Source organism: Candidatus Spechtbacterales bacterium, assembly GCA_040879145.1.
Classification (GTDB): Bacteria; Patescibacteriota; Minisyncoccia; order Spechtbacterales; family 2-12-FULL-38-22; genus JAWVZY01.
The window spans coordinates 1-57,671 of record JBBDKX010000036.1 but is presented as its reverse complement, the minus strand read 5'-3'; the positions used below and the strand labels follow the sequence as shown (position 1 = coordinate 57,671).

Genomic DNA, 57,671 nt, shown 5'->3' with positions numbered 1-57,671 from the left:
TTGTAAATAAAAAAGGAGAAATAATTGGTGAGGCAACAAGAGAGGATATACACGGCGGGCGAGGCGTTTGGTGCCCAAGAAGAGTACTTGTGGTAAGCGTAAGCTATTGACAGCATTCCTGCATATATTATAATGTTATTATAATCGAGGATAGCGAGCAAAAAAGAAATAAATTTTAAGAAAAAAGCTTGCTTTTTTCTTAAAATTTATTTCTTTTTTCGAACGGCGCAGATTATATAGTGTAGCTTATATAATATTAATTTTTGAAAATATGTCTCAAAAAGTTATAAAAATAGGAACCTCCGCAGGAGTTACCCTTTCAAAGAAAGCGTTAAAAGAACTGGGCTTAAAGCCGGGTGATAATGTTGAGGTAAATTTCAATAGGAAGAATAAGGTTATAACAATACATTCCGCCACAGAGATATCTAAAGAAGATGAGAAGATAGCCAAGCTTACTATGAACTTCATTGACCGTTATCGAGGAGCTTTAAATGAATTAGCGGATAAATAATTGTGCGCTATTTAACTTCAGAGCAAATACTTTTAATACATTCCATGGTAGTTGATGAAACTGGAGGCTCTCATGGTGTGCGTGATAGTCACGCCGTTTTGAGTTTGGAAAGCGCGCCAAAACAAAAAGTTTTTGGAAAAATTCTTTACAACAGTATTTACGAAAAAGCCGCTGTATATCTGCGGGAGATAATAACACAGCATCCTTTTGTGGACAGTAATAAACGAACCGCAATAACTGTCGCCTCTGTGTTTTTGGAAAATAATGGATATATATTTAAAGCCACTGATGAAGAGGTGGTTGAGTTTGCATTAAAGACAGTTGAGGATAAATTAGAAATTTCTGACATTGTAAAATGGCTGAAAAGCCATTCCAATAAAATTGACAAGAGATAATCCCGCACAAGGCGGGGTTTTTGTTATTATAAGATTATGACTAAAGATGGCGAAAAATTAAATATTGTAAATAAAAAAGGAGAAATAATTGGTGAGGCAACAAGAGAGGATATACACGAAAAGGGTTTATTGCACAGAGAGGTGCACGTATGGTTGTATACTCCGGATTGTAAAATAATATTCCAACACAGGGCTAAAGATAAGGATACATATCCCGATTTGCTTGACGCTTCGGTTGGCGGGCATGTTGAGATAGGTGATAGCTTTGAAACTGCAGCCGTCAAGGAGCTTGAAGAAGAAGCAAGCATAGAGGCGAATATTGACGAACTTCAATATATTTTGACCATGAGAGGCCGTTTTTATGATGAGATAACAGGGATGACTAACAATGTACTGCGCGCGATTTATGTTTTTCAATAGGAAGGAGATATAAATGACCTTAAGGTTGAAAAGGGCAAATCACAGGGTTTTGAGGCGTGGAAGATAGATAAGATCCTTAATATTTCCGAAGAAAATAGAAAAAGATTTATTGATACATTTTTTATAAACAAAGATTTTCAAAAAGTTTTTATAGAAATAGAAAAACTATGCAACAGATAAGTTTGACTATTATATAACAAATTATATAATAAAAAATATGGGCAGGCGGAAATTAGAAGAAAAAAATATAAGGAAAATAATGCGGACAGGGCGCGAGGGCGCTTCGTTTGGTTTAACTTTACCAAAAGAGATAGTAAAAAAGCTCGGCTGGCGCGAGCGGCAAAAAGTTGTAGTTGAAGAAAAAGACGGCAAGATTATTATAAAGGATTGGAAAAAATAGCTTTTGTTCCATTTTTGCCTTATCTTTTGATTTGAAAATTAAAACATTAAAAATTCCATATTTTGCTTTACAAAATATGATTGGGGTTGACTTTTTTTTAAACACAGGTATTATGTATAAGAGTATATCATAAACCCTTAGAGGTGGGGGTTCTATCAATATTTTGGGGTTGAAAAGTAAAAAATAAAACTGAATAGCAGTCTCAAAGAAACTCCGTATCTGCGGAGCAGGTGTTTTTTTGTCTGTTTAAATTAAGCTCGCTTCGCGAGCAGGTATCAGGTTTTAGCTTTTAGGTATTAGACTAATACCTAACCCCTAGTACCTAAAACCTACTTGTAAGGCTAAGCAACCTGCCTGCCGCGCTAGCGTAGCCGGCGCAGGCAGGAATAAAATTTTATGCTTCCTATAAAAGTTTTTTCTCATCATACATATAAAGAAGCAGAACTCCCTAATCTTCTGGATGTTCAGAGGGAGTCTTATCAGTGGTTCTGGGATAAGGGATTGAAGGCGCTTTTTAGCGAAATATCCCCAATAAGAGACTATGGCGGTAAAGATCTTGAGCTTTGGTTTGATGAGTATCGCCTTGAAGAGCCCAAGTATACAGAGGCTACCGCTCGCAAACAGAATGCTTCATATGAGGCGGCTTTGCGCGCGCTTGTAAAACTTAAAAATAAAAAGACCGGAGAGATAAAAGAACAGGAAGTATATCTTGGTGATTTTCCTCTTATGACATCAAGGGGTACCTTTGTTGTAAATGGTGTTGAGAGAGTAATGATTTCTCAGTTGATACGCTCTCCTGGTGCTGTTTTTACATCTGAGGTGTCACGCGGACAGCAGCGTTTTGGGGCAAAAATAATACCAAACCGAGGCGCGTGGCTTGAATTTGAAACACATTATTCAGGCGCTATTTATCTAAAAATAGACAGAAAAAGAAAAATTGCCGCAACGACTATTTTGCGTACTTTTGGTATGAGTGACGCCGATATACAAAAGGCGTTTAAAAAAATCATAGCTAATTCAGAGATAGATTATATTTTAGAAACATTAAAGCAAGACACAACAAAGAGCGCTGAAGAGGCATATATTGAAATATATAAGCGCGTACGTCCGGGAGATTTTGCAACCGCGGATAACGCAAAGAATCTTTTGGATAACATGTTCTTTAACTTTGACAGGTACGATTTGTCAAATGTCGGACGATGGAAAAGTAATCAGCGTTTAGGGGGAATATTTGAAGAGCTTGGATTTAAAACAGAAGATCCTAAAAAAACAGAGTTTGAGCCTGAGGACAGAGTGCTTAAAAAAGAAGATCTTATAGCTGTTATCGCGGAGGTTATTCACATGAACGAAGATCCCGATGCCAAGGCTGACGACATAGACCACCTGGGAAACAGAAGGGTGCGCTCTATAGGGGAGCTACTGCAAAACAGATTGCGTGTAGGACTTACCCGAATGGAAAGGATTGCAAAGGACAGGATGTCTACCCTGGATGTTGATACTGTAACTCCTGTACAGCTTGTTAATGCGAGGCCTGTTGCATCTGTTGTTAAGGAGTTTTTCACCACAGGACAACTTTCGCAGTTCATGGATAATACAAACCCATTGAGCGAACTTGAGCACAAAAGAATTCTCTCTGCTACAGGACCAGGAGGTTTAACGCGTGAACGCGCTGGTTTTGAGGTGCGTGACGTGCAGCCGTCTCACTACGGAAGAATTTGCCCCATACAGACTCCCGAAGGTCCGAATGTTGGAATCGTAACCCGAATGGCGTCTTACGCGAGAATTAATGAGTTAGGTTTTCTTGAGACTCCGTATTTTGTAGTAAAAAATGGAAAGTTGACAAAGGATATAGAATTCTTGAACGCGTTAAAGGAAGAGAGAAATGTCATAGCTTCTTCTGCTACAAATGTTGATTCAAACAACAACCTTAAAGATAAGCTTGTGCAGGCGCGAATTAAAGGAGTACCGACTTTTGTTGATAAAAAAGATGTGCAGTATATGGACGTATCTCCAAGACAGTCCATATCTGTTGCAACAGCTATAATTCCCTTCCTGGAACATGACGACGCAAATCGCGCATTGATGGGCGCGAACATGCAAAGACAGGCTGTTCCCTGTGTACGACCCGAAGCTCCGCTTGTGGGAACAGGACTTGAAGAGAAAATTGCTAAAGATTCCGGTTTGGGAGTATATGCTGAAGATAATGGCGTTGTTGAAGAGTCGGATGGCAATAAAATTGTAGTACGCTACGGAAACAGCTCCACAAAAAGTAAAAAGGGAACCACAGAATATGAGCTTAAGAATTTTATACACTCAAACCAATATACAGTAATACATCAATCTCCGAAGGTAAAGCCCGGAGATAAAATAAAGAAGGGAGATCTTTTGGCTGACACCTCATCTGTAAGTGATGGCGTGCTTTCATTGGGTAAAAACATATTAGTTGCCTTTATGCCATGGAGAGGTGGTAATTTTGAAGATGCCATTCTTATAAGTGAGCGCCTGGTTAAGAATGACACCCTTTCTTCAATACATATAGAAGATTTTACTATTGATGTTCGTGAAACAAAGCTTGGACCCGAAATAACAACACCGGATATTCCGAATGTGGGTGAAGATAAACTTAAAGACCTGGATGAGGAGGGGATTGTAAGAATAGGGGCTGAGGTAAACCCCGGAGACATACTTGTTGGAAAAATATCACCTAAGGGTGAGGCAGACCTTACCAGTGAAGAGAGACTACTTAGAGCGATATTTGGCGAAAAGGCCCGCGATGTAAAAGATACATCCTTGAGGACTCCGCATGGTAAGCGCGGAAGAGTGGTTGGAGTTACTGTATTTTCCCGTGACAATGGGGACAAGCTCCCCACCGGAGTTATTAAGTCTATACAGGTAGAGGTAGCTCAACTAAGGAAGATAGAAGCGGGAGACAAAATTGCAGGACGTCATGGTAATAAAGGAGTTATCTCCAGGGTTTTAATGGAAGAAGATATGCCTTTTATGCCCGACGGTACTCCGGTAGATATAGTGCTTAACCCGCTTGGTGTGCCTTCGCGTATGAATATTGGACAGATACTTGAAACTCACCTTGGATGGGCCGCTCATGAGCTGGGATATAGGGCTGTAACACCAACTTTTTCAGGTGCTACCGAAGAGGATATTAAGGGAGAGCTGAAAAAAGCGGGACTTCCTGAGAATGGAAAAATTCAGTTGCGCGATGGGCGCACAGGAGAGCCTTTTGAGCAGGATGTTACTGTAGGGTATATGTACGTTCTTAAGTTAGTGCACATGATAGAAGATAAGATACATATGCGTTCCATCGGACCTTATTCACTTATTACCCAACAGCCTCTTGGAGGAAAGAGTCAGTTTGGAGGACAAAGATTTGGAGAGATGGAAGTGTGGGCGCTTGAAGGTTACGGCGCAGCACATAATTTACAGGAAATATTAACCATTAAGAGTGACGATGTTATGGGACGGTCCGCCGCGTATGAAAGTATTATAAAGGGAGAGTCTATTAAAAAACCCAACATACCGGAATCCTTTAACGTGCTGGTAAATGAACTCAAGGCCCTGGGTCTTAATGTTGAAATTGAAGAAGAAAATTAAGCTCGCTTCGCTTAAACCGCGGATTAATGCGGATAAAAGCAGATAGATGCGGATGTTATCAGCATAAAATCCGCAAAATCAGCATATATCAGCGGTTAATGTGAACGAAGTGCCTGCCTGCCGCGTTGCATAATGCGGCGCAGGTAGGAACAAAAATATGAGCCTTAAAGTATCAGACCTAAAATCAATACAATTAAAAATCGCCTCTCCCGAGGACATTCTTTCGTGGTCGCATGGCGAGGTTACAAAGCCCGAAACCATTAATTACAGAACCCAAAAGCCTGAAAAGGACGGTCTTTTTTGCGAGAGAATATTTGGTCCCGAAAAGGACTATGAGTGCTATTGTGGAAAATACAGAAGGGTAAGATATAAGGGTGTTATTTGTGATAAGTGTGGTGTTGAGGTAACACGTAGCAGTGTGAGGCGTGAGCGAATGGGCCACATTAAGCTTGCTACCCCCATAGCCCACATCTGGTTTTTGAGAGGAGTGCCCAGCAGGATGGGTATGATACTTGGAGCTCCTATACAACAATTGGAGAAGGTTATATATTACGCGAACTATATAGTTATTAGTTTGGATGGTGAAAAAAAGGAAGATGCTATCAAGCGTGTTCATGCCGAGTACAAGAAAAAGGTACGCGGTTTAGAGGATAAAGAAAAAGCCAAACTTAAAGAGTTGCGCGACAGAGAGTTGTCAAGACTTAAGAATCTTAAACTTCTTGCTATTTTGAATGAATACGATTATCACGACATGAGTCTAAAGTATGGTGAGATATTTGAGGCCAGTACAGGTTCTGAACCGGTAAAGAAGATATTGCAGGATCTTGACCTTGATAAACTCATTAAAGAACTTAAAAAGGAGATACAGGATAAGGGGACAAATTCCGTTGCGAAAAAGAAGGTATACCGCAGATTGATTTTAGCGCAAAGAATGAAAGATGCCGACATAGATCCTGACTGGATGTTTCTGACATACCTTCCTATATTGCCTCCTGAGCTTAGGCCTATGGTGCAATTGGATGGAGGCAGGTACGCGTCAAGCGACCTTAACGACCTCTATAGAAGAGTGATTAACAGAAATAATCGCCTTAAGCGTCTGATTGAACTTAACGCGCCTGAAGTTATTGTTAGAAATGAACGCAGAATGCTCCAAGAAGCGGTGGATGCGTTGCTGGATAATTCCGCGCGACCGGGAAAGACTGTTGTTACCGCAACATCCGGCGGAAGAAGAGCGCTTAAATCACTCGCGGACATGCTAAAAGGAAAGCAGGGAAGATTTCGCCAAAACTTGCTTGGTAAGCGTGTGGACTATTCGGGACGCTCCGTTATTGTTGTCGGCCCTGAGCTTGATTTAAGCCAGTGCGGTCTGCCTAAAAAGATGGCGCTTGAACTCTTTAGACCTTTTGTTATAAATCAAATTTTAGAAAAAGAACTCGCATATAACGTGCGCGCGGCTAATCATATGATAGACGACGCGCCTCCCGAGGTGTGGGCCATATTGGAAGGAGTAATTGAAGGCAAGTATGTGCTTTTGAACAGAGCTCCTACTCTGCACCGCTTAGGTGTACAGGCATTTCAACCTGTACTTATAGAGGGTAACGCGATTCAGTTACACCCGCTTGTTTGTACCGCATTTAATGCGGACTTTGACGGTGACCAGATGGCTGTGCATTTACCGCTTTCTGAAGAAGCCCAGGAGGAGGCAAGAACTCTTATGCTTTCTTCGGTTAACTTGAGTAAGCCCGCTACAGGTGAACCAATTGTTAATCCCACAAAGGATATGGTTTTAGGGTGTTACTGGATGAGTAAGATAAAAGAAGGAGCTAAGGGCGAAGGAGAGGCATTTTACTCAATGGATGATGTTATTCTCGCGTTTGACTCCGGAGTTATGAATATAAAAGCATCAATAAAACTTAAGGTTGATAGGGATAATCCCAAATTTAAGAATATTCCTGAAGACGAAAGATTTATAGAGACTTGTGCGGGAAGAGTGATTTTTAATGACGCGCTTCCTGAAGAATACCCGTTTATTAACGAAGAGCTTAACTCTAAGGCGCTTAAGAATATTACCGCGGAAATATTGCGTGAGTTTGGAGCTGAAGAGACTGTAGGAGTTTTGGATAGGATTAAAAATCTTGGTTTTCATTACTCAACAATTTCAGGCACGACATGGAGCATGGACGACCTTAAAGTTCCGGATGAAAAGCCGGGGATATTAAAAGAAGCACACAAGAGAATAGCTGAGATACAGGGACAGTTTGAAGACGGGCTTTTGAGCACACAAGAGAGGCGTAGCAAGATAATTGAGGTATGGGCCGAATCAAAGCGTAAAGTAGAAAAGATGGTTCCAAAGTATCTTGATCCGCATGGCTCAGTCGCGCTTATTGTTTCCTCCGGTGCGAGGGGCTCGTGGTCTCAGCCGGTGCAGATGATGGGCATGAAGGGTTCTGTTGTGAACCCAGCAGGACAAATTATGGAGATGCCCGTGGAGAGTAGCTACAAAGAAGGATTTACCGCTCTTGAATACTTTATTTCAACACATGGCGCGCGAAAAGGTACCGCGGATACAGCTTTGCGTACAGCATCCGCGGGATATTTGACAAGACGGCTTGTTGATGTAACACAAGACCTTATAGTACGTAATAAAAAGTGCGATGATGTAAAGGGCGCTGTTTTCCTAAGAGAAAACATTAAAGATACAGGGCAGGCATTTTCTGAAAAGATATATAGCCGTGTCGCAGCCGCATCTGTTAAGGGTAAAGATAAAACTGTAATCGTTAAGAAGGGAGATTTTATAGACTATACTAAAGCTAAGCAAATTGATGCCGACGACAGTATTAGAGAGGTTAAGGCATTTAGCCCTATAACCTGCAAGGATGGGAGTATATGCGCGAGGTGTTACGGTTTAGATCTTGGTAGAGGAGAAATAGTTGTCTCAGGCGAGGCGGTTGGAGTAATTGCCGCGCAGGCAATTGGAGAGCCCGGAACTCAGCTTACCATGCGTACGTTCCACACCGGTGGTGTGGCAGGAACCGCAGACATTACTCAGGGACTGCCTCGTATTGAAGAGATATTTGAGGTTAGAACCCCTAAGGGTAAAGCCGCTATATCAGAGGTGGATGGCAAGGTTGAAGCTATTGAAGATACAGAAAAGGCGCGCGTTATAAAAATAAAAACCTCCAACGGGCCTGTTACAGTAGAAAGCAAGAAATCATCAGGTAAAAAATCTAAAGCTAAGGATGTGGTTGAGTATGCGGTACCTTTGAACGTTGCTTTATGGGTTGAAAAGGGTGATCTTGTTACCCCGGGAGCACAGCTGACAGAAGGAAATATAGACTTAAAAGAACTGTATAAGCAGAAGGGCAAGGAGGGTGTTCAAAAGTATGTTGTTGATGAGGTGCAAAAAATATACACCTCACACGGTGCTACAATCCATGACAAGCACATAGAAATTATAGCACGCCAGATGTTCTCTCGCGTTAGGATTAGCGAACCCGGAGATTCAAGGTTTAGCCCCGGAGAGATAGTTGTGCAATCACAGTTCCAGATTGCTAATGAAACGCTTGAAAATGCTAAAAAAGAAAAGGCAAAAGGAACAAGATTGCTTTTAGGTATTACAAAAGTAGCGCTTACCACTGATAGCTTTTTGTCCGCGGCCTCTTTCCAAGAAACAGCCAGAGTGCTTATTCAAGCTGCTATAGAGGGGCGTAAAGATGAACTCAAAGGTTTGAAGGAGAACGTAATTATTGGTAAAATAATACCAGCGGGAACAGGTTATAATAAAAAGAAATAGCTCGCTAAGCTCGCTTCGCTCGCTTAGATATCACAGATAATGGCTGATTACGCTGATGCATGTAAAAATCATCAGTGGTATCAGTTATTATCAGTGTAATCTTGTTTTGTGATGCGAAGCCGAACAAAATGGCAAAGAAGAAGAAACCTCTTAAAAAAGTGTCTTCCAAAAAGAAGAAGAAATTGAAGCATGAGCTGGATCCGGGTGTAAAGAAAGGAATATGGAGTACGACACTTATAGCTATAGCTCTTTTGAGTTTTTTAAGCTTGTTTGATAAAGCCGGACAGTTCGGCGAGGTATTTTCTGAATTTTTGAATAATATATTTGGGTGGGGTATGTATGTTGCGCCATTTGTGCTTGTCGCTGTAGCGCTTGGTTTTGTATTTTCCTGGAGTAGGGAGTCAAACAAATCAACCGTGTTGGCGGCTTTTTTGTTTTTCTCCAGCGTTTTAGGCATATTTGCAATAAGCGGATATTCAAGCGATGTTCACATACTTCGGGGCGGTTATTGGGGATATTTGTTCTCGTATGTACCTCTTCATTTTATGGGAGGAGTAGCCGCTGTTATACTCTTGCTTTCAATTATAGCCATTTCTGTAATTCTTGGATTTCATATTAATGTGAGTAAGTTTCTGGAGGGAATTGCCGAGCAAAGAAGAATCAGAAAAGGTGCCTTAGATATTGGAGGCGCAGTTCCCGGTAAGAAGTTCAAGAAAAAATCTAAAAGTGAAATAGACGAAGAAGATGAGCGGGGTGCAGACCAAAAAGAAGAACCTAAATCTTCCGTGGTTGAAAATAAAAAACAAAACAAAAAAAGGGGGAAACAAAAAGAAGAGTCTTTTACACAGCTTACACAGGGTGAGTTCGCAAATTATGAGTTCCCCTCCTCAGAACTACTTGAGCCCGAAACTGGAAAACCTACAAGCGGTGATATTGTGGCTAACGCGAATATTATTAAGAGAACTCTGCAGAATTTCGGAATAGATGTTGAGATGGGCGAGGTAAATGTGGGTCCGACAGTAACCCAGTATACTTTAAAGCCGGCTGAGGGCGTGAAACTGGCGCGTATTACAGCTCTTGGCAATGATTTAAGCCTGGCGCTTGCGGCACATCCGATAAGAATAGAGGCACCAATACCGGGTCGTTCTTTTGTCGGTATTGAGATTCCAAATAAAGCTACTACATGGGTTCGTTTGCGAAATCTTATAGAAAATCCTAAGTTTGCCGAAGCAGAGGGTGATTTAACCATGGCTCTGGGTCGAGATGTGAAAGGAGCACCTGTTTATGCAGACCTTAGTCGCATGCCCCACCTGCTTATAGCCGGCTCTACCGGCAGTGGTAAGACGATAGCGCTTAACGCTGTTATTTTAAGCATGCTTTACAAAAACCACCCGCGCTTACTTCGTTTTATTATGGTAGATCCAAAGCGTGTGGAGTTTTCTGTTTATGCTGATATACCCCATCTCTTAGCTCCAATAGTGGTAGACAATAGTAAAGCTGTTAACGCGCTAAAGTGGGCTGTTAACGAGATGGAAAGGAGGTTTGACGAGCTTTCTCAGGTGGGTTCCCGAGATATATTTTCTTATAATAACAACAAAAAGGTTATAGAGGCGGGAGACCAATTGCCTTATATAGTAATAGTTATAGATGAGCTTGCAGATCTTATGTCTTCTAAGGGCAAGGAAGTGGAGGCGCTTATCGTAAGGATAGCTCAGATGGCTCGCGCCGTTGGAATACACCTTGTTCTTGCCACTCAGCGTCCTTCAGTGGAGGTCATTACGGGTCTTATTAAGGCCAACATAACAGCTCGCATGGCGTTTCAGGTTGCTTCTCAAGTAGATTCACGCACAGTTCTTGACATGGGCGGTGCTGAAAAATTGCTTGGAAAAGGTGACATGCTTTATCTTTCACCTGATCGTTCAAAACCTTCGAGAGTACAGGGCGCCTTTGTTAGCGAGACAGAAATAAAAAAGGTTACAGACCATTTGCGAAAACAAAGAGAAAATCTCAGAACCGAAGAGAGTGGGGTGGAGGAGGTTAAAGACTTTTCACCGCGGGCAGTTAATTCACCAAACCATTCTATAGATTTTGATGGCGCTGGCTTATCAAAAGCAGACGATGAGCTGTACGATTACGCAAAACAGCTGGTAATTGAGGCGCAAAAAGCGTCTGCTTCATACTTACAGCGAAAGTTAAGAGTGGGATACGCGCGCGCAGCGAGTCTTTTGGATATGCTTGAAGAAAATGGCGTTGTCGGCCCGGCAGAAGGCTCAAAACCCAGAGATGTGTATCTTGAGGAAGAGGATATGGCGGGTCAAAAGATGCTTGAAGAAAACGCGGATAATGAGGAATATGAAGAAGATGATGATGAGTATTTGGCCTAACTAAATTAAAAAAATTATGTCCAGTATAGGAGAAAATCTAAAATTGATGCGGGAGGATGCAGAGTTGTCTATAGAGGAATTATCTAAATCTACTAAGATTCAGGAAAAGTATCTGCTTCGTCTGGAAAATAATGATTTTGAAAAACTTCCAAGCCCCGTATACATACGCGGGTTTATTAAAAAGTGGGCAGGAGCTTGCAATGAAAACGCGGATGAGATTATATTGCAGTTTGAGAGAGAGAATCAAGACCTTCTTGAAAAAGGTGCAGAAACTGATACAAAAATATCACAACCCTCTTTTATTATTACTTCAAAACACATAATACTTACAGTTGTTTTGCTTTCAGGCATAGCTCTTGCCGTTTTTTTTTACTTTAACCAAAAGCTTGTTTCTGAGATTCCACAAGTTGAAGTACTTAACCCCGTTGATTTTAGTAGTGTAACGGAAGAAGATTCTGTGTTTATTCAGGGTGAGGTTCAAAACGCGGAAAAGATATTTATTGACGGGCAGGAGGTGGAACCCCAAAAAGGCGGCAACTTTGAAGTTAGAGTACCTCTAAGTGCCGGTTTGAACACAATAACTATTAAAGCCATAAGCCCTGCAGGTAAAGAAGTAGAGACAGCGAGAAAGATACTTAAGCTGTAATTTGACCCTATAGGTTTTTAACGTTAAAATTGAGACAGAAGTTAATAAAATTTTATGACAAAAAAAGAAACTAAAAAAAGCTCCGCACCAAAGGAAGGGAAAAAAGATGAAAACGCTTTAAGCGCGGTATTGGAGGATATAAGAACTAAATTTGGCGAAGGGTCCATAATGCAGATGGATCCGCATGTAAAAAGTAAAATAGAAAGAATAAGCACAGGTTCCATTTCTCTGGACATCGCGCTTGGAGGAGGGGTTCCAAAAAGCAGAATAACCGAGGTATATGGCCCTGAAAGCTCCGGGAAAACAACACTCACCCTGCATGTAATAGCTGAAGCGCAAAAGAAGGGTGGTTTATGCGCTTTTATAGATGCTGAGCACGCGCTTGATCCTGAGTATGCAAAACGCATAGGAGTTAAAATGAAAGATCTTTTAATATCACAACCCGATAGCGGGGAACAGGCATTGGATATTGTGGAAAGTTTGGTTCGCAGCGGGTCCTTGGACTTGATAGTTATAGACTCTGTGGCTGCCTTAACTCCAAGAGCAGAAATAGAGGGAGAGATGGGAGACCAACAGATCGGGCTACAGGCCCGTTTAATGTCAAAAGCCCTCAGAAAGCTTACAGCCATAGCCCAAAAAAGCGATACCGCAATAATCTTCATTAACCAGATAAGAATGAAGATCGGTGTTATGTTCGGCAATCCGGAAACCACAACAGGGGGAAACGCGCTTAAGTTTTATTCATCAGTTCGCATAGAGGTGCGTCAGTCCGCAAAAATAAAAAGCGGGGAAGAAATAATAGGGAACAGGGTAAAAAGCAAAGTGGTAAAAAATAAAACAGCGCCTCCGTTTAGAACCGCCGAGTTTGATATCTTCTATAATGAAGGGATATCCTATTTGAGTGACTTGGTTAATGCCGGTGTTAAGTATGATGTGGTTAAGAGATCAGGTGCATGGTTTAGTTACGGAGATCAGAAATTGGGACAGGGAATAGAAGGCGCCAAAGAATTTCTAAAAGATAATAGTAAGGTAGCAAAAGAGATAGAGAGGGAGATATTAAAAGCAGTTAGTTAAAAAATATTAATTTCCAACACTAAAAAAACTGCTCCATTGGAGCGGTTTTTTTAGTGTTGGTTTGCTGTTTTACTTAGTATAAAGATCCTCTTTGTAGGTTCTTTTTATAATACAACTAGTCGCTTAGCATTGGTGTATAAGGCAGTATTCCTGCCTGTCGCGCCCTTTTGATAGCTTTTGCAACTTGTCTTTGGTGTTTCGCGCACGTTCCCGTTTTTCTTGGGGACATGATTTTAAAATCGTAATCCATAAAACGACGCAAAAGTTCTGCGTTTTTCCAGTCAACCATCATTTGATTTTTACAAATTTGACATTCTTTCATTTTGGCAAAAATTTTAAATTCTAAATTTTAAATTTCAATTTAATTTTTTAATGCTTTAATTCCTGCCTGCTCCGATTTCGAGTCCTCGTACTCTCATCGAGAGTCGGGACCGGCAGGCAGGTTGAAACATTGGGTCATTTAGTCATTCATTTGAAATTCAGCATTCTAAATTTGAAATTACGAGGGCTTTAGTCCGAGCTTAAAAGGGTATATCTTTTATGTCTATTTCATCGTCTGAGTTTGTAGGCGAGTTGGCATCAATTGTAGGTATATCGTTGTCTTTAGAACCCGAATCACTGTTAGATGAACTTTCCTTTTCTTGTCCTGAGTTTGATGAACCTCCTCCAGTGTCTCTTCGCGGTCCCAACTGCATGTTTTCCGCGATAATTTCGGTCATATATTTTTTAACACCGCTTTGATCCTCCCAGCTTCTTGTTTCAATTCTGCCCTCTATCATTACTAAACCTCCTTTGTTTAAATACTGTTCCGCGATTTCAGCAAGGCGTCTCCAGGCAACAACATTATGAAACTCTGTTTTTTGCTGTTTTTCCCCTGTAGACCGATCATTCCAAATCAAGTTGGTAGCTACTGAAAAATTCGCCACCTTGTCACCGGCTGGCGTGGTCCTTACTTCTGGATCCTTTGTTACGTTTCCTATTATTATAGCTTTATTTAAATTCATTGTTTTTGTTCGGCTCCGCCTCACAATAACCGCTGATATATGCAGATTTTTGCGGATTCTATGCTGATGTTATCCGCATCAATCTGCTTAAATCCGTGTTAATCCGCGGTTTTAAGCGAGCGAAGCGAGTTAATTATAGTTGTTCCATTATTTCATCAAGCCTCTTGTCTATGTCGTCTAATGTTATTTTATCTCCATCCGGTTCTTTGTCTTCATTTTTTTGGTTCTGTTCTTTTTTTGTGTTTGGTTCGTCAGTATTTTTTGATGCTACCTCCTCTTTTTTAGGATTAGCTTCAGTAACAGCCACCTTTTCTTTAGACATTTCTTCCGTATTTTGCTTTGGTTTTGTTCTGCGTGGCTTTGTAGAAATTTTAGGTCTTTTTTGAGCTTTTGTAATTAATATTCGCAGAAACTCTATATCTGATGTATTTAGCTCAGTTGTTATTTCCTCTATACTTTCAGTTGGAGCAAAAAAATAAACACTTGCAGCGTACGCATAGCCAAATTTTTGTATATTGTAAGCTAAATCTTTTTTTGTGAACCTATCTGATCGTTCTATTTGTGCTCCATGTTTTTGTAAAATCTTACCAACAGCTTCCTCTACACCCGAAACATCTCCATCAAAGGACGCGGGGCTTAGAAGCATGTACAATTCATATGATTTTTTTGGTTTTATTATTGTGTCTGACATACTTAGATATGGTATCATAATAAGTGTATTAGTCAACAAGCTTGCTTCGCCTGCCTATGCGTGAACGCACGCAGACAGGCTCGCAGGTATTAGGTTTTAGCTATTAGGTGCTACACTAGTGTAATACCTAATAGCTAAAACCTAATACCTATTTTGTGAGGTAGAGCCGAAATAAAATCTATGAATGAATCAATTTTTCGCCAATATGATATACGCGGAAGAGAAAGCAACGATGAGCTAAATATTAGCTCTCTGGAGCTTATAGGTCGTGCATACGGCACCTATTTGGCGCGCAAAGGCATTGAAACTGTTGTAATAGGCAATGACAGCCGTTCAACATCTGAGAAATTTCGCGAGGCTGCTATAAAAGGCCTTGTATCTACGGGCAGGAAAGTAATAAATATAGGTACTGTTATGACGCCCATGATGTCCTGGGCGCAGTTTTATTTTAAAACAGGAGGTGGCATAATGATAACCGCATCACACAACCCCAAAGGATGGAACGGCGCAAAACTGGCAGATGGTTTTGCGAGTACGCTTGGGGGCAAGGAGTTAAAAGGGCTGTATAAAATGATATTGGATAATGATCTCGAAGAACACGATGGGGGAGGGGTTAGAAAAGAAAATATAAAAAAGGAGTATATAAAAGATCTATCATCGCGTGTAAATGTTGAAAAGAAATTTAAGATAGTTGTAAATACGGGCAACGGCACGGCAGGGCTTTTTGCTCCCGACTTGTTACGTACCATAGGGTGTGAGGTGGTTGAGCGTTATACAAAACCTGATGCTGACTTTCCAAATTATACGCCAAATCCAGCTGACACTAAAATGATGGAAGATACTGCAAAAGTTGTTTTAGAGAATAAGGCAGATTTCGGGTTCGCCTTTGACGGTGACGGCGACCGTTTAGGTATGGTTGATGAAGTAGGGCAAATTGTATGGCCGGATAAGTTTTCTATATTTTTATCCCGCCTTGTTTTAGAAAATAAGTCGGCAGCCAAGATAATTTATGATGTCAAAAGCTCAAAGGCGCTACCCGAAGATATTGAGGCGCACGGAGGTGAGGCCGTAATGGCGCCAACTGGCCATTCAAATATTAAGAGAATTATGAAGAAAGAAAAAGCAGAGCTAGGGGCGGAGCTCAGCGGCCATATATTTTTAAAGCACAACTACTATGGTTTTGATGATGCCTCTATGGCGGCAGTTAGTTTAGTGCAGTATTTTTCAGAGCAGAACAAAAGCGTCTCAGAGTTAGAGGCGGAAACACCGCAATATATTTCAAGTCCGGGCTATACCGCCGAAACGCCGGATGATAAAAAGTTTGGTACTGTAAAAGAAGTAACCGAGGAATTTAAAAAAGAGGGCTATGCTGTTATAGACATTGACGGCGCACGCGTTAATTTTGAAGAATTAGAGGGCTGGGGGCTTGTGCGTGTTTCAAATACCGGCCCCAACCTCACGCTTCGGTTTGAAGCCAAAACAGAAGAGAATTTAAAAAAAATAGAACAAATATTCCGAGAAAAGCTTTCCCGTTATGATTTTGTCTCAAAAGAATGGGTTGCGGGGTAGAAAATTGTATCAAATCGTATCAAAAATGTATCACGGCTGTGATACATTTTTTTGGCAAGGTCCGACCTCGCCATTCTTGCAATGAAATGGACGGGTTGCGTGTTGAGTATCCCGATTGGAGCTTTTTGCTTCGCGCATCTAATACGGAGGCGAAGTTACGGTTAATAGTTGATGCTCGTAGTGAAGAATTGCTTGAAAGTAAAGAAAAGGAGCTTTTGGATACCTTGGAAGAGTTAAAATAAATGGGAAAACCGGTTTTCCCATTTAGTCAAAATATAAATATCAAACTTAAAACCCCGTGTAAAGCGGGGTTTTAAGTTTGATAAAATTTTATATTTTAGGTATGTATGATAACAGGTAGTATCATCGGCCTTCTCTTTGTCTTTTGGAAAAGTAGTTTTCCCAGCTGATCGCGTATGTTTTCTTTTACGTAATCCCAGTTTGTGGTGCCACCCTCGCTTGCCGCGTGCTCTACTATTGCCTTGGTTTTTTTGCGCACATCCATTAACAGAGGTTTTGATTCTCTAAGGTACACAAACCCTCTTGATATTATATCGGGATTTCCCCGCACCTTGCCTTTTTCTGAATCGACAACAGCTATAACAACAAGCATTCCATCCTGGCTGAGTGCTTGTCTGTCCCGCAAGACTACCTGTCCGACGTCTCCAATGCCGAGTCCGTCAACCATAACGTAAGATGTCGGCACACGCTCCTTTGTTACCTGCAAACCATCTTTTTTACTTAATGTAACAACCCGCCCGTTTTCAATAACCATAGAGTTTTCCTGAGGTATACCCACGCTTTCAGCCAGGTCTGCCTCGGTCTGGCGCATATATCTGTGTCCATGTATGGGTATCAAATATGTAGGCTTTACAAGGTTAAACATAAGCTTTAAGTCCTCCGCTGAGGCGTGTCCGGAAGCGTGTATATCCATAAGTTGTGAATGGAAAATTTTAGCTCCCTGACTCATTAGTAAGTCTTTTAACCCTTGTACAGCACGTTCGTTTCCGGGAACTATTGAAGAACTGAATATAACAGAATCTCCTTTCTGCAACTGTATGTGCTGGTGTTCTTTATTCGCAATTCGCATAAGCACGGCTTCTCCCTCTCCTTGGGCTCCCGTACATATAACTATAATCTTCTCTGGAGGGTATTTTTTTATCTCTTTCATGGATACGACCCTGCCTCTCGGTGATTTTATATATCCTAACTCTTTTGCTATCTCGTAGTTTGTCCGCATTGTATAACCGTCTAATACAACATATCGGTCATGTTTTTCGGCTATGTTTATAAGTTCCTGCACGCGGCTTGTAAGAGAGCCGAAAGTTGCTGCAATTACTCTTCCAGGCGCTGCTTTTACTATCTCTTCAAGGTTTCTTTGAACCTCACTTTCGCTTAGTGTGTATCCGGGAGTTTCCGAGTTAGTTGAGTCGCACATTAAAACATCTATGCCCCGGGATGCAAGCTGTACTATTCTTCCTATGTCAGCCGGTTCTTCCCCTACGGGGGAGTGGTCAAACTTGAAATCACCCGTATGCATAATGTTTCCCTCGGGCGTCTTTATTACAAGACCCACACTATCGGGAACATTGTGATTTACATGGAAAAATTCTATTTCAAAAGGGTGTAGTTTTAAAACGTCGTCTTTGGTGAACTCAGTTACTTCAATGGGACCTGATTCAGGATGGTCTGTTTGTCTTTTTAGTATTAAAGCTTTTGTTAGCTTCGTGGCAAACATAGGAGGGTTTCCCAGTTTGGGTATTATGTGCGGGATGGCTCCAAAATGGTCCAGGTGCCCGTGGGTTATTATCACTCCCACAATTTCCTTTTCTTTATTTTCGGTAAAGTATGAGATGTTGGGTATTATGTAATCAATTCCCGGCATATCTTCTTCCGGAAACTGCAAACCCACATCAATTATTAATACCTTGTTTTGGTATTCAATAGCCGCCATGTTGCGACCCACTTCTTCAAGACCGCCTATAGGTATTATTTTTACAACTGATTCTGGTGCTGTACTTGTTTTTTGCGCTTGAGGGTCTCTACTTGTTGATATGTGCGCAGACGAATCTGCCTGCATAGCAGGCGGACGCGGAGACCTTCTTTGTGTGTTTTGTTGTGCATTCATAATGCAAAATTATTGTATTCTTTAGAGTTCGAATACAGTGTTAATTAGTTTGTATGTTAATTTATAATAATACATGTGCGCAGAAGAGGACTCCCCCCGCTTCCCTGCCTGCCCGCTCCGCCGAGAGAGCGAGGCGAGCCGGCAGGCAGGCCTGCTTGCCCGCCTCTGGTGGGACCCCTTCCTGAGGTTCTGCATCCTCTCCTACTCTCAATTTCACTTCGTTAAATTGTGCGCAGAAGAGGACTTGAACCTCCACGGGCTTGCGCCCACTACGTTCTGAACGTAGCGCGTCTACCGATTCCGCCATCTGCGCAGAGTTAGCTTATAGCTTTTAGCTTGTTAGCTTATATTGCGCCTTTGACGCAATGGTTCAAAAGCCAGAAGTTGAAAGCTAAAGAGAGCGAAGTTTTAACTGAGCGAGCGTTTAATTTCTTTTATCAGGGTAACAGGAGTGGGGTCTATACTATCTTGTATAGCTAAATAATATGAGAGCCAAGTGCCAAAAAGTATGGCATTGAAAGCTCTATTATACATATTTTCACCCTCAATGTCAATAAATTTAACTTTGTACTTTCTTTTTTCAAGCAGTCTGGCTGTTATTTCCATTCTTCTTTGATTTTTCGGGTGGTCGTTTTTATCCCGCAACATAAAGACAAAGAAGTTGTCGGGGTTTGAGTTTTCGTATCCCAGTATTTCATTGTGATTAAGTTCCGGAAACGAGTTATAAAAAGCGTGTCTTTTCGCGTTCTCGTTTATCTGTATCTTCATTATGTATGCAAGGGGACTATTTGCCTTGGATGAGTATATTATGGGAGTTTTTTCTTTTATCTCACCCACCAATTCTTTTGCGAGACTCATTACTTCAGCGGATTTCAACTCAGAGGATATTTTTTGCACCACATCTTCTTTTGGTTCAATTATCCCCACATTTGAAAGTATAGCCAAAAGAGCAGAAAATTGATATCCAATTGCGAGGCGAGGGGGGATACCCTCGGGCACAATTGCTAAAGGTTTTTTGTCTTTTTTGGCCATCTGCTTAAGACTTCCATCGCTTGTAATAACCGCAAGCGTTATACCCTTTTCTTTGGCTGCCTGATACACGGAAAGAGTTTCCTCTGTATTACCTGAGTAGGATAGGGTTACAATAAGACTGTTTTTGTTTGCCATAGAGCTTAATCCGTAATCTCGATGTATAAACACAGGTAGTTGAAGTTTTAATGCTCCTGAAAGAAGTGTTAAAACCTCCCCCGCAAGCGCTGACCCTCCCATTCCCGCGATAATTATGTTTTTAAACTCTTTGCTTGTAAATTCTTTTCCCGCATCACCAACTGCACCGTACCCGACGGGGAACTGCCTGGGAAAGTCCAGTATTATTTGCCTCATATTATACGAGTCTATATTTTTTTCATTCATGTTTTTGTCCCGATACCGCCCGAATCTTTGATTCGCTTGCGGTATCGTGGATCCTCGACGCTATAACAAAATCAAAGATTTTGATAGCGTCGGGATTCGCTCCACCTCACAAAATAGGTTGTGGGTACTAGGTACTAGTCTGATACCTAAAAGCTAAAACCTAATACCTGCGAGCCTGTCTGCGTGCGTTCACGCACAGGCAGGCGAAGCGAGCTTAAAATACTCTCTTAGTTGCTATATACCAGTTTTGTATGTCTGCGAATCGCCACGAGCTGTCAACCATAAAGACAGGTTCAATTCCTCGTATGCTTTTTTGTATAGGGTAAAGATATGCGGGGTCATACAGGAATATTGCAGGCACATCCGCCGTTACCTTGAGCTGAAATTCGTTAAGCTTTTCAATGCGTGCCTCTTTGTTTGTCTCTTGCCGCGCCTCTTCAAGCAGCTTATCTATTTCCCTATTATCATAATTTGCAAGATTAAGTCCCGGGTCATTTTTTTGTGAAGAATGCCAGAAACTGAAGGGATCCGGTATGGTTCCGAGAATCTCTCCAAACATGAGTAGCTCATAGTTGCGCGAACGTATTGTGCTTTGTTGAAGTTCTCCCAACTCTTCTGTTTTAAAATTTAAGTTGATTCCAACTTGCCTCCACTGCTCTTGTAGTAGTTGCGCAACCTGCTCAAGTTCGGGACGCTGCGCTGTTACAAGGGTTAAGGATAATTCCTGCACTTCGGCATCTTCTTCCCCTGTACTTTTTTCTAAAATACCATCTTCGTTGTTGTCCTCCCACCCCGCTTCTCTAAGAAGTTCTCGCGCTTTTTCCGGATTGTAGTCTAAAAATTCAGCGCTTTCATTGTAGTATGAAGTTAAGTTGGGAGGTATGGGGGTTCCCACCTCTTGCGCGTAACCTAAAAGAACGCCGTCTATTATTTGTTTTCTGTTGGTGGCGTAACTTAAAGCCTGGCGCACCTTTAGGTCTTGCAAGGCCTCGTTTTTTTCCTTGTTAATGAATATGGAAAAATATCTTGGCATTTTAAATTCATGCATATTGAAGGCTTCTTTGTCTTCCATTTCGGTTATTACCCCTGAAGAAATGAAAGATATTCCGTCTACACTCTTGGCGTTATAAGCTTTTACCGTGTCTGTTTCTGATGAGAAAAATTTAAAAGTAATCTTATTTATAAACGGTTTTTGGTTGTAATATCTTTCGTTGCGCACAAGCGTGTAAGAGGATATAAAACCCGCGTTGTCTTTTGTGAATTTTTCAACTTTGTATAGCCCCGAACCTATGGGTTTTAAATTCAAATCTGTTAAAACAAAATTTTTTTCATCTACATCCTGCCATATGTGTTTTGGAAGGATTCCTAAGGTGACATTTTCTATAAATGCCGGATAAGGAGAGGATAGTTCAAAAATTACTGTTCTGCTATCTTCGCTAAATACCTGGACACCCTGCCAGCTTTGAAACAGCGGACTTGAGTACTGCGGATTTTGTATGAGCCCTATCGTGTATAAAATATCATCGACGGTGAGGGGAGTTCCATCCTCCCACCTTAGGTTGTTTTTTAGAGTAAAGCGATACTGTTTTCCGTCTTCTGATATTGTGTATTCTTCTGCAAGATCGGGAACTATACCCCCATTTTTGTCGTAGCGCACCAAAGATGAGTAAACAAGGTGGACCAAATCTCTATCTACATCGTTAGTAGACGCAAGTACGGGATTTATAAAACGCGGAACACCGATAACTGCCTCTCTGTATTCTCCGCCAAAGGCTGGAACAGAGCTTGTTTTTGTTATGTACACCTGTACACCTATGGCAAAAAGAGAGCTTATAATAATAAGCGCGGCGATGCCCGCAAAATATTTTTCCTGAGGTTTGAATCTGTGGAACACTCCTTTACCAAAAGAAACCAGCGATACATATCCATCATGTATTCGCTGGCTAAATTTTACGGTTTCCTTTTCTTTTTTAGCCCCTTCCTTAGCAAGTAGTCTATTTTCCTTTCTTTTAAACATTTGTTCGGTTTTGCCACACAAAATTACAGAACATAGAACTTGGAACATAGAACATTTTTAGGTGCTCGCGAAGCAAGCGCGATGTTATACGTTATACGACCTATGTTATATGAACGTAGCAAACTATGAGATCACAAGTATTACAAAAGCTATTCCTATAAATAGCATAGAAAGCACGATACTCGCATTAAAAAGCAGTTTTTCTGCCCCTCTTTTTTGGTAGTATCCTCCTCCGCCGCCACCTCCAAAGGTAGCCCCAAGGCTTGCGCCTCTTCTTTGGAGTAGTATTGTTGTCATTAGCGCGATAGATATTATTACCTGCGCAATTAGAAGAATGTTTTTTAAATCCATGTATTTGCCCCGATACCACCCGAATCTTTGATTCGCTTGCGGTATCGTGGATCCTCGACGCTATAACAAAATCAAAGATTTTGATAGCGTCGGAGTTAACTTCGTTCACAAATAGGTTTTAAGCACTAAGTATTAGATATTAGTCTAATACCTAAAACCTAAAACCTGATACCTGCGAGCCTGTCTGCGTGCGTTCACGCACAGGCAGGCGAAGCGAGCTATATAAAAAATAGTAAGCCGTTAATAAATGAAACTATTAATGATGCCCACAACAGAGTTAGAAATCCTGTTATTTCTAATTGAGGAAGCAGTAGGTCTGCACCCCACAAAATAAGCATGTTAAGCACAACATTGAACAAACCGAATGTTACAAGAATGAGCGGAAAAGTCAATACTTTAAGAACCGGCTTTATTACTGTATTGCCAAACCATATTACAAAACCAATTAAAGCGAAGATAGCGTAATACTGCCACTGTGATTCGTTCGGTATATTTAGTTGTACGCCGTCTAAAAGCAAAGATGCCAAGTATATGGCAAACGCGTTAACAACTATTTTTAGCACTGAAGTAAACAACATAATTAAATTTAAAAGTTATAAGTTTAGGATATCAAAAAAATCCAAACAAAACAATGCCCTACGCAAGATTATTGGAATTTTTTTCTGTGTCTTTGGCGGTGGTGGCTTACAGCAAATCTGTGCGCTTCATCCCGGGCATAGCGCAAAAGGTTTTCAACTTCACTGGGCATTGTATTTAGGGGAATGGGTTTTACTTGTTTGGGCAGGTATAACTCCTCCTCGCGCTTAGCAAGAGATACCGCATGTATGTTAACTTTTGCACTGCGAAGTTCAACAAGAACTGAATTTAATTGTCCGCGACCGCCGTCAATAAGCATGAGGTCCGGAAGGGGCCAGTTGTTTTTTAATCGTCGCCTGACAACTTCGCGCATCATTAGGTAGTCGTTGGGTTCATCCGGAGATTTGATATTGAATTTTCTGTATAAGTTTTTTTCCGGCTTTCCGTTTTGAAATCGCACCATTGATGCTGTGGGTTCTTTTCCCTGAATATTTGATATGTCGTAACCCTCAATGGAGTGTATTGGTTTTTTTGATCCAACAAGATTTGCAAGATATTCGGCAGTTCCCATATCTGTTCGCTTGCTACTGACTTCTTCATTCCATGGCAGGACTGTGTTGTGAGAAAAGATATTTTCAACGGATTGAGCAATATTGCGAAGTTCGGCCGCTTTTTCAAATTTCTCCAGTCTGGAGTTTTCTTTCATCTCTTTTTTGAGGGCGCTTATTACGCTCTTTTTTCTGCCCTTAAGGATTTGCTTCATTACTTTGATACTTTTTAGGTACTCGCTTTTTTTAGGTTCCGGACCCGGACATAATCCGAGATGGCAGTAAGAACAGAGGAGCTTGCCATGTTTTTTAGCGGAAAGAGGCCGTTTTGGATTTGTTGTGTAGTAAGGAAAAAGCCTTCTTAGGTATTTGAGGGTCAACTTTAAAGCCCCTCCGTCAGTATAGGGACCTAAGTAGGTTATAGCTTTTAGCTTTTGGCTTTTAGCTTTTTGTTTGGAATTTGTAATTTGAGATTTGTTTGTTTCTTGTATCCTTGTACCTTGTTTCTTGTTGAGTGGTTGGTGGGTAATAAATATCCGCGGCAAATCTTCGCCGGTAATTCCTACATAAAAATATTTTTTATCATCTCGCAGGCGGATGTTCATTTTTGGGTTAAGTTTTTTTATGTACTCAGACTCTTTTAAGAGCGCTTCTATCTCGTTTACAGTTTCCACCCACTCAACAGTATGTATTTTTTCAGGTTTAAAAAGGTCACTGTTGTTTTTATGGTTTTGCACCCTGCTTTTTATGTTTATTGCTTTTCCAATGTAAAAAACATCCCCGTTTTTATTTTTTAAAAAATACACGCCTGGTTTTTGGGGGAGTTCTTTTATCTTCTCTATCGATACATTTTTGTTCATTGCGGACATATTGTACACTACTTGATTAACTATTGACAACACTGTATAATGGTATGCTTACTTCGTGAGTAGGTCTTAGGAGTTAGGTTCTTAGCTTTGTAGGAAAAACAAAAATAACGTCTAAGAAGCTAAAAAGCTAAAGCCTAACTCCTATAAATTTATGACCAATAAACTAAAAATAAAGGGCGCTAAAACCCACAATTTAAAGAATATAGATATTGATGTTCCCAAGAATAGTCTTGTGGTTTTTACGGGTGTAAGCGGTTCAGGTAAAAGCTCACTTGTTTTTGACACCATATATTCGGAAGGCCAAAGACGTTATGTAGAATCACTTTCAAGTTACGCCAGGCAGTTTTTGGGTGTCATGGATAAGCCGGAAGTGGACAGCATTGAGGGTATTTCTCCCGCAATCGCGATAGACCAAAAGACGGTTTCCAAAAATCCACGTTCAACGGTGGGCACGATAACAGAAATATACGATTATTTACGGCTCTTGTTTGCGCATATTGGAAAGCCGTATTGTCCTAATTGTAATATTTTAATTGAGGCATCCAGTCCACAGGAAATATCGGAAACAGTTAAAAAACTGAAGGGCGAAGTTGTGATTTTAGCACCTCTTGTTTCAGGAAAGAAGGGTGAGCATAAGGCAATTTTAGAAGAGGTTGGAAGTGCGGGTTTTGTGCGTGCGCGGGTTGACGGCACTATCATGGCGTTCGCAGAAGCATTGGGGAAAGAATTGGATCCTAAGAAAAAGCACTCAATAGATGTTGTTGTAGATAAGTTGGAAATAGAAAAGGAGCTTGATAAAATACGGCTTTTAGATTCCATAGAAACGGCCTTAAAGATAGGAAAGGGACAGCTAATAGTTTTACATAAAAATACACAGGTTCAACCTGTGTATGACGAGCATGTTTTTTCTGAAAAGTTTGCTTGTCCTAAGTGCGGGTTTAGCATGCGCGAGGTAGAACCGCGCACTTTTTCATTTAATAGTCCTTACGGCGCTTGCCCCGAGTGTTCGGGCCTCGGTACAAAGATGGAAGTTGACCCTGAGCTTGTTGTGCCGAATAAAAACTTAACACTGGATGAGGGAGCTATACGTCCTTGGATGATGGCTTCGCATAGGGTTGGCCGCCAGGGATGGTATTGGACGATACTCCACAGGATGAGTCAAAAGTATGGTTTTTCAATGAGTGTGAGGATAAAAGATTTGCCTAAGTCAGCTTTGGATATTGTACTTTACGGAGATGAAAACCTGGAAGGCGTAATACCTAATTTGGAACGCAGGCACAAGGAGACTGAGAGTGAGCACACTCGCGCGGAGATAGAAAAATATATGAATATTCGCAACTGTCCCGCTTGTCAGGGTAAGCGTCTTAAAAAAGAAGCCCTGTCTGTAAAAATAGCAGGTAAAAACATTTACGATGTTGTAAGCTACCACATTAATGACGCGCACGTCTTTTTTTCTGAATTGCCTAACAGTAAAGATTTTAATAGCGCGGAAAAAAAGATAATGGAGCCGGTAGTTAAAGAGGTAGTCAACAGGCTTAATTTTTTGCGTAGAGTAGGGTTGCACTACCTAACTTTGTCCCGTCAGGCCGGAACTTTGTCCGGGGGAGAGGCGCAGCGCATTCAACTTGCGACACAACTGGGTTCACATCTTGCCGGGGTCTTGTATATTTTGGACGAACCCTCAATCGGTCTTCACGCACGGGACCAAAAGCGCCTTATAGATACCATGAAGGAGTTGCGGGATTTGGGTAGCAGTGTTTTGGTCGTAGAACACGACACGCTAACCATAAAAGAAGCAGACTATATTATAGATATTGGTCCGGGTGCGGGAAAACACGGGGGAGAGGTTGTTTTTGAGGGAACTTATAATCAACTCCTTAAATCTAAATCGCTGACGGGGGAATATATGAATGGCAAACGCCGTGTAGGCGAACGTATGCCAATGTCAAATGTCAAAGCTCAAATTCCAAAAAATAAAAGTAATGCGCAAAAATATCTAACCGTTAAGGGAGTAAGGCACAATAATTTAAAAAACATTGATGTGAAAATTCCGCTCGGCAAACTTGTTGCAATAACAGGTGTTTCGGGTTCGGGCAAGAGTTCGCTTGTAAATGATGTTATGGCAAAAGTATTAAGGCGAGAGTTTCACGGCGCGCACACCATGCCCGGCGAGCATAAAAGCATCATCGGTTTGCATAATCTGGATAAAGCTATTGTAATTGATCAGTCGCCCATAGGCAGAACGCCTCGCAGTAATCCCGCAACCTATACAAATGTGTTTACTCCGGTTCGTGAACTTTTTGCGGGGCTTCCTGAATCGCGGGCACGTGGATATAAGCCTGGTCGTTTTAGCTTTAATGTAAAAGGTGGCAGGTGTTCGCGTTGCAGGGGTGGGGGAGTAACAAAGGTAGAAATGTTTTTTATGAGCGATATTTATGTGGAGTGTGAAACATGCGGAGGGAAAAGATATAACAAAGAAGTTTTGGAAATAAAATACAAAGGAAAAGATATTCACGATGTTTTGGAGATGACAGTAGATGAAGCCCGCGAGTTTTTTGAAAACATACCCTATGTTCGTAACAAGCTGGATGTTTTGGCTCAGGTAGGACTTGGGTATATTCATTTAGGCCAGCCCGCGCCACAGCTCTCCGGAGGGGAGGCGCAAAGGGTAAAGCTTGCGACAGAGCTTGCGCGCAGGGGAACGGGACAAACTCTGTATATTTTGGACGAGCCCACAACAGGACTGCATCCCGATGATGTAAATAAACTTTTAAGCGTACTTAAAGATCTTGTTACAACAGGAAATTCAGTTTTGGTTATAGAGCACAATCTGGATATTGTGAAAAACGCCGACCATTTGATTGATTTAGGACCGGAAGGAGGTGATGAGGGCGGGTATGTCGTAGCGCAAGGCACACCGCAAGAAGTTAGCAAAATTAAAAATAGTTACACTGGTCAATACCTCCGAAAGGTCCTAAATCAATAGGGCCTGTCCCGATTTCTCCAACAGTTGCTATCTATGTACTATATTTATATTATTAAATCTTTAAATAAAGGTATTTATTACATCGGGTCTTGTAATGATATATTGGGTCGCTTAGAGCGACATAATCAAGGTTGTGTTAAATCCACTAAGACAGCTCAGCCTTGGGAATTAGTGCATTTAGAAGAGTATAAAACGCTTAGCGAGGCGCGCAGGAGAGAGAAGCAAATCAAAGGATGGAAAAGTCGAGCTGCCATTGAGCGGCTTATCAATAAAAAATAGCAACTGTTGTTGAGAAATCGAGGATCCACGATTTTGGGTCAAATCGTAGATTTGAACAAAATCGGGAAGGAGGTGATGAGGGCGGGTATGTCGTAGCACAAGGCACACCGCAAGAAGTTAGCAAAATTAAAAATAGTTACACAGGGCAGTATTTGAGAAAGATGTAGTTGCTTCGGCAGATCTTTTTTAAGTACCGACCTTGCTATACACCGGTCAGACCGGTGTATTAATGATTTTTAGAATTGCATCCAAATATAAAAATTGCCGAGAATTAAAACTGAAACTTGATTTTTTAGTTTAACTGTGATATACTTTTCGCAGTATTTGCAAAACCCGAAGAAAGGAAAAAGAATGAAAATTCAACTCACCGTTGAGGAATGGGGTCACCTACATCACGTTCTTGACAACAGGAACAATTTGCATGAATCCTACTCCTGTAAAGTGGAATCGCTGGAGGGCAATTTAGCATCTGCAGAGCGAAAGATCAGAGGCGCTCTTGAGAGATTGGGCGCGCGCCATCGTCAGACGGAAGAAGGTCCCGCTTGGGAACTGAAGCGGACTCTGGTCAGTAAACGTCTTGAAGTAGGTATGACGCAGGAGGAGGCAGCGTCCCTCAACCTTTTTGCGAATCTTGTAAATGCGATTCTGGGCGTGGAATCACAAACCGGCACTGTTCCGGAAAAGATTCACAAGCGACTCCGCGAAGTTGGAGCTAAGATTGGAATCCCAGAAAACGATTTTGTATTCTGGATACTTTCAAACGGATCCAAAATCGCACTTACATAGCTCTTTAGCCCCGCACAAGAAGCCCCAAACTTCAACGTGCGGGGCTTTTTTTACACCGGTCAGACCGGTGTTTTAAAATTAAATGGGAAAACCGGTTTTCCCATTTAATATTAAAATTTGGTTGACTAAGATTGGTTTTTTGTTATGATATTGGCAGTTCATAAATAAAGGAGTTGCGGATGAGTCTTTTTAGAAGAGATGAGAGAAAGTGCGCGCACAGAATTTTGAGGAAATTTTTTAGAAGAAATCCCTCTCGTTCGTATCCTGTACAAAGTGCTGAGCGGGAATACAGAATTACAGGTTACACCGAAAAAGATATAGATATTTTTTTGGATTTGCCGCAAAACGAGCGCAGAAGGTTTGAAAGAGGTGGGGTAGTTATACCTTCTATAGAGGGCAATATTCCCTATCATCTTAGGAAAGATATGCCGAATTTTAGCAGGGAAAAGTATGAAGAATCTGTACGAAAGTTTATAGAACATTGCAAAAAGTCAGACATAATCCCGGAATAATATCCGGGATTCGCCCCCACACTCCAGCTGGATAGTGCGGGGGCTTTTTATTGTTTACTCGCATGCATGTCTGGCAAGGACAGTCCTTGCCAGACACCGGTCAGACCGGTGTATTAATGACTCATGGTAGTGCTGGACAACTTTTGAAATATATTTTCTGGCAAGGACAGTCCTTGCCAGAAATACTGGACAAATTATATAAAGTATGATATAATGTTGTCAGTTAGTACCTTGAAGGAGGTAGCACTGTGCGAAATGCAATTCTGTTTTTCCTGTTTTTTCTGCTTGTGTGGCTTGTGCTGCACATGGGGGTCAACAGGGCGGAGGAAGCGGAATGTGTCCGGTGGATAGAGCAGTCTGAGGAATACTCGGGCTTTTATATCACCGGCTGGCAGGCCGAACAGTGCGAGCTTCAGGGATTTGACGTAAGTCATATTCCTGTGAAGTAACAAGACCCGCTTCGCTCTTTTAGTGAAGCAAGAAAGGAAAGAAATGGCTCAAAAGGTCATTGGTGGTCGTTGTGGGTGCGACGGGCCGGTCTGCGGACCGCCCAACCCCACCAACAAGCGACGTCGCGCCGACAAGAAGGCCGACAAGAAGAAGCAGGATTCCAAGGACAAGGAATCCTAAGCACCAACCGGCCCCGGGTTCTTTGGAACCCGGGGCTCTATCATAGAAAGGAGGAAAATGATGAACAATCCTATTCTGGAGATTTTTCTGGAAACAGCTGAAGCCCTTCGGCCAGCATTGCTCGCTGAAGGGCTGTCCCAGGCCAATATTCAAAAGAGTATCGCAGAAAAGTCTTTTCTGATAGGTGTGAACCTTCAGAAAGTTGCTGAGGTTAATATGCAGGCAGGCAGAGAGCAGGGCATGGCTCTTGCCATCCAGCAGATGCAACAACGACAAAGACCCGCCAGCGAGCCACCGCAGGCAGAACTGTCCAGCCAAGGTGGGTATCTGTGAGTACCAAGAGGCCCGCAACTTATTTAAAGTAAGTTGTGGGCCTATTTTTTTATTGACAAATCTCTTCAAAAATATAATTATAAACTTAGCACATGATTAACAAAAGGAGGTTTTTGTATGGATACTTCTGTCTCAGACGACAACGACCCTAACAAGATTCTTGCAAACGATATTTTTAAACGTTTTGACCGGCTTAGAAAGCAGGGCGTGTCAGAAAAGGATGTTTTGGTAATTATAAACTCATCCGCTTACGAAGCAGGCCATACTGACGGACATGAGGCCGGATATGAGTCCGGGTATAATACCGGGTTTCAAACCGGCCGCATATTACTTCAAAATGAGATAGCTCGCGCGCAGGAGCAGTATGCAGGCATGTTTTATAGAGAACGGGGTGAGCACGGCAATCAAACTTCACAACAGGAAGAAGACGAAGGCATGGGACAGTATTTATGATCTTTAAAAGACCTGTAAAATACAGGTCTTTTTTATTTTAAACCTTGACATAATATAATAAAAAGTATATATTATTGTAGGTTTCTTTAAGCAAAACAGAAAGGCAAAGGGTTAACGCATGCACAGGAGAGCTTCTTTGCAGACATTTGATAAACTCGCGCGTGAAAAAGGCGATTTTACTGAAAGAGAAGTAATTAATGCTTTGTACGCGCTTCGGGATGAGTACAATGCTCCGATACTGCTTACATCTTCCAAAAAGCTTGACTATCAAGGTGTTGATATTGAGATAAAAGGCACCGGAAATTTACATCTTTGGATAGGGCTTGATGCCAAAAGCAGCAAGGCCGGCGTGGAAGCATACCGCAAAAAGCAGGAGGAGCTTGTAAAGAAAGGAGTTAGAAACGCTTTTCCCCGTTACCCGTTTGTGTACGATAGATTTAATGAGAGCCGTCCTCAGCTTATGTTGGATCTTTTGCGCTTTATTGTTAAAAAGTCGCGTACGCATTCTGAATATATAGACCTCGTGCCTGAAGGCGCTGAGGACATGGGTTTTGATTTTGACACAAAAGATGTTACAGAATTCAGCCACAAATTGCGTGATTTGATCCACTATCTTTTTGAGGAATTAGACCCTGTTTTTAATTAGTACTTTTGATGCCCCGGTAATTTCCGGGGCTTTTTTATACACAGAAAATTTTGCTCTAAGTACAAGAGTGTATTACAATGTTTAATATGATAGGAAAAATAAATAATTTGGCAGAAAATTATCTTAAAGATGCGGTGTATGCCGCAAGCGATGGTATTGTTACAACTTTTGCTATTGTTGCGGGAGTTGTGGGAGCTTCACTGAGCCCTGTTGTTGTTTTGATATTAGGATTTGCAAATGTTTTGGCTGACGGTATTTCTATGGCGGCGGGAAATTATTTGGGAACTAAATCTGAAAGCGACCAGTATGAAAGCGAGTTGTCCAAAGAAGAAAGAGTGTTTGATACGTCCACCGAAGATGCAAAAAAAGAAGTAAAGGAAATTTTTAGCGGAAAGGGGTATAGCGCGCAAGACGCCGAAACAATAACACCTCTTATTATAAAAAATAAAAAATTCTTTTTAGATTTTATAATTTTTGAAAGAAGGGGCTTATCTATTACAACAAACTCAGACGCGGTTAAGGCATCTATTGTGACACTTGTAGCTTTTATAATAGCAGGAACTATCCCGCTTTTGCCTTTTGTTATTTTTTATGACAGCGTTATAACAAATCAATTTTTGTACGCGAGCATATTTGCGGGCGGAGCCATGTTTTTAGTTGGTAGCGCGCGAACTATGTATTCAGATAAAAAGTGGTGGGCAGGAGGATTTGAGATGTTGCTGGTTGCAGGTCTTGCCGCTGTGGTTGCCTATTTTGTGGGTGATTTTCTTTCGGGGTTTATTAATTAATAAAATTTTCGCCGGAGACGGTTTAGCCTTTGGGTGAAATAGTTTAAAAATATGTCAACTAAAATAGCAATAAATGGTTTTGGCCGAATAGGCCGCGCAGTATTTAAACAAGCACTTGAGTTGGAAGAGCTTGAGGTGGTTGCGATTAATGATTTAACAACAATAGACAATATAGCTTATCTTTTGCGGTACGATTCGGCTTACGGACCTTATAATAAAAAAGTAGAAACAGAAGTTAGTGGTGGAGCCAATTATCTTGTGGTAGATGGGAAGAAGTATCCTTATTTAAGCCAAAAAGAACCCGCGGAGCTTCCATGGAAAGAGTTGGACGTTGATGTTGTTGTGGAGAGTACGGGATTTTTCACAAGCACAGAGAAGTCCTCGGCCCACTTGGATGCGGGAGCAAAGCGAGTGGTAATATCAGCACCCGCAAAAGATGAAGAAACTCCACATCCTTTGGCCGGTACAAACAAAGAAGAGCTTTCCAACAAAGAGCTTGCAAAAATAACTTCAAACGCTTCATGTACTACAAATGCCGTAGTTCCTGTGGCGGCAATAATGCTAAATGAGCCGGGAATTGTAAAAAGCATGATGACGACAGTGCATGGCTACACCGCGACACAGTCACTGGTTGATGGCCCAAACTCAAAAGACCACACAAGAGGAAGGGCGGCGGCAATGAACATTATTCCCTCGCACACAGGAGCGGCACTGGCTGCGGCAAAAGCCGTACCTGATTTAAGTGATAAATTTGACGCTGTGGCAATTCGTGTTCCTGTGATCGTGGGCTCTATTATAGATTTTACGTTTTTGGCAAAGCGAAAAACCTCAACTGAAGAGATAAACGACATTCTGCGAAACGCCGCTAAAGAGGAAAAATGGGAAGGAGTATTTACAGTAACTGAGGAACCGCTTGTTTCTACAGATATTATAGGCAACACTCACGCTTCAATAGCGGACCTGACATTTACAAGAGTTGTTGACGGCGACATGGTAAAGATTATGGCTTGGTACGATAATGAGTGGGGGTATACAGGGGCTTTGCTTAAGCATGTTGTTGATGTTGGGAAGTTAGTTTAATGAACTTTAAAATTTGGTGCATTTCGTTGTCAGCGCCCCTGCCTGCCGGCAGGCAGGTAGATTTGCGTCAAAATCTGAAAATTTCCACATTATATAAATAAGAGAACCCGCAGCGCGCAGCATACGGGTTTAAAGTGTGGGATGCCCTGACCGGCTTTTGGAAGAAAAAACCCTCGAACATCACAGCGGATCAGCACTGTGGCTTCAGTCCATCTCACTCAATAGACACGGGTACCCTTCACGGTGAGCGATTCGGGTAAAAAACCATATAAGGGTCCCACAACTCCTTAACGGTATGAACATAATAGCATAAGCTAATTTATTTGTCAAGTATGAATTTAGAATCTGATTTAAAAAATTTAATAAAAGGAGAAGTTAAGACAGATGATGCCACTCTTGAGAAATTCTCAACCGACGCGAGCTTGTTTAAAATTAAGCCCGCTGTGGTTGTGTTTCCAAAGGACGTCGCCGATGTTAAAGCGGCGGTTAAGTTTGCTGCTGAACAGAAAAGAGCCGGGAAAGATGTTTCTGTAACCGCGCGTTCCGCGGGAACTGACATGACCGGCGGTCCGCTTACTGAGAGTGTAGTGCTTAGTTTTACTGAACACATGAATCATTTTGAAATAGATGAGAGTACAAAAACAGCTCGCACACAGCCGGGAGTTTTTTACAGAGACTTTGAAAAGGCAACTTTGGAAAAGAATCTACTTATGCCTTCTTACCCGGCCTCAAAGAGTTTGGCCGCCATGGGGGGTATAGTAAATAATAATTCGGGTGGTGAAAAAACAACGCGCCATGGAAAAACGGAGCGATTTGTAAATAAGGTAAAAATGGTACTGGCGGACGGCAATGAGTATGAGTTTGGAAAAATCATGAAAGAGGAGTTAGAACGCAAAAAAGCTCAAGACAACTTTGAGGGCGAAGTTTACAGAAAGATGCATGAGCTCGTAGAAAACAATTACGATGCTATCAAAAAAGCAAAGCCGGATGTAGCTAAGAATTCAGCCGGGTATAAACTCTGGGATATTTGGGACAGAGAAAAAGGGGAGTTTAACATGGCGCAAATTTTTGTTGGCGCGCAGGGTACGCTTGGCTTTATGACAGAAGCTGAAATACAACTTATAACCCCCGAGCCTTATACAAAATTAGCGGCAATATTTTTACCGGATATTAAAGAGTTGCCGCAAATGGTAAACGAACTTTTGGAGCTGGAACCGGAGGCGATAGAAGCTTTTGATGATGAGACACTTAAGTTGGCTTTGAGGTTTTTCCCAAGTATTGCAAAAATGGTTCCGGGAGAAAACCTACTTTCACTTTTGGTTAAATTTATTCCCGAAGCGCTTATTACACTCCGTATGATGAAATTGCCAAAAATGATAATACTTGCCCAATTTGCTGAGAACGAAGAGGAAGAGGCGGAGCGTAAACTGGAAAAGGCGCGCGAAATTCTTGGAAAATATAACGCGAAGGTTCGTTATCTGTACGAAAACGAGGAGAGTGAAAAGTACTTTGTTATTCGGAGAAAGAGTTTTAGTTTATTGCGAGAGCATGTAAAAGGAAAAAGAACAGCGCCTTTTATTGATGATTTTATAGTAAAACCCGAACATTTGCCCGAGGTTTTGCCAAAAGTGCACGCAATTTTAAAAGAGTACGGAATCAAAGAGACAATTGCAGGGCATGCGGCAAGCGGAAACTTTCATATAATTCCTTTGATGGATTTAAGCCGCGAAGAGGAGAGGGCAAAAATTCCTATAGTTTCCAAAAAGATATATGACTTGGTCTTAGAATATAAAGGGTCAATTACCGCCGAGCACAACGACGGCTTAATACGTAGCCCGTACCTTAAGCAGATGTACGGCGAGGAAATATACCACCTCTTTGAAGAAACAAAAAATATATTTGATTCCGAAAATATTTTTAACCCGGGAAAGAAGGTGAATAGTAGTATGGAGTATGCAATGAAGCACATAGACCATAAGTAAGGAAAGGAAATTTAAAATTTGACGTACTACTGCGTTTAGCCCTCTATTTAAAATACAGAATACGCTTTAGAAGCAAAATAATGCACTGGATGCACGGCGCGACGAGTGTGGCGATGCCATAGTATCGCAAGCGAGGAGCAACACAGCAGGCAGTGCATTATTTTGCTTCCCAAAGGGCGGGCGTATATTCTCCATATTCTTTGTTTTCGTCGCTCATGCACATTTGTGCATTTCACTCCTCACGCCTCGAATATGGAGAATATACGCTCCGCTAAATGAATTCTGTATTTTAAATAGAGGGCCTGCCTGCGGTGCTCAACGACGTAGTTATCACCTACGCCTTATTCCGCTCCTCGCTTACGCCTTGTATTACGCCAAATTTTATCAATTTCTACATATATCATCTAAATACCTGTCTCGCATCCGATGTGGTGTGGGATCAAAATTACTACATTTATATAATGAAAAACATAAACCGCGCAGTTAAGATAGGTGTTGACACAGTGTTACAAATTTGTTACATATAAGTATATGGCTTATAAAACCAAAAAAAGAATAAATCTTTCTGTTTCTGAGGAAATGGAAAAAGCGTTATCAGCCCTTGCCAAGAGGGACGATGTTCCTGTTGCCACAAAAACACTTGAACTTTTGAAAGAAGCGCTTGTGGTTGAAGAGGATATTGTTTTAGGCGAGATGGCTGAGAAGCGTGATATAAAAAATGTAAAATATGTAAAGCATGAAAATGCCTGGAAGTAAGTTTAGTATAGAATATCATCCGCTTGTTATTTCTGAAGATATTCCCAAATTAAGTAAAATCTGGCAAAAGCGCATCAAAGAGAGCATAGAGACAAAGCTTTCAACGCGTCCTGAAATATTCGGCCAGCCATTGCGGCAAAATTTGAAAGGGTATAGAAAATTAAGAGTGGGGGATTACAGGATTATTTTTAAGGTAAACGGGCGCAATATATATATTTTATTGATAGAACATCGCTCAGTAGTATACAGGGAAATTCAGAGAAGAAACTAAAAACCGGCATAATGAACCGCACCCCATTTAGTGGACACGAATAAAAAAGCGGCTATTTCATCAAAAGATGATCTCTGTATTGTACGGGGGTCATCTTTTTTAATTCCCATTGCCTCCTTTCGTTGTTGTAATGGTCTATGTAATTGTTAATGAGCATTTCTAATTCTTCAAATGTTCTGCATGACTTGTAATCTATCTCATCCTTGAAGTGCCCGAAGAAAGATTCTATTGGCGCGTTGTCTATGCAATTTCCTTTTCTAGACATTGACTGCGTTAATCTAAGCTGTTTCGTTAGCGCAATGAACTCCGGATTGGTGTAATGGAAGCCTTGATCTGAATGGATCAGGGCTTCTTTATGCATATACGAATCTTTACGGAACTTTTCCATGGTCCTTATCACCAGTTCCACGTCTATGTGCATGGAAAGGTGTGCTGCTACGATTTCCTTGGTGGCTATGTCCTTCACGGCAGACAGATACGCGAAACGGTGATTAAAAGGAAGATATGTGATATCTGCGCAAAATACTGAGCGCGGATGTTCTTGTTTGAAATTGCGATCTAATATATTTGGAAAGGTTCTATGTTCTTGGGTCTTTTTAGCCATCTGCCTGTAAGGATTGGCTCTCCTTGTTTTTGCCAGAAGTCCGTACTTGTTCATTATGCGCAGGATCTTCTTGTGGTTCATCTTTCCATCTAATTCCATGCATACTCTGCGATATCCCCACCTCATTTTGCCTTTTTGGCATATCTTTTTGATAGTCAGATAGTCTTCGTAGTCCTTATCTTTATCATCCGCGGTTTTGAGCCTTTTGTAGTATCCGCTTGTTGATACTTCTGCTATTTCGCAGAGTATCTTAATGTTCTTGTGTATGCTCCTGATAATAGCATACTTCTGATGCGGCCTGAGTATTATTACTCCTCCTTTCTTTTGGCCCGGAGCTTTGCTAAAAAAGCGTTCTCTTTCTCAAGATATGCCACTTTGGCTTCAAGATACTTTATTCTTTCCTTTTCATCTTTAGGTATCTTTTCTTTTGGTTTTCTGCCTCCTCCTTTAGAATGCTTGCCCCGACTATCTTTAAGGCTACCTTCTGTTTTAAGCTGCTTTCTCCATCTTTCTATGCATCGTTTGGGAGTTTTTCTTCCGATTATGTTAACATCCAGGCCCATATCTCTGAATATCTGAATCGGCATTAGGCCATCCGCATACCTCTTTAGAGCCTTTGTTTTAAATGTCTCGGTGAATGTTATACTCTTGGATGTACAGCTCTGTACGCCATCATTGGAGTTTAACCTTCTTATTTCATCCTGGGTGAATTCTTTTCTCATATTTTTTTGTTTATTGAATTAATTGTATTCTCTTTTGTATCAAAATACAAAAAAGTGGACGTTTTCGTGTCCACTAAATGGGGTGCGGTTCATTATGCCGGTTTTTAGTTTCTAGAATCGGCAGTACGTATGTTAAAATGAATAGAATGAAAAAAAATCCAACAATAAAAGCTATAATTTTTGACATAGGTGGGGTAATTTTAACCCGCTGGAACAACGACAGCCTGCACGATTACGCTATCGGGCTTTTTTCCGTTGAGAAAGAGAAATACATGCAGGCATTTAATGCCGAAATAGATACTTTGCAGGCAGGGGAGATAACGGATATTGAATTTTGGAAAAGAGTTTGTAAGGCGTTAAATATTGAGCCCCCCGCAGATGAAGTTTTGGATGATATATTCCCGGGTGTGTATAAGCGCACGGTAAGAACGGACAAAAAAATGGTAGAATTAATAAAAGGACTTAGGGCTCCCGGTAAATATAAGCTTGGCATAATCTCAAATACGATAGATGATCATGTGAAGGTGTTTAAGAATTTCGGCTTTTTAGAGCATTTTGACGAGGTTATTTTATCTAATGAGGTAGATTTGTATAAACCACGTCCTGAAATTTATAAATTAGCGCTTGAAAAATTAGAGGTTAAAGCGGAAGAATCAGTATTTATAGATGACCTTCAGCCAAATATAGACGGCGCTGAAGCAGTGGGCATGGATGCTGTTTTATTTAGGGGAATAGAAGATTTAAAAAGAGAGTTTAAAAAGTTGGGAATAAAATAAAAATATGCCTGAAAAACCAAAATTTGAACGTGAAAATAATGATTGGGAAAGTATCGCCGGGCTTTATAAAGAAAAGAAAGAATTAGGCCGGGAAGTTTTTAACCATCTCCGCGATGGTTTTTACGGTATTGTTGAAAAATATAATGATATAATTACTGAAAGCGCTGTGCAAAGATATATTCCAAACGAGGGTGCCAATAAAGACAGGTTAAAAGAAGCTTTGTCAGAATTGGAAAAGGTCAGTGAAAAATTTATAGATGAGTACAAGGAAAAGCTTGAAGAAATAAATAATCGCATACAGCCTCTTGAAGAAGCAATCGGCGTTGAAAAACTGGAAGAAGACCGCGATATGCACATATTAAGGGTTGAAGTGCAGTACCTGGCAGATGATATGCCGTTTCGCCCGATCAAAGAATGGTATCAGCCTACAATTAAATATATTAAAGAATTTTTAGATTAAACTTATGAAAATATATTTAGGAAGCGACCATGCAGGGTTTGAGTTAAAAGTTGGGGTCAGACCGCTTGAGCGAAGCGGGAGGGGTCTGACCCCGGCAACCACATAATTTATGAAGATTTATTTAGGCAGTGACCACGCTGGATACAATTTAAAAGAGAAAATAAAGGTTTGGCTCCAGGAGTGGGGATATGAGTATGACGATATGGGAGCGTATGAGTACGATAAGGCGGACGATTACCCCGATTTTATAAAACCCGTGGCAAAAGCCGTGGCAAATGACCCTGAAGAAACAAGGGGGATAATTTTGGGCTTTAACGGGCAGGGCGAGGCTATCGCGGCAAATCGTTTTGATAACGTGCGCGCGGCTGTGTATTACGGCGAGCCATCCGATATATCTGAAATGGGGCAGGGGAGAAAAGACAAGCCTCATAATATGATAATTTTAAGCCGGGAAGATGATGATACAAACGTTCTTTCTCTGGCATCCGGATTTTTAGCTGACGACGAGGCAGAGGAGGCAATAAAGTTATGGTTGGAAACGCCGTTCACAGGCGAAGAACGCCACGTTAGGAGAATTAAAAAAATAGATATGTCCGGTTAGGAGCAGGAGTTTTCTAAGGATATAATTTAAACTAACAAGCAAAAAACCATGCCTAATCAGGAGATAATAGATTATATAAAAAAACAATTGGAAGAGGGTGTGTCCGAGACTGAGATACGGGTGGCTTTGCGTTTTCGCAAGTTTAAAGAAGAAGAAATTGAAGAGGCATTTTTATATATTAAAAGCGAGAAGATTGTTAGTCAAAGCTTGGAGTATTCCTCGGACAAAATGATGAAAGGGAGTGAAATTTTAAGCAGGAGCATACGTACATACAAAGAAAGATTGGGTACATTTCTGGGTATTGTTAGCATACCGATTTTTTGGATATTTATTATTTTGGGCGCATTATTTTTGGTTACCGGTAAGGATGTAGTATCTGATGACAGATATGCGTTTATGGCTGGTATTGTTGCTATTTTGGTAATAATACCCGTATTTATTCTTCAACAGATAGCACTTGTATTGGCGATAAAAAACAAAGATGAAAAAAGAGTTTTTATTTTGTATAAGCAGGCGAAAGATTATTTTTTTAAATATCTGGGTACAGCCATACTTGTTGGACTAATTGTTTTTGGGGGATTACTTCTTTTAATAATTCCTGGTGTAATATTTGCCGTATTTTATGGTTTAGCAACGACTATCGTTGTTCTTGAGAATGCGGTAGGCATGGATGCGTTAAGAAAAAGTAAAGAATATATAAAAAGAGATTTGTGGGGTTATCTTAGTCGATGGGCATTTATGATTGTTATTTTTTCAATCTTTACAATATTTCTCTCACTTGTTTTAGGTATTCTTTTTATAAGTTATCCTGAAACTGGGCAAAATATAACAGATTTAATAAGTTGGTTATTAATGCCGATACCGATTATTTACACAGTGGAGCTTTATCTTAATTTAAAGGCGCTTAAAAGTTCGGATGTTAAGGTTGAAGATAATAAAAAAGAAAACTAACAAGTGAAACTTATGACAAACATAGAAATAATACCTTCGATAACCGTCCGTACTCAGAAAGAGGTTGAGGAAAAAATAAGGGCTGTTGAAAATTATGTGGGCTGGATGCATTTGGATGCGGCTGACGGCGATTTCGCGCCTAATAAAACCTGGGGCGATCCTGTTGCCTTGCACGATATTGACCCGGGTGTATTCATTGAAGCGCATTTAATGGTGGCGGAACCCGAAAATGTAATAGATGCCTGGATAACGGGGAACTCTGAAGAAAAGGATTCGGGAGTTGCGCGGATTTACTTTCATTACGAAGCTACATCCCAACACGCCGAAATTATTAAAAAAATAAAAGACGCGGGAAAAGAGGCGGGCATAGCTATTTTGCCCGAAACACCAATAACTGTTTTAGACGAGTTTTTAAATGATGTAGATGCTGTTTTAATTTTTGCGGGAAGTCTCGGATATTATGGAGGAAGTTTTAACGCGGAAGCAAGTTTGGTCAAGATTTCCACTTTACGTCAAGAGTACCCAAAGCTTACAATAGAGGTAGACGGGGGAATGAATCCCGAAACCGCAAAACAGGCGGTTGAGGCGGGAGCGAACGCGATAGTGAGCGGTTCATACATCTGGAACAGCAACGACCCGAAGAAGGCAATAGAAGAATTACAAGAGAGTGTTTCGTGATTTTTAAATAAACACCCCACTCTTTTTATTTATAGATTTTGTATTGCAAATTTTTGCCACTGCAAACGCTGCGAAGCAAAAGTGTGGCATAAATTTACAATACAAAATCATTTTATGGGTATGCGTTTGCAACGGCGTTTATTTAAAAATCACTCCACACAATAATTATGCCGATTTTAAGTATTAGTTCAGAAAAACAGAGGGCTTTGGAGAAAAAAGCCAATGCAATCAGAAAAGACATTTTAGAGATGCTTTTTGAGGCAGGGAGCGGACACAGCGCCGGCCCTTTAGGCATGGCCGATGTTTTTACGGCCATGTATTTTCATGTTTTAGACCATGACTCTAAAAACCCTGACTGGGAAGACAGAGATCGCCTTATACTTTCCAATGGACATATTTGCCCCGTACAGTATGTAACTCTTGCACACGCGGGGTATTTTCCACGAACAGAACTTAAAACTTTGCGCAAGTTAGGCACCCGTTTGCAAGGTCACCCGCACAGGGGAGCATTGCCTGGTTTGGAAACTACAAGCGGTCCGCTTGGTAGCGGTCTTGGACAGGCGGCGGGAATGGCTCTCGCCGCAAAAATGGATGGTAAACCATGGCGAACATACTGCCTTGTAAGCGACGGAGAGCAGGATGCGGGTAATACATGGGAAAGTGCCATGTTTGCCTCGAAATACCACCTAAGCAATTTAACCGCGATTATGGATCGCAATAATATCCAAATAGACGGCAACACAGAGGATATAATGCCACTTGAACCTTTGGACCATAAATACGAAAGTTTCGGTTGGCATGTAATTGAGATAAACGGCCACAGTATACTTGATATTGTGGAAGCATGTCGCGAGGCCGAAGCTATACAGGAGAAACCTGTTATGATAATTGCAAATACAATTCCCGGATATGGAGTTGAGTTTATGGAGAATAAATTTGAGTGGCACGGCAAGCCTCCGGGAACGAAGGAAGAATTGAAGGAAGCTTTAGAAGACCTACGCACATTAGGAGGTAAAATTGAAAGCGAACACCAATAATTTGGCACATTTCGTTGTTGCGGCCTGCGGTACTCGCTTCATTTGCCATTATGCAAATTCCGCTGTGTTCCAAAGCATTGTCTGCGTCGCTCGGAAAAGAAAGCAAGCTTTCTTTTCGCTCGCTATCCTCAACATCCAGCCGCGCCTAGAATTGCACTCAAATTATTAATGTTCTGCTATTGTATATTTTATAAGCAAAATCATGAAAATAAATAAAAAGCTAAAATTAGTATCAAATCTTTTTGATGTGGATAAAATAGAAAAGGCTAAAACCCGTGCCGGCTATGGAAAGGGTCTGCTTGAAGCTGGGGAGAAAAACGAGAAAATCGTTGCTTTGTGCGCCGATCTTACAGAAAGCACAAACACTCATTTTTTCGCCGAAAAATTCCCCGAAAGATTTGTAGAGCTTGGAGTGGCGGAACAAAATCTCGCTACTATTGCCAGTGGAATGGCAGCCGCGGGAAAGATTGTTTTTATGTCGTCTTATGCCGTGTTTTCTCCCGGGCGCAACAATGAGCAGATACGGACAACAATAAGTTATAATAGCTGGGGAGCTGAAGAGAGTAAAGAAATAAATGTAAAAGTTGTGGGCTCTCACGCGGGAATTTCTGTAGGCCCTGACGGCGCGACACATCAGGCGCTTGAAGACATTGCTTTAATGAGGACACATCCGGGTATGACAGTTGTGGCTCCCGCGGATGTACATGAAGCAAAGAGAGCGACCATGGAACTGGCAGAACGCCCCGGCCCTGCTTATCTGCGCCTTGGACGCGCGAATTATGCTGTGTTCACTACAGAAAAAACTCCGTTTGAGGTAGGCAAGGCATATGTAATTACAGAAGGCAAAGATGTAACTATCGTTGCATGCGGGCCTTTAGTTTATAAAGCCCTATTAGCTGCTAAAGAATTAGAGGAGGAGGGGATCAAGGCGGAAGTTATAAACAGTCATACAATAAAGCCGTTGGATGGTGAGACCATTGAGGCGTCTGTTAGAAAAACAGGAGCTATAGTAACAGCGGAAGAGCATAATATTTTAGGAGGCATGGGTTCGGCGGTAAGTGAATATTTAAGCCAGCATTATCCTGTGCCCCAGGAGTTTATAGGAACGAGGGACAGGTTTGGAGAGAGTGGCGAACCGGATGAGCTTTTTGGGGTTTTTGAAATGGATGTTGAGCATATAGTAAAACGATCTAAAATGGTGATAGGTAGAAAAAAGAAGTAAAGGATTTCTGGTATAATTTTATTCCACGCTGCCATTCGTTCGCTTCAAGAAATGCGGGACAACCTCGCTCGTTTACGAAAAACGCCAGCTACCCTTCGGGATAGGCCTCGCGGCAGAGCCGTTTTTCTACTCGCTTCGGGTATTTGCACAAAGCTCTCTCATTCCCGCTTACGACGGAATAAAATTAATACCAGAAATCCTTTAGATAAATTTTAAATTGCCGATAGGCAGTTTTTTTATTTTGCCGTTTACTGGAAAAAGGAGAGGGGTGGTAAAATAATGTCAAAAAAGCTTTTAACCCCTCACAAAAATTTAAATTTTTTGTCGATTGGGGTTGACAGATTTTTTGTTGTATGATATAATGGCGATGTTCTTAAAGGAAAGTGAAAAAAGTTTTTTGTCATAAATTTTTACAAAATCACTAAAAACCCTTGACAAATAATTTAAAGCATGTTATAATGTAAATATAGAATGAAAAGTAAAAATTGAGATATTGATAGGGAGAGAGTAGGTCAAAAGTAATACTACATACCTTGACTCTCTCGCTATCAGTACCTCACAAAATCAGTTAGCAGTAAATAGTGAACAATAGGTTTAAGCATTCGGAAGGAGAGGGAGGCAAAAAGTTATACAACACGCTTTGCCCTCTCATTCTGAGTTCTTAAAATCAGTTTAAAAATTTATAAGGAGAGGGAGGCAAATATATTTTATAAAGGCTTGTCCCTCTCATTATGAGTTTTTAAACAAACTCACCTTTAAAATAGAATAAAACTTTGGAGAGAGTTTTAAATCACAGCGCTGCGATTTATTCGCAACTATTACCCACCCTGGCTTCGGCTGGAGTGAGGCAATAATAAAAAGAACTCTTCCCGTAAGAGTTCTTTTTATTAAACTTCGAGAAGGAGTCCTTCGGTAAACTCAGGATAAAAGTAAATGTTGCATATTTTATACTGAGCAAGCACAGCGCGTTGAAGTACTCATTCCCGGTGTTTAAACAAACATCGTAGCTCTTTAAACTTTCCGCTGAATAACGAGTAAGCGGGAGAAAATTTCCTAAAGGAGGAAATAATGAAGAACATATTGTTCGTTGTTGGTGTGGCCATCGCCGGAGCGGCAGTTTCAGGAGGCGCTATGTACGTGTCTCTGAAATTTGTATGCCCGTGGATGTTAAAGCACCTTTCCGTTTTCGTGGCCATCGCCGGAGTGCTTGGTGCACTTCGCATGGTTGTTGAAATCAAAGCTCCTAGAAGGTTCAAGTTCTGATTCTAGGCAAATGCCCGGGACGGAGAAAGGAAACAAGATGTTCATCCTCAATTTAACCCAGCACGCCGCCTCGCCTGAGCAGGTGGAGGCGGGGGCGTATGAGCCCCAGAACAAGGAGCTCGTACAGAAGCTTCTCACTTTTGAGGAGCTACCGACACCCGATGAGGTGTCAAAGCGAGCGAGGGTGCTTGCCGCACTCGCTCGAGAGGAAGGTGTCGAAGCCGTTATGATCGGCGGAGCGCCCTTCCTGATGCCGCAGCTCGAGTACGAGCTGGCGGCATACAGCATACAGGTCCTGTATGCCTTCTCCCGCCGGGAGTCGGTCGAAGAGACCGATCCCGAGACGGGAGAGAGTCGGAAGATCTCGGTCTTCCGCCATCTGGGCTTCTACGAGGCCCAGACAGGTCAAGCCATCCGTAACTGGATGGTGCACGCCAATTCAATGATTTGATTTGGCGAACCCTAGGTCGGTAGGGTAACACGTTCCACGAAAAGAACTCTTAGCACCCTCAGAGGGTGCTAGGGGTTCATAGGAGCAGGTTTTCTAAGGAGGAACGGCATGTAGCATATTTCGACCTGGGCAAGTCGTAAACTGCCTCTCGCATGGCTGAGCACGGCAACGTGTGGAAAACTCCGCCTCAAGCGGTAAAGTATACCGGGTTCGAATCCCGGTTCAGCCACGAATAAAAGCATCAAAAACTTGCTTTTATATGAGGGAAAGTCCCTCAAACGTACCTTAAGGAGGAGCAAATGAAGTGCAATGTTTCCGGATGTGGGAAGCGCGTTCCAAATCGATATGCGGAGACTCATTCCGTGTATCACGACCGTGGTGGAGTTACCCGCGGCAGTCGCAACGAGCGTCGGCGCAATGCGGAGAATCGCAACAAGACAGCTGCGGTTTCCACCTCCACCACTGCCCCCACTCCGACCGAGAAGCCCCAAAAGAAGAGGTTTCTGCGGTCCGTCTTCAGCGCGTTTTCGCACTGAAGACAACACAGGAGACAACACGTTTAATCGTGTTGTCTCCTGTCCTCACCTGAGTTTCCACTCTCTCCATGGGCAATGCCCAGTGGAGACTCAGGTGAGGATAATTTCTGTCTTACTTAGCACCCTCAGAGGGTGCTAAGTAAGTTTAAAAAGCATGACTTGTAAACCAACTATCTACAAAAGCATACCTCCGTTTTTGACAATGCGCGCAAGGCAGCCAAAAGGCACGCGTGTTACAATTACGCAATTAATAGACCCTGTTAACGGACAGGTTGTTTTCGCTACGTATAAAGGTGATATGAGGGAAGTATTTGAGAAAGAGAGGCCGGTTGGGGTATTTGAGGCAAGGGGAGGTGTGTGGAAAAAAATTACCGCGAAAGGTGAGCGTATTATAGATATTCCCACGCCCGCTATAGGTTTAGCAAAAGAAATAAAACAGGTAGGAGGGAGAGCTCTTTTGGTGGGTGGCGGTGTCAGAGACGCGCTGTTAGGTAGAGAGTGTAAGGATTATGATATTGAAATATACGGCGTTGAACTTTCCAAAATAGAGAGCATATTAGAAAAAATTAACCCCGATCATATGGATACTGTGGGTCGGTCTTTTGGTGTTATAAAAGCAAAATTTGGCGAAGATGAATTTGATATATCAATTCCAAGAACCGAATCAAAAAACGGAAACGGGCACAGGGGTTTTGAAATAAAGGGCGACCCCGGACTTACTCCAAAAGAGGCCGCGCGCAGGCGCGACCTTACAATAAATTCACTTGCGCAGGACCCGCTTACAGGAGAAATAATAGATAGTTTTGGCGGACACAAAGATCTTGCGAAAGGAGTGTTGCGCGCTACAGATCCAAAAACATTTATTGACGACCCTCTGCGTGTTTTGCGTGTGGCGCAATTTGCTGCTCGTTTTGGATTTAAAGTTAATGATGAAACACTTAAACTGTGTCGACAAATAACCAAAGAAGATGAGTTTAAAGAATTACCCACAGCAAGAATAACAGAAGAGTGGAAAAAACTACTTTTAAAAAGCAGGCGTCCTTCAGTTGGGTTGGAGGTTGCGCTTCAAACAGGCGCATTAAAAGTTTTGCACCCTCAAATTACTGCTTTAGAGGGTACTCCGCAGGAAAAAGAGTGGCATCCGGAAGGCGATGTGTGGATACATACAAAAATGACGACTGATGTTGCCGCCAGCATAGTAGCAAGAGAAAAATTGGAAGGAGATGATGCTCTTGTAATAATGCTTGCATCTCTTTTGCATGATGTGGGCAAACCGGATGTTACCGAAAACAAAGACGGAAGATGGATAAGTCACGGACATGAGAAGGCGGGAGTTTTAACCGCAAAGAAATTTTTATCAAAAATGGAGTTTGGCAAAGAGATAGAGTCACGCGTGCTTCCTTTAATTCAGGAACATATGTTTTTGGCCATGAACAAGGAGCATATTATGGAGAAAAAACTTTCTGACGCCACTATTAACCGCCTGGCTCGCCGGCTGGGACCCGCAAGTATTGAAGAGCTTGTTTTGGTGATGGAGGCAGATGTTAAAGGCAGAGGAACAACTAACGCATGGCGTGAGGATGGCGCTGTTTTTTTATTGCAAAGAGCTAAAGAACTTAATGTGGGACATGAAAAACCAGACCCGCTAATTAAAGGAAGGCATTTAATAGAGCACTTTAATGCGAAACCGGGACACCAATTTGGGAAAATTCTAAATGAGGTCTACGAAGCTCAATTAGACGGAGTTGTGAATAATTTTGAAGATGCTATTAACATGAGCGGCGCTATTTTAGAGCAGGTATCACGCGATCTTGCAGAGAGAATATAGTACATAGTTGTTTTTTCTTATATTTTGACTTTGTGTTAAAATATAAGTATGTCAAAATTTGATGTTATAACAATTGGTTCCGCAACACGCGACGTTTTTCTTGAAAGCGGCGCTTTAACCACCTTAAAGAGTGAACATTTTTCAACAGGGGAAGGTGTTTGTATTCCTGCTGGCTCTAAAGTAGAAATAGATAACATTTACCTTACTACCGGAGGCAGTGCTGTTAACGCCGCAGTTACTTTTGCCAATCAGGGGTTTAATGCTGCGCTGGTTTCTAAAACAGGAAATGATTCCGAAGGAAATACCATTAAAGAACAGCTTAAAAAGGCCGGAGTTGAGACAAAGCATATAATAGGCAGTGATGAATACAAAACTGCCTATTCGGTTATTGTGCACTCAACTTCGGGAGAACGAAGCATCTTTGTTTACAGGGGCGCTTCGGCACATTTTCCAAAAAGTGAGTTTAATTTTAATTTGCTCCAAAGTACCAAATGGATATATGTGACCCACATGGGAGGAGATAGCTCCGAGATATTTGAAGAGTTGGTAACAACAGCCCATGAAAAAGGAGTTAAGATAGCATTGAATCCGGGCTCTACACAGCTTGAGTCGGGAGAGTCTTTAATTCCTTTACTTGATAAGGTTGATATTTTGTTTGTAAACCAGGAAGAGGCCGCGCATTTAACAGGAGAAGATTACAAAGATGAACACAAAGTATTTGAAAAATTAGACAGCTGGGTTAAAGGTATTGCTGTTATGACTAAAGGATCCGGAGGTGTGGCTGTGTCTGATGGAAAAACAAAGTGGGAAGCCCCAGCGTTAAAAGAGCCTGTGTTTAAAGACAGAACAGGTGCGGGGGATGCTTTTGGCTCCGGGTTTACAAGTGTTATAATGCGCGGACAAAGTATACTCGAAGCCATACAAGCGGGAAGTACCAATGCTACCGGAGTAGTCGGCGAGTGGGGGGCAAATAATGGAATTCTTAAAAAGAACGACTCTACTGATAAATTTGGAAAATTAGAAATTAAGGAAATAAAAATATAATGACGAGAACAAAACTTTCAAAAATTGCAAACGTGGACCCCGAAGTTTTTGAAAAACTTGAAAAAGATATGGAGGATATCGTTGGAGTATCAGGCGTAATTGAAAGCATGGAAAAAGATATGGATAAGCACACAGAAAGTCGCCTGGAGCAGTTTGGGTTATCATGGAACTCTAAGGCCGAGGACGTTATAGACGCACTTACAGACAAAGCAGATGAAGGCGAAGAAGAGCTTTATAAATATATAGGAATCACGCGCGATGATGTTTCTACACCTCAAGGCGTTAAGGATGTGTTTGAAAAAATTAGAAACACAGCTTATCAGATAACATCAGAAGACAGTGGATTTTTTCTTAAAAAAGAGAAGGCAGAAGAAATATTAAGAGCATATCCTCCGGAGGGAACTATTGAATATCTGGGATATAAAAATGTAGATGAGCTTTTAGAAAAAGAGGACGTTATGGATGTTATGAGCGCGCTCCGCTTTACAGAGAAAGATGAGTGGATGCATAAGGCATTTGACGTCGCGTATATAAAATTTACACCTGATGATTTTGAAAAAAGACAGATAGAGCTTAGAGTTTTGGGACCAGAGTGGGAAGAGATAGCCAGAAAATTTGTGGCAAAAAAACACCACAACGTAAGTCATCTTAAGGAGTTTGGAGTTATATTTTTAAACCCGATAGATCAGAATGCGCATGGCGCGCTTTTGCGTGATTTTGCTTTATTTTTCCACTATTTTCATGAAGTTAGTTTTTACAGTAGGCTTTTTCAAAAACACGCGGAAACCCCTGAATTTAATGAAAGATTTTTATCATTCTTGCGTGGCGATGTTCCCGAAAAAAATTCCATTGGAAAAGGGGAGTGGCTTATTGTTCAGCGGTATTTATGGAAAGTAGACCCAGAGGATCCCAGAATATTTTTACCCCGTGTAAATCCCGAATCTCTGCACTGGAGAAGAGGAGAGGATGATGCGGTTGCTTTTGGGGAAAAATTTGATGAGATAGGGCTTGAATTCTGGAATGATTTGGACTGGGTGGCAGGTTATTTTGAGAATAACGAAGGAGAGCAGCAGCTTGTAAGTTTTGACATGGAAGATACGGCGATGTCTCTTGTTTCAAAAAAATCGGGAGATCCTACTAGGTTCAACTACCACCAGAATGAGGCTTTATGGAATGAGATATTTAAAAGATATGTGGGCAAAGAAAAAAGACAGGAATTAATTATAGATAATTTTCACAAAGGCTCTATACAGTTATAGAATTAAAATTATAATGGAAACACTTACAGAAATACACAAGCGCGCGCTTAAAGAAAAATGGGCAGTTGGACACTTCAATTTTGCCAGTCTTGCCCAGTTAAACGGTATTTTAGACGCGGCAAGAGAATTAAAAGCCCCCGTGGTTTTGGGAACATCTGAGGGGGAGCAGAAGTTTGTTGGCGCAAAACAGGCACTGTATCTGGTACGGAGTTTTCGAGAGACAGAGGGTATACCTGTTTTTTTGAACGCCGATCACCACAAAACCCCTGACGCCGCTATTGAGGCGTTTGAAGCCGGATATGACTCAGTACATGCGGACCTTTCAAAAGAAAGTTATAAGGATAATATAGAAGGCGTGAAAAAGGTTGTGGACTATGTAAAAAGCACGCGGCCCGAGGTTGAAGTAGAAGGAGAACTCGGATATTTTGCGACCGAGTCCTCTAAAATATATAAAGAGGTTGTTGAAATACCGGAGGACAGCTATACACAACCGGAGCAGGCCGTGGAATTTGTTGAGCGTACAGGTATAGACCGCTTCGCGCCGGTTATTGGAAACTTACACGGTATCGCTGCCAATAAGCCACAAATTCGTTTTGAACTTGTTGAAAAACTAAGAGCTGCTTTGCCCGATGTGACATTTGTATTGCATGGAGGCAGCGGTATTAGCGATGAGGATATGAAAAAACTGGTAGATATGGGGTTTAACAACATACACATATCAACAGAGCTCAGAGTTGCTTATACAGATGCTTTGCGTAAATCCCTGGAGGAAAACCCAGATGAAGTTGCTCCCTATAAGTATCTTGATGTAGCCAGAAATGCGGTAGCTGAGGTTGTAAAGCAGAAATTAGAAATATTTGGAGCAGCAGGCAAGGCATAGCTTTGACATTCAGCGGTATTTATAATAATATATCACTTATGCGCAAGACAGACTTCGAGTTTAAATATATAGGAAATTGCTCGGTTTGCGGAATTTCTTTTCAGGCAAGAAACGCGCATGTTTTGGCGCGCAAACCGGAATTGAGCCATATATATACACAGTGTTCAGAGTGCAAGAGTTCTGCTATAGTTTTCGTCTTAAAGAGTGGAACCGGATTTGTAACAACGGTTGGCATGTTGACGGATATGGCAAAAGAAGATATAGATAAGTTTAAGAAGATGAAGCCCATAACAGCTGATGATGTTCTGGAGCTCCACAAGGCATTAGAAGAATAAGCTCGCTCCGCGAGCTTAAAACTCGCGCTTCACGCTCGTTCAGGTATAGAGTATACAGTATAAAGTATAGAGCAAAGCTTTTTACAAGCACCCTTTATACTTCATACTCTATACTTTATACTTTTTGTGAGACGGAGCCGAACAAAACCATGTTGCATCTAAAAGTAAAAAAACGAGACCCTGATAAAATAAAAGCAAAAGACCTTCTAAAGGAAGGTTCAATTCCCGGTGTTATGTATGGCCCCAGGATAAAACCAATATCTCTTTCTGTGAATAAGAAGACGTTTTTAAATGTCTATAAAGAGGCGGGAGAAACAACTTTGATAGCGTTAGATATGAAAGTAAAGACAGAGGAGTCTGAAGCAGAAAAAGAAAGAGGAGAAGATAATAAGGACACACAGGCACAAAAACAGGAGGAGGAGGATAACGTTGTTCTTGTACGTGATGTACAGGTACATCCTGTAAGTGGGGAATTTGTTCACATTGATTTTTATCAGCTTCCTATGGATACGGAAATTGAAATTTCTATTGATATTGAGAGTATTAACGAGGCCCCCGCTGTTAAAGAGCAGGGAGGTGTTTTGGTTCAAAACATGTACGAGCTACCCATTAAGGCACTACCGAAGGATCTTATACATGGAGTTGAGGTGGATATTTCCGTATTAGAAAACATAGAAGATTCTATATTGGTTCAGGACCTTAACCTTCCTTCAACAGTTACTGCCCAAGTTGAACAGGATGAAGTTGTATTTAAGATAGAAGAACCGCGCGAGGAAGAACCGGAAGAAGAAGAAGACGAAACTCTTGAGGGAGATGAAGATGATAAGATTGCTGAAATAAAGACAGAAAGTGAAGAAAAGAGAGAAGAACGCGAAGCTGAGGAAGACTCCGAATAAATTTCTCTGTTGTGCTATAATGGGGATAATGAAAAAGGACCCTCTAAAATTTAATATAAATAAAAAACCGGTAGATACACACTGCCTGCGACGCTTTAACGTTTTGGTAATGTGCTTGTCTGTATCGGTTTTTTTTATTGCTTTTGCAGTGTTTTCTTTTGGTTTTACGGGGCTTGCCCAGGAGGAGGGTTCTGCGACAAATCAAAAAACCATAGAACAGGAAAAAAAAGAATTACAACAACAGCTGGAACTTCTTCAGGCGGAACTTAACGAAATACAGGGTGAATTAAACAAACATAGTCAGGAAGCTGCAAGTTATGAAAGAGATATTGCCATACTTGAGGCAGAGATAAGAAAAATACGCCTACAACAGCAACAGACTCAACTGGTAATACAGCAAACCGGGGTTGCTATTAGTACAAACCAGCAGGCAATAGAAGAGTTAAGTGAAAAGGAAGAGAAACAAAAACAACTTTTGAGCAGTATTATTTTAGGGCTTTATAAGATGGAAGACACTTCATCTGTAGAAATTTTATTGATGGGGGACACGCTTTCGGATTTCTTTAATGATATTGCAAGAAGGAGAAATTTACAGGAGGGGCTAAAACTCACCTTAGATGATGTAAAAGAGATAAAGGCGGATATAGAAGAGGAACAGCGTGAAATGGAAGCAAAAAGGGATGAGCAGTCACAGTTTTTACAAATACAAACTATTCAAAGAGCCCAGGTTGCAGAAAAGGTAGATGAAAAAGAAAATCTTCTTGATGCCAGTAAGTCCAAGGAATATGAATACAGGGAAATCGCAGAGATAAAACAAAAAACAATACAGGAAGTTAGAAATCAAATCTTTCGTCTTGAAGGCGCGGGTATCGCGGTAACTTTTGAAGAGGCATACGACTATGCTAAGCGGGCGGGAGAAATTACAGGTGTTCGCCCGGCACTTCTTTTGTCTATCTTAAAACAGGAAAGTTCTTGGGGTGCAAATGTTGGGCAGTGCACTTTGGTAGATGAGACAGGTATGGGAAGAGGAGTAAACAGTGGTAGCCTTATTCCAAGAATAATGAGAGCGGACCACGCAAGAAATGATGTTCAGGCCTTTTTGCAAATTACACAAAGTGTTGGACGGGATCCATATAATACAAGAGTGTCTTGTTGGCCTGCAATGTGTGTTAATAATGCTATTACAACTTCCGCAAAGCCCACAATAGGCGCGGACGGATCTATTAGTTGTCCGGCACATACACCGTATCCATTTGGCTATGGAGGCGCTATGGGCCCGGCACAATTTTTGCCGACAACGTGGCTAGGGTATCATAGCAGAGTTTCTTCACTCTTAGGACGTCCGGCGGACCCTTGGCTTATACTGGACGCCTTTGTCGCTTCTGCTGTAAAGCTGGGCGATGGTGGAGCGAGAGCCCAGACATATAATTCTGAGTGGTGTTCCGCGCTTATATATTACTCAGGCAGTTGTACGAGGAATTTGAGTGTCAACAGGTTTTACGGAGACCAGGTTATGAAAAGAGCGGCAGAGTATCAACGAGATATAGACATACTGGAAGGCCGATAATTATTGACATTTTTTAAATTATGTAGTATTATTTATTACTACGCAGTTCCGGCGACGATAGTGCCGTCGGAGCGCGTAGATCCCTTTTGAAATAAAACTAAAAACCCCGCAATGCGGGGTTTTTAGTTTTATAACTGTACGTTTTGTGTGTACTGGGAAAGGTTGTTTAGTTGCCACTCTTGGAGTGCCAGTGAGGCATCAACAGCGGATTTTATGTTGCTTGCCGCGAATATTAACACATCTCCTTCTTCAAGAGATTGTGAGCCTGTTGCTTTTCGCAAGTAATCTTCCGCGTATATTTTTTGTTCCGCGTTTAGTTCAACACCGCTTACAGCAAGGTATTCAGATACAGCTTTTCTGGCAAGATGAGTTGTACCTTCGCCGTAACTTGCAGTTTGTGTGATTTCTCCCGTCGCGCTTTCAGATGTAATATTCAGCGTGCTTGTATTATTTGTTGTTACTACTGTCTCAGTATTTACTGCCGCAGTTAAGTTTGACTGCAGGCTTTCTGTTCCTGAGTTAAGCGTACTTGCAAGAAGAACTCCTCCCACGATGGAAGTAAGAATAATTCCAAATGCTACAATAACAGATTTTTTTTTCTTTAGGGTGTTTTTTATTTTTCCACCCCACCCATTGTTGTAGGATTTTTCTGTTTTCTGTGTTTTTTCATGAAATCGAGGTCCGGATAGTTCAGTTGCGCCTGAATCAGCTACTGTTACTATGAAATTTGAATTGAAGCTTTGCGTTGTCTGTCCGCTATTTTGAGCAGAGCTGGCTGAAATATTTTCTGTTGTTTGCGTAAGATGTGGCAATAGCACTTTGTTGTCGTTTTGCATGGTAGAGGTTGTCCTATTCTCAATCGAGACTTACAGGTTTAAACAAATTTTTAAAAACCATATTTAAAACTGCAAGTCTGAACTTCAAATTGAGAGCCGGATAAAAATTAGTTTTATAAGCGTTAATAAATGAAAGCTTATGCTCTCAAGTTTGAAGTGGTCGTAGGGTTGTTAAGGAACAATTAAGGAACGTTTCCATGGAGCCGATATTTTAAGCGCCAGGATTTCCATACTTAGATAAACTCAGTATCCTGAGCTTGCCGATGGATTTTCTATACTTCGATAAACTCAGTATCCTGAGCTTGCCGATGGATTGCTATTTTACAATTCTTTTCTTATTTCTGCAACTATTTCGTCAATGTAACCGGCCATAATTTTATCAATGCCATGCCATGAGTGGTTTATTCTGTGGTCTGTTACTCTGTCTTGCGGGAAGTTGTAGGTTCTTATTTTTTCACTTCTGTCCCCGGAACCTATCTGCTCTTTTCTTTCGGCACGTATCTTTCTTTCTGCCTCTTCCTGCTTTTGCTGAAGCAGGCGGCTTCTCAGCAGTGTCATGGCAGCTTCTTTGTTTTGCGCTTGTTTTTTGTGCACTTGGGATGCTACAGCAATACCGGAAGGTATATGTATTACACGCACAGCTGTTTCTACTTTGTTGACATTTTGCCCTCCCGGCCCTGAAGAACGAAAAGTTTCAATTTTTACATCTTCCGGTTTTATTTCAATATCTATAGGCTTCGCTTTGGGTAAAACCGCCACAGAGGCGCTTGAGGTATGTAATCTGCCGTTTTTTTCGGTTTCAGGCACTCTTTGCACCCTGTGCACTCCGCTCTCATTTTTGAGTTTTGAATACACCCCCTCACCGGATATTTCAAGTGTTACATCTTTTATACCCTTTAGATCACTTATACTTTCCTCTATGATATTTAATTTCCATCCGTTTAGCTCCGCGTATCTTGTATACATATTAAAAAGATTTTGCGCAAAAAGCGCTGCCTCATCTCCGCCTACTCCCGCTCGTATTTCCATAATTACCTCATTAATATGCGCGCCCGGCTCAGGATATAGTTTTTCATTTAAGTCGTTTTGTAAGCCATCCAGCAAAATCTTGTCTTTTTCAAGTTCTTCTTCTGCCATCGTTTTGAGTTCTTCTTCAGTCTCACTTTCGGCTATTTGCTCATTTTCCTGTATTTCTTTTTCAACTTTAACTATTTTTTCCTGTATATCAAGCAACTCTTTTAGTTCACGATGCCTCTTTGAAAGTTCCTGTAATTTTTTATGATCCGAAATAACCTCTTGAGACGAGAGGCTATTTGTAATAGAATCATACTCTTCTTTTATTTTTTTTCTTTCTTCAGAGGCCATCATCTGTTCGGCTTTGCCTCACAATAACCGCGGATTTATGCTGATTTTAACAGATTCTATGCCGATACTATCCGCATCTTATCAGCTTTATCTGCATTTATCAGCGGTTTAAGCGAGCGAAGCGAGCTTAGGTTTTTTCTTCGGTTTTTCGTGCTCGTTTTTCAGATTTTTTCTTGTAGCCCTCTTTTTTCTGGAGACGTTCCTGGAATTTTTCAACACGTCCTCCTTTAATAGCTCCGCGTTCCTGTCCTGTGTACAGGGGGTGGCACCTGCTGCAGGTTTCAACTTCAGTTTCTTTAAGTGTAGAGCCAACTATAAATTCAGTGCCGCAAGCGCACTTTACTTTTGCTTTTGTATGGTATTCGGGATGTATTCCTTTTTTCATGAATAATATTAAATGTGTAACAAACAAAAATATTATATAGCAAATATAATTTCATGTAAACCCCTTGTATGGCTAAATAAAGAAAGACGTAAGCTTATTCGTCCGTGAGTACTTGTTGTGGTTGCGTTGTTGTCAAAAAAAACTAATTGTGTTTAAATTTAAGCAGAACTTGAACAATCCAGAAAGAAAGGAGGTGGTTTAAGATGAAGGATTTCATAGGAAAAAGAACGCCAAGCGATGCTATCCCCGTGTTGCGTTGGGCGGTTATGATTTTTACTCTTCTGATAACAGCGCTTGTTTTTTGGTCCGCAACAGGAAAGCGCTTTACAGATGAGATTCTTTTACCGTCTGTGGTTGCGGCCTATGCGGCAGCTGATTTATCTTATTCTCTCTTAAGTACGCTTTTGTACAGGGAAAGAAAGAGAAAAGAGCAGATAGAAAAAAAGAACAGTAATGGCAATGCCAAAACACAGCCTTCTTACGGCGAGTTTGTTGGTACGGGCTTCGTTGCTGTACTGTTTTTTGTAGGACTGTTGGCAGGTTTCCAGTTTTGGAATTTCAAAATTATGCCGGACGCGGCTTTTGTAGCTATCGATATTACAGTGGCTATAATTACCTTAGCATCAATTGCGAAAATCATAACTTTGCCAAAAGTGCAGCGCAAAAGGCACAATAGCGCCCTCTATTTTTTAAGCGTATATACCACAGGCATTATACTGATGCTCTTAACGGTAGATGCTTTTGGAGGCGTCCGGCTTGTTGATGACTACTTATGGAGTTACAGTATTATTTTATCCAGCTATGTCGCGCATAATGTCATATTTGCTATAGTAAGGCCGGGTATCCCGCAAAAAAGACACGGAGAACTGGTTGCGTTGGGTGTTACCGTATTCACAGCAGGGGTATATATATTGAATGCCTTGGATGTGGCTGGATTGCCAAGATTTATTACACCGTTCTTTATGATAACAATTATTATACTCGGAGTCGGAGCCGGTGGAAAATTTATGCTTAAAGACCTTATTAGGCGCCGCATATTTGGAACTGATGATGAAAGCTTGATTAAAAATCACCTTGACCATATTGAAGATTATGAAAGAACCGAGGATGTTGATGATTGTGTGGATTGTGACAACAACAAAGAACTTTGAAAAGAACCTGCTGACAACGGGTTCTTTTTTTTATCAATTTTGTAGAGAGGGGTTGCCATAAAAATTTTTTTTAGGTATACTTTCAAGCATATGCCAAAAACCAAAAAAGAGACCTCAGAAGCTGAGGTTAAAAAAACAGAAGAAGAAAATATAGCAGACATACCCAAAGAGTTAAGGGTATTTATTGAGGCTGGGGTTCAATTTGGACACCTAAAAAGCCATGTTCATCCGGGGATGTTTCCGTATATTTTTGGTGTGCGAAACAATGTACACATCATAGATGTTGCTCGCACAAGTGAAAAACTTGATGAGGCCCTGGAGGTTATAAAAAGCCTTGCAGAAGAGGGAAAGGTTATATTGTTTGTGGGAACCAAGCTTCCTATGCGCGAGGCGGTTAAAGAAACAGCCGAAGCTGTAGGAATGCCTTATCTGGTAAATCGTTGGTTTGGGGGAACACTTACGAATTGGGCGACCATTAGTGAAAGAGTCACGCATCTTAAGGAGCTGAAAGAAAAGAAGGGGACTGAAGAGTGGAAAAAATACCCAAAACATGAGCGTTTAGAAATGGAAAAAGAGATTAAAAAGCTTGAACATGTGTTCGGCGGTATTGAGCAGATGGAAAAATTGCCTGATGCGGTTTTCATTACGGATGCCCGTGAAAATGAAATTGCTACAAAGGAGGCAAGGAGAATGAAGATTAAGTCAATTGCTATAACAGATACAAATGTTAATCCCGCCAATGTAGATGTCGCCATTCCAGCAAATGATGATGCTGTTTCTTCTGTGGTGTTGATATTGGGCAAGGTTCGGGAGGTTATATTGAAAAACCTACCTGCGTCAAGCAAAGCGCGGCAGGCAGGCCTGCCTGCCGGCAGGCAGGCAAAAAAGGAAAAGTAAATGAAACCGCAGATACTAAAAAAACAA

Annotated in this window: 56 protein-coding genes and 1 tRNA gene (1 of these 57 running past the window's edge); 42 read left to right on the top strand and 15 right to left on the bottom strand. The window is 41.3% G+C overall.

All coding sequences use genetic code 11. The annotated features are described in order from the left end of the window. The 10 genes from WDZ40_04205 to recA form a co-directional block, all read left to right on the top strand. On the top strand, positions 1 to 110 hold the 3' portion of the coding sequence (locus WDZ40_04205) for a hypothetical protein (GenBank protein MEX0878029.1). 28 nt of this gene lie to the left of the window's left edge; the window shows 110 of its 138 coding nt (coding positions 29-138); the start codon falls outside the window, past its left edge; its stop codon occupies positions 108 to 110. Between the two features lie 161 nt (positions 111 to 271). Next, positions 272 to 511: a hypothetical protein gene (locus tag WDZ40_04200; GenBank protein ID MEX0878028.1), complete on the top strand. Its 240-nt coding sequence runs from the start codon at positions 272 to 274 to the stop codon at positions 509 to 511. 2 nt (positions 512 to 513) lie between these two features. Further along, complete coding sequence (locus WDZ40_04195) at positions 514 to 906, top strand: type II toxin-antitoxin system death-on-curing family toxin (GenBank protein MEX0878027.1); 393 nt, start codon at positions 514 to 516, stop codon at positions 904 to 906. Positions 907 to 942: 36 nt separating this feature from the next. Beyond that, positions 943 to 1,326, top strand: coding sequence for an NUDIX domain-containing protein (locus WDZ40_04190; protein ID MEX0878026.1), 384 nt, complete (start codon positions 943 to 945; stop codon positions 1,324 to 1,326). 217 nt (positions 1,327 to 1,543) lie between these two features. Continuing rightward, a complete protein-coding gene (locus tag WDZ40_04185; protein ID MEX0878025.1) occupies positions 1,544 to 1,726 on the top strand; it encodes an AbrB/MazE/SpoVT family DNA-binding domain-containing protein in 183 nt (60 codons plus the stop codon). A gap of 396 nt (positions 1,727 to 2,122) precedes the next feature. After that, complete coding sequence (locus WDZ40_04180; GenBank protein ID MEX0878024.1) at positions 2,123 to 5,335, top strand: DNA-directed RNA polymerase subunit beta; 3,213 nt, start codon at positions 2,123 to 2,125, stop codon at positions 5,333 to 5,335. 157 nt (positions 5,336 to 5,492) lie between these two features. Next, positions 5,493 to 9,128, top strand: coding sequence for a DNA-directed RNA polymerase subunit beta' (gene rpoC / locus WDZ40_04175; protein MEX0878023.1), 3,636 nt, complete (start codon positions 5,493 to 5,495; stop codon positions 9,126 to 9,128). Between the two features lie 128 nt (positions 9,129 to 9,256). Continuing rightward, positions 9,257 to 11,512 carry a DNA translocase FtsK 4TM domain-containing protein gene (locus WDZ40_04170; protein MEX0878022.1) on the top strand — a complete coding sequence of 752 codons (2,256 nt, stop codon included), beginning with the start codon at positions 9,257 to 9,259 and terminating at the stop codon, positions 11,510 to 11,512. A 16-nt stretch (positions 11,513 to 11,528) separates the two neighbouring features. Further along, positions 11,529 to 12,158, top strand: coding sequence for a helix-turn-helix domain-containing protein (locus WDZ40_04165; protein MEX0878021.1), 630 nt, complete (start codon positions 11,529 to 11,531; stop codon positions 12,156 to 12,158). Between the two features lie 54 nt (positions 12,159 to 12,212). Continuing rightward, complete coding sequence (recA, locus tag WDZ40_04160; protein MEX0878020.1) at positions 12,213 to 13,232, top strand: recombinase RecA; 1,020 nt, start codon at positions 12,213 to 12,215, stop codon at positions 13,230 to 13,232. A gap of 115 nt (positions 13,233 to 13,347) precedes the next feature. Here the strand turns inward: recA and rpsR are convergent, their stop codons facing one another. The 3 genes from rpsR to WDZ40_04145 all read right to left on the bottom strand — a co-directional run bounded on the left by rpsR (position 13,348) and on the right by WDZ40_04145 (position 14,945). Further along, positions 13,348 to 13,554: a 30S ribosomal protein S18 gene (rpsR, locus tag WDZ40_04155; protein MEX0878019.1), complete on the bottom strand. Its 207-nt coding sequence runs from the start codon at positions 13,552 to 13,554 to the stop codon at positions 13,348 to 13,350. Positions 13,555 to 13,753: 199 nt separating this feature from the next. Continuing rightward, positions 13,754 to 14,236, bottom strand: coding sequence for a single-stranded DNA-binding protein (locus WDZ40_04150; protein MEX0878018.1), 483 nt, complete (start codon positions 14,234 to 14,236; stop codon positions 13,754 to 13,756). 133 nt (positions 14,237 to 14,369) lie between these two features. Beyond that, positions 14,370 to 14,945 carry a 30S ribosomal protein S6 gene (locus WDZ40_04145; GenBank protein MEX0878017.1) on the bottom strand — a complete coding sequence of 192 codons (576 nt, stop codon included), beginning with the start codon at positions 14,943 to 14,945 and terminating at the stop codon, positions 14,370 to 14,372. A gap of 162 nt (positions 14,946 to 15,107) precedes the next feature. Here WDZ40_04145 and WDZ40_04140 point away from each other — a divergent pair, with 162 nt between their 5' ends. Both WDZ40_04140 and WDZ40_04135 read left to right on the top strand, forming a co-directional pair. After that, positions 15,108 to 16,496, top strand: a complete 1,389-nt coding sequence (locus WDZ40_04140) for a phosphomannomutase/phosphoglucomutase (protein ID MEX0878016.1) — start codon at positions 15,108 to 15,110, stop codon at positions 16,494 to 16,496. 86 nt (positions 16,497 to 16,582) lie between these two features. Beyond that, the gene (locus tag WDZ40_04135) at positions 16,583 to 16,738 is read left to right on the top strand and encodes a hypothetical protein (GenBank protein ID MEX0878015.1); all 156 of its coding nucleotides are present in this window, start codon (positions 16,583 to 16,585) and stop codon (positions 16,736 to 16,738) included. A gap of 95 nt (positions 16,739 to 16,833) precedes the next feature. On the opposite strand, the gene WDZ40_04130 is transcribed toward WDZ40_04135, so the two are convergent. The 7 genes from WDZ40_04130 to WDZ40_04100 form a co-directional block, all read right to left on the bottom strand. Continuing rightward, positions 16,834 to 18,624 (bottom strand): ribonuclease J, encoded by a 1,791-nt coding sequence (locus WDZ40_04130; GenBank protein MEX0878014.1) that lies wholly within the window; start codon positions 18,622 to 18,624, stop codon positions 16,834 to 16,836. A gap of 229 nt (positions 18,625 to 18,853) precedes the next feature. Further along, a tRNA-Leu gene (locus tag WDZ40_04125) sits at positions 18,854 to 18,937 on the bottom strand. A 95-nt stretch (positions 18,938 to 19,032) separates the two neighbouring features. After that, positions 19,033 to 20,037: a bifunctional phosphoglucose/phosphomannose isomerase gene (locus WDZ40_04120; GenBank protein MEX0878013.1), complete on the bottom strand. Its 1,005-nt coding sequence runs from the start codon at positions 20,035 to 20,037 to the stop codon at positions 19,033 to 19,035. Positions 20,038 to 20,251: 214 nt separating this feature from the next. After that, entirely contained in the window at positions 20,252 to 22,054 is a 1,803-nt protein-coding gene (locus tag WDZ40_04115; GenBank protein MEX0878012.1) for an ABC transporter substrate-binding protein, read from the bottom strand. Positions 22,055 to 22,177: 123 nt separating this feature from the next. Then, positions 22,178 to 22,405 (bottom strand): preprotein translocase subunit SecG, encoded by a 228-nt coding sequence (gene secG / locus WDZ40_04110; GenBank protein MEX0878011.1) that lies wholly within the window; start codon positions 22,403 to 22,405, stop codon positions 22,178 to 22,180. Between the two features lie 218 nt (positions 22,406 to 22,623). Further along, entirely contained in the window at positions 22,624 to 22,983 is a 360-nt protein-coding gene (locus WDZ40_04105) for a phage holin family protein (GenBank protein ID MEX0878010.1), read from the bottom strand. A gap of 68 nt (positions 22,984 to 23,051) precedes the next feature. Further along, positions 23,052 to 24,398: a GIY-YIG nuclease family protein gene (locus WDZ40_04100; GenBank protein MEX0878009.1), complete on the bottom strand. Its 1,347-nt coding sequence runs from the start codon at positions 24,396 to 24,398 to the stop codon at positions 23,052 to 23,054. A gap of 151 nt (positions 24,399 to 24,549) precedes the next feature. Between WDZ40_04100 and uvrA the strand changes: the two genes are divergently transcribed. From uvrA to WDZ40_04040, 12 genes are all read left to right on the top strand, one after another. After that, entirely contained in the window at positions 24,550 to 27,384 is a 2,835-nt protein-coding gene (gene uvrA / locus WDZ40_04095; protein ID MEX0878008.1) for an excinuclease ABC subunit UvrA, read from the top strand. 582 nt (positions 27,385 to 27,966) lie between these two features. Further along, the gene (locus tag WDZ40_04090; protein MEX0878007.1) at positions 27,967 to 28,449 is read left to right on the top strand and encodes a hypothetical protein; all 483 of its coding nucleotides are present in this window, start codon (positions 27,967 to 27,969) and stop codon (positions 28,447 to 28,449) included. Positions 28,450 to 28,628: 179 nt separating this feature from the next. Next, positions 28,629 to 28,961 carry a hypothetical protein gene (locus WDZ40_04085; GenBank protein MEX0878006.1) on the top strand — a complete coding sequence of 111 codons (333 nt, stop codon included), beginning with the start codon at positions 28,629 to 28,631 and terminating at the stop codon, positions 28,959 to 28,961. Between the two features lie 492 nt (positions 28,962 to 29,453). After that, complete coding sequence (locus WDZ40_04080; protein MEX0878005.1) at positions 29,454 to 29,591, top strand: hypothetical protein; 138 nt, start codon at positions 29,454 to 29,456, stop codon at positions 29,589 to 29,591. Between the two features lie 60 nt (positions 29,592 to 29,651). Beyond that, a complete protein-coding gene (locus WDZ40_04075; GenBank protein MEX0878004.1) occupies positions 29,652 to 29,924 on the top strand; it encodes a hypothetical protein in 273 nt (90 codons plus the stop codon). Positions 29,925 to 30,041: 117 nt separating this feature from the next. After that, complete coding sequence (locus WDZ40_04070; protein MEX0878003.1) at positions 30,042 to 30,377, top strand: hypothetical protein; 336 nt, start codon at positions 30,042 to 30,044, stop codon at positions 30,375 to 30,377. 136 nt (positions 30,378 to 30,513) lie between these two features. Next, the gene (locus tag WDZ40_04065) at positions 30,514 to 31,023 is read left to right on the top strand and encodes a hypothetical protein (protein MEX0878002.1); all 510 of its coding nucleotides are present in this window, start codon (positions 30,514 to 30,516) and stop codon (positions 31,021 to 31,023) included. 86 nt (positions 31,024 to 31,109) lie between these two features. Beyond that, positions 31,110 to 31,811, top strand: a complete 702-nt coding sequence (locus tag WDZ40_04060; protein MEX0878001.1) for a VIT1/CCC1 transporter family protein — start codon at positions 31,110 to 31,112, stop codon at positions 31,809 to 31,811. A gap of 51 nt (positions 31,812 to 31,862) precedes the next feature. Then, positions 31,863 to 32,891, top strand: coding sequence for a type I glyceraldehyde-3-phosphate dehydrogenase (gene gap / locus WDZ40_04055; protein ID MEX0878000.1), 1,029 nt, complete (start codon positions 31,863 to 31,865; stop codon positions 32,889 to 32,891). A gap of 332 nt (positions 32,892 to 33,223) precedes the next feature. Further along, positions 33,224 to 34,873 (top strand): FAD-binding oxidoreductase, encoded by a 1,650-nt coding sequence (locus tag WDZ40_04050; protein MEX0877999.1) that lies wholly within the window; start codon positions 33,224 to 33,226, stop codon positions 34,871 to 34,873. Positions 34,874 to 35,404: 531 nt separating this feature from the next. Continuing rightward, positions 35,405 to 35,629 carry a hypothetical protein gene (locus tag WDZ40_04045; protein MEX0877998.1) on the top strand — a complete coding sequence of 75 codons (225 nt, stop codon included), beginning with the start codon at positions 35,405 to 35,407 and terminating at the stop codon, positions 35,627 to 35,629. Continuing rightward, on the top strand, positions 35,610 to 35,900 hold the full coding sequence (locus WDZ40_04040) for a type II toxin-antitoxin system RelE/ParE family toxin (protein ID MEX0877997.1): 291 nt from the start codon (positions 35,610 to 35,612) through the stop codon (positions 35,898 to 35,900). Before WDZ40_04045 ends, WDZ40_04040 begins: the two co-directional genes overlap by 20 nt. 52 nt (positions 35,901 to 35,952) lie before the next feature. Here the strand turns inward: WDZ40_04040 and WDZ40_04035 are convergent, their stop codons facing one another. Beyond that, a complete protein-coding gene (locus WDZ40_04035) occupies positions 35,953 to 36,771 on the bottom strand; it encodes an IS3 family transposase (GenBank protein ID MEX0877996.1) in 819 nt (272 codons plus the stop codon). A 41-nt stretch (positions 36,772 to 36,812) separates the two neighbouring features. Then, positions 36,813 to 37,226, bottom strand: a complete 414-nt coding sequence (locus WDZ40_04030) for an HTH domain-containing protein (GenBank protein MEX0877995.1) — start codon at positions 37,224 to 37,226, stop codon at positions 36,813 to 36,815. Positions 37,227 to 37,372: 146 nt separating this feature from the next. Between WDZ40_04030 and WDZ40_04025 the strand changes: the two genes are divergently transcribed. The 16 genes from WDZ40_04025 to WDZ40_03950 all read left to right on the top strand — a co-directional run bounded on the left by WDZ40_04025 (position 37,373) and on the right by WDZ40_03950 (position 53,010). Then, positions 37,373 to 38,002 carry an HAD family phosphatase gene (locus WDZ40_04025; GenBank protein MEX0877994.1) on the top strand — a complete coding sequence of 210 codons (630 nt, stop codon included), beginning with the start codon at positions 37,373 to 37,375 and terminating at the stop codon, positions 38,000 to 38,002. Between the two features lie 4 nt (positions 38,003 to 38,006). Continuing rightward, positions 38,007 to 38,462 (top strand): hypothetical protein, encoded by a 456-nt coding sequence (locus WDZ40_04020; GenBank protein ID MEX0877993.1) that lies wholly within the window; start codon positions 38,007 to 38,009, stop codon positions 38,460 to 38,462. A 109-nt stretch (positions 38,463 to 38,571) separates the two neighbouring features. Then, positions 38,572 to 39,063 (top strand): RpiB/LacA/LacB family sugar-phosphate isomerase, encoded by a 492-nt coding sequence (locus tag WDZ40_04015; protein MEX0877992.1) that lies wholly within the window; start codon positions 38,572 to 38,574, stop codon positions 39,061 to 39,063. A 48-nt stretch (positions 39,064 to 39,111) separates the two neighbouring features. Continuing rightward, a complete protein-coding gene (locus tag WDZ40_04010; GenBank protein MEX0877991.1) occupies positions 39,112 to 40,014 on the top strand; it encodes a hypothetical protein in 903 nt (300 codons plus the stop codon). Between the two features lie 12 nt (positions 40,015 to 40,026). Next, complete coding sequence (locus WDZ40_04005) at positions 40,027 to 40,692, top strand: ribulose-phosphate 3-epimerase (GenBank protein MEX0877990.1); 666 nt, start codon at positions 40,027 to 40,029, stop codon at positions 40,690 to 40,692. Between the two features lie 167 nt (positions 40,693 to 40,859). Then, positions 40,860 to 41,729 carry a transketolase gene (locus tag WDZ40_04000; protein ID MEX0877989.1) on the top strand — a complete coding sequence of 290 codons (870 nt, stop codon included), beginning with the start codon at positions 40,860 to 40,862 and terminating at the stop codon, positions 41,727 to 41,729. A gap of 202 nt (positions 41,730 to 41,931) precedes the next feature. Beyond that, a complete protein-coding gene (locus WDZ40_03995; protein ID MEX0877988.1) occupies positions 41,932 to 42,951 on the top strand; it encodes a transketolase C-terminal domain-containing protein in 1,020 nt (339 codons plus the stop codon). Positions 42,952 to 44,019: 1,068 nt separating this feature from the next. Then, entirely contained in the window at positions 44,020 to 44,214 is a 195-nt protein-coding gene (locus WDZ40_03990) for a hypothetical protein (GenBank protein ID MEX0877987.1), read from the top strand. A 10-nt stretch (positions 44,215 to 44,224) separates the two neighbouring features. Then, positions 44,225 to 44,665: a hypothetical protein gene (locus tag WDZ40_03985; protein ID MEX0877986.1), complete on the top strand. Its 441-nt coding sequence runs from the start codon at positions 44,225 to 44,227 to the stop codon at positions 44,663 to 44,665. A 690-nt stretch (positions 44,666 to 45,355) separates the two neighbouring features. Then, entirely contained in the window at positions 45,356 to 47,029 is a 1,674-nt protein-coding gene (locus WDZ40_03980; GenBank protein ID MEX0877985.1) for an HD domain-containing protein, read from the top strand. Between the two features lie 48 nt (positions 47,030 to 47,077). Then, positions 47,078 to 48,073 (top strand): carbohydrate kinase family protein, encoded by a 996-nt coding sequence (locus WDZ40_03975; protein ID MEX0877984.1) that lies wholly within the window; start codon positions 47,078 to 47,080, stop codon positions 48,071 to 48,073. Beyond that, positions 48,073 to 49,332, top strand: a complete 1,260-nt coding sequence (locus WDZ40_03970) for a hypothetical protein (protein ID MEX0877983.1) — start codon at positions 48,073 to 48,075, stop codon at positions 49,330 to 49,332. The genes WDZ40_03975 and WDZ40_03970 overlap by 1 nt, the downstream gene beginning before the upstream one ends. Before the next feature lie 13 nt (positions 49,333 to 49,345). After that, positions 49,346 to 50,212 (top strand): class II fructose-bisphosphate aldolase, encoded by an 867-nt coding sequence (locus WDZ40_03965; protein ID MEX0877982.1) that lies wholly within the window; start codon positions 49,346 to 49,348, stop codon positions 50,210 to 50,212. Between the two features lie 38 nt (positions 50,213 to 50,250). After that, complete coding sequence (locus WDZ40_03960) at positions 50,251 to 50,547, top strand: hypothetical protein (GenBank protein ID MEX0877981.1); 297 nt, start codon at positions 50,251 to 50,253, stop codon at positions 50,545 to 50,547. Between the two features lie 149 nt (positions 50,548 to 50,696). Beyond that, positions 50,697 to 51,443, top strand: coding sequence for a 50S ribosomal protein L25 (locus tag WDZ40_03955; GenBank protein MEX0877980.1), 747 nt, complete (start codon positions 50,697 to 50,699; stop codon positions 51,441 to 51,443). Between the two features lie 28 nt (positions 51,444 to 51,471). Beyond that, positions 51,472 to 53,010, top strand: coding sequence for a hypothetical protein (locus WDZ40_03950; GenBank protein MEX0877979.1), 1,539 nt, complete (start codon positions 51,472 to 51,474; stop codon positions 53,008 to 53,010). Between the two features lie 128 nt (positions 53,011 to 53,138). On the opposite strand, the gene WDZ40_03945 is transcribed toward WDZ40_03950, so the two are convergent. The 3 genes from WDZ40_03945 to rpmE all read right to left on the bottom strand — a co-directional run bounded on the left by WDZ40_03945 (position 53,139) and on the right by rpmE (position 55,596). Next, positions 53,139 to 53,846 (bottom strand): hypothetical protein, encoded by a 708-nt coding sequence (locus tag WDZ40_03945; protein MEX0877978.1) that lies wholly within the window; start codon positions 53,844 to 53,846, stop codon positions 53,139 to 53,141. Positions 53,847 to 54,167: 321 nt separating this feature from the next. Next, positions 54,168 to 55,211 (bottom strand): peptide chain release factor 1, encoded by a 1,044-nt coding sequence (gene prfA / locus WDZ40_03940; GenBank protein MEX0877977.1) that lies wholly within the window; start codon positions 55,209 to 55,211, stop codon positions 54,168 to 54,170. Positions 55,212 to 55,338: 127 nt separating this feature from the next. After that, a complete protein-coding gene (gene rpmE / locus WDZ40_03935) occupies positions 55,339 to 55,596 on the bottom strand; it encodes a 50S ribosomal protein L31 (GenBank protein ID MEX0877976.1) in 258 nt (85 codons plus the stop codon). 203 nt (positions 55,597 to 55,799) lie between these two features. Here rpmE and WDZ40_03930 point away from each other — a divergent pair, with 203 nt between their 5' ends. Beyond that, positions 55,800 to 56,747, top strand: coding sequence for a hypothetical protein (locus WDZ40_03930; protein MEX0877975.1), 948 nt, complete (start codon positions 55,800 to 55,802; stop codon positions 56,745 to 56,747). Between the two features lie 90 nt (positions 56,748 to 56,837). Further along, positions 56,838 to 57,644 carry a 30S ribosomal protein S2 gene (gene rpsB, locus WDZ40_03925; GenBank protein MEX0877974.1) on the top strand — a complete coding sequence of 269 codons (807 nt, stop codon included), beginning with the start codon at positions 56,838 to 56,840 and terminating at the stop codon, positions 57,642 to 57,644. Positions 57,645 to 57,671 lie beyond the last annotated feature (27 nt).

Excerpts from the sequence above, each read along its gene's own strand:
- WDZ40_04200 (MEX0878028.1), top strand. The coding sequence starts at position 272 with ATGTCTCAAAAAGTTATAAAAATAGGAACCTCCGCAGGAGTTACCCTT.
- WDZ40_04190 (MEX0878026.1), top strand. The coding sequence starts at position 943 with ATGACTAAAGATGGCGAAAAATTAAATATTGTAAATAAAAAAGGAGAA.
- WDZ40_04185 (MEX0878025.1), top strand. The coding sequence starts at position 1,544 with ATGGGCAGGCGGAAATTAGAAGAAAAAAATATAAGGAAAATAATGCGG.
- WDZ40_04180 (MEX0878024.1), top strand. The coding sequence starts at position 2,123 with ATGCTTCCTATAAAAGTTTTTTCTCATCATACATATAAAGAAGCAGAA.
- rpoC (MEX0878023.1), top strand. The coding sequence starts at position 5,493 with ATGAGCCTTAAAGTATCAGACCTAAAATCAATACAATTAAAAATCGCC.
- WDZ40_04170 (MEX0878022.1), top strand. The coding sequence starts at position 9,257 with ATGGCAAAGAAGAAGAAACCTCTTAAAAAAGTGTCTTCCAAAAAGAAG.
- WDZ40_04165 (MEX0878021.1), top strand. The coding sequence starts at position 11,529 with ATGTCCAGTATAGGAGAAAATCTAAAATTGATGCGGGAGGATGCAGAG.
- recA (MEX0878020.1), top strand. The coding sequence starts at position 12,213 with ATGACAAAAAAAGAAACTAAAAAAAGCTCCGCACCAAAGGAAGGGAAA.
- rpsR (MEX0878019.1), bottom strand. The coding sequence starts at position 13,554 with ATGAAAGAATGTCAAATTTGTAAAAATCAAATGATGGTTGACTGGAAA.
- WDZ40_04150 (MEX0878018.1), bottom strand. The coding sequence starts at position 14,236 with ATGAATTTAAATAAAGCTATAATAATAGGAAACGTAACAAAGGATCCA.
- WDZ40_04145 (MEX0878017.1), bottom strand. The coding sequence starts at position 14,945 with ATGATACCATATCTAAGTATGTCAGACACAATAATAAAACCAAAAAAA.
- WDZ40_04140 (MEX0878016.1), top strand. The coding sequence starts at position 15,108 with ATGAATGAATCAATTTTTCGCCAATATGATATACGCGGAAGAGAAAGC.
- WDZ40_04135 (MEX0878015.1), top strand. The coding sequence starts at position 16,583 with ATGGACGGGTTGCGTGTTGAGTATCCCGATTGGAGCTTTTTGCTTCGC.
- WDZ40_04130 (MEX0878014.1), bottom strand. The coding sequence starts at position 18,624 with ATGAATGCACAACAAAACACACAAAGAAGGTCTCCGCGTCCGCCTGCT.
- WDZ40_04120 (MEX0878013.1), bottom strand. The coding sequence starts at position 20,037 with ATGAATGAAAAAAATATAGACTCGTATAATATGAGGCAAATAATACTG.
- WDZ40_04115 (MEX0878012.1), bottom strand. The coding sequence starts at position 22,054 with ATGTTTAAAAGAAAGGAAAATAGACTACTTGCTAAGGAAGGGGCTAAA.
- secG (MEX0878011.1), bottom strand. The coding sequence starts at position 22,405 with ATGGATTTAAAAAACATTCTTCTAATTGCGCAGGTAATAATATCTATC.
- WDZ40_04105 (MEX0878010.1), bottom strand. The coding sequence starts at position 22,983 with ATGTTGTTTACTTCAGTGCTAAAAATAGTTGTTAACGCGTTTGCCATA.
- WDZ40_04100 (MEX0878009.1), bottom strand. The coding sequence starts at position 24,398 with ATGTCCGCAATGAACAAAAATGTATCGATAGAGAAGATAAAAGAACTC.
- uvrA (MEX0878008.1), top strand. The coding sequence starts at position 24,550 with ATGACCAATAAACTAAAAATAAAGGGCGCTAAAACCCACAATTTAAAG.
- WDZ40_04085 (MEX0878006.1), top strand. The coding sequence starts at position 28,629 with ATGAGTCTTTTTAGAAGAGATGAGAGAAAGTGCGCGCACAGAATTTTG.
- WDZ40_04080 (MEX0878005.1), top strand. The coding sequence starts at position 29,454 with ATGGCTCAAAAGGTCATTGGTGGTCGTTGTGGGTGCGACGGGCCGGTC.
- WDZ40_04075 (MEX0878004.1), top strand. The coding sequence starts at position 29,652 with ATGAACAATCCTATTCTGGAGATTTTTCTGGAAACAGCTGAAGCCCTT.
- WDZ40_04070 (MEX0878003.1), top strand. The coding sequence starts at position 30,042 with ATGGATACTTCTGTCTCAGACGACAACGACCCTAACAAGATTCTTGCA.
- WDZ40_04060 (MEX0878001.1), top strand. The coding sequence starts at position 31,110 with ATGATAGGAAAAATAAATAATTTGGCAGAAAATTATCTTAAAGATGCG.
- gap (MEX0878000.1), top strand. The coding sequence starts at position 31,863 with ATGTCAACTAAAATAGCAATAAATGGTTTTGGCCGAATAGGCCGCGCA.
- WDZ40_04050 (MEX0877999.1), top strand. The coding sequence starts at position 33,224 with ATGAATTTAGAATCTGATTTAAAAAATTTAATAAAAGGAGAAGTTAAG.
- WDZ40_04045 (MEX0877998.1), top strand. The coding sequence starts at position 35,405 with ATGGCTTATAAAACCAAAAAAAGAATAAATCTTTCTGTTTCTGAGGAA.
- WDZ40_04040 (MEX0877997.1), top strand. The coding sequence starts at position 35,610 with ATGAAAATGCCTGGAAGTAAGTTTAGTATAGAATATCATCCGCTTGTT.
- WDZ40_04030 (MEX0877995.1), bottom strand. The coding sequence starts at position 37,226 with ATGAGAAAAGAATTCACCCAGGATGAAATAAGAAGGTTAAACTCCAAT.
- WDZ40_04025 (MEX0877994.1), top strand. The coding sequence starts at position 37,373 with ATGAAAAAAAATCCAACAATAAAAGCTATAATTTTTGACATAGGTGGG.
- WDZ40_04020 (MEX0877993.1), top strand. The coding sequence starts at position 38,007 with ATGCCTGAAAAACCAAAATTTGAACGTGAAAATAATGATTGGGAAAGT.
- WDZ40_04015 (MEX0877992.1), top strand. The coding sequence starts at position 38,572 with ATGAAGATTTATTTAGGCAGTGACCACGCTGGATACAATTTAAAAGAG.
- WDZ40_04010 (MEX0877991.1), top strand. The coding sequence starts at position 39,112 with ATGCCTAATCAGGAGATAATAGATTATATAAAAAAACAATTGGAAGAG.
- WDZ40_04005 (MEX0877990.1), top strand. The coding sequence starts at position 40,027 with ATGACAAACATAGAAATAATACCTTCGATAACCGTCCGTACTCAGAAA.
- WDZ40_04000 (MEX0877989.1), top strand. The coding sequence starts at position 40,860 with ATGCCGATTTTAAGTATTAGTTCAGAAAAACAGAGGGCTTTGGAGAAA.
- WDZ40_03995 (MEX0877988.1), top strand. The coding sequence starts at position 41,932 with ATGAAAATAAATAAAAAGCTAAAATTAGTATCAAATCTTTTTGATGTG.
- WDZ40_03990 (MEX0877987.1), top strand. The coding sequence starts at position 44,020 with ATGAAGAACATATTGTTCGTTGTTGGTGTGGCCATCGCCGGAGCGGCA.
- WDZ40_03985 (MEX0877986.1), top strand. The coding sequence starts at position 44,225 with ATGCCCGGGACGGAGAAAGGAAACAAGATGTTCATCCTCAATTTAACC.
- WDZ40_03980 (MEX0877985.1), top strand. The coding sequence starts at position 45,356 with ATGACTTGTAAACCAACTATCTACAAAAGCATACCTCCGTTTTTGACA.
- WDZ40_03975 (MEX0877984.1), top strand. The coding sequence starts at position 47,078 with ATGTCAAAATTTGATGTTATAACAATTGGTTCCGCAACACGCGACGTT.
- WDZ40_03970 (MEX0877983.1), top strand. The coding sequence starts at position 48,073 with ATGACGAGAACAAAACTTTCAAAAATTGCAAACGTGGACCCCGAAGTT.
- WDZ40_03965 (MEX0877982.1), top strand. The coding sequence starts at position 49,346 with ATGGAAACACTTACAGAAATACACAAGCGCGCGCTTAAAGAAAAATGG.
- WDZ40_03960 (MEX0877981.1), top strand. The coding sequence starts at position 50,251 with ATGCGCAAGACAGACTTCGAGTTTAAATATATAGGAAATTGCTCGGTT.
- WDZ40_03955 (MEX0877980.1), top strand. The coding sequence starts at position 50,697 with ATGTTGCATCTAAAAGTAAAAAAACGAGACCCTGATAAAATAAAAGCA.
- WDZ40_03950 (MEX0877979.1), top strand. The coding sequence starts at position 51,472 with ATGAAAAAGGACCCTCTAAAATTTAATATAAATAAAAAACCGGTAGAT.
- WDZ40_03945 (MEX0877978.1), bottom strand. The coding sequence starts at position 53,846 with ATGCAAAACGACAACAAAGTGCTATTGCCACATCTTACGCAAACAACA.
- prfA (MEX0877977.1), bottom strand. The coding sequence starts at position 55,211 with ATGGCCTCTGAAGAAAGAAAAAAAATAAAAGAAGAGTATGATTCTATT.
- rpmE (MEX0877976.1), bottom strand. The coding sequence starts at position 55,596 with ATGAAAAAAGGAATACATCCCGAATACCATACAAAAGCAAAAGTAAAG.
- WDZ40_03930 (MEX0877975.1), top strand. The coding sequence starts at position 55,800 with ATGAAGGATTTCATAGGAAAAAGAACGCCAAGCGATGCTATCCCCGTG.
- rpsB (MEX0877974.1), top strand. The coding sequence starts at position 56,838 with ATGCCAAAAACCAAAAAAGAGACCTCAGAAGCTGAGGTTAAAAAAACA.